At 48.0% G+C, this 56,655-nt stretch carries 61 protein-coding genes, 2 pseudogenes and 1 riboswitch (2 of these 64 cut by a window edge); of the genes and pseudogenes, 39 read left to right on the top strand and 24 right to left on the bottom strand.

The features are described 5' to 3' along the window. The 5 genes and pseudogenes from skT53_RS08160 to skT53_RS08145 form a co-directional block, all read right to left on the bottom strand. Window positions 1-529: pseudogene (locus skT53_RS08160) on the bottom strand (glycosyltransferase); it reaches 334 nt to the left of the window's first position. Window positions 530-613: 84 nt separating this feature from the next. Further along, a complete protein-coding gene (locus skT53_RS18500; RefSeq protein WP_226375377.1) occupies window positions 614-793 on the bottom strand; it encodes a hypothetical protein in 180 nt (59 codons plus the stop codon). Window positions 794-797: 4 nt separating this feature from the next. Continuing rightward, window positions 798-1,460: a VanZ family protein gene (locus skT53_RS08155; RefSeq protein WP_200760601.1), complete on the bottom strand. Its 663-nt coding sequence runs from the start codon at window positions 1,458-1,460 to the stop codon at window positions 798-800. A 73-nt stretch (window positions 1,461-1,533) separates the two neighbouring features. Beyond that, complete coding sequence (locus skT53_RS08150; RefSeq protein WP_200760600.1) at window positions 1,534-1,704, bottom strand: hypothetical protein; 171 nt, start codon at window positions 1,702-1,704, stop codon at window positions 1,534-1,536. Window positions 1,705-1,922: 218 nt separating this feature from the next. Next, window positions 1,923-2,081 carry a hypothetical protein gene (locus skT53_RS08145; RefSeq protein ID WP_200760599.1) on the bottom strand — a complete coding sequence of 53 codons (159 nt, stop codon included), beginning with the start codon at window positions 2,079-2,081 and terminating at the stop codon, window positions 1,923-1,925. A 119-nt stretch (window positions 2,082-2,200) separates the two neighbouring features. Here skT53_RS08145 and queF point away from each other — a divergent pair. The 6 genes and pseudogenes from queF to skT53_RS08115 all read left to right on the top strand — a co-directional run. Continuing rightward, window positions 2,201-2,548: pseudogene (gene queF, locus skT53_RS08140) on the top strand (preQ(1) synthase); the annotation flags it as partial. 65 nt (window positions 2,549-2,613) lie between these two features. Then, entirely contained in the window at window positions 2,614-3,210 is a 597-nt protein-coding gene (locus skT53_RS08135; RefSeq protein WP_226375376.1) for an MOSC domain-containing protein, read from the top strand. Window positions 3,211-3,489: 279 nt separating this feature from the next. After that, on the top strand, window positions 3,490-4,338 hold the full coding sequence (locus skT53_RS08130) for an electron transfer flavoprotein subunit beta/FixA family protein (protein WP_200760596.1): 849 nt from the start codon (window positions 3,490-3,492) through the stop codon (window positions 4,336-4,338). 12 nt (window positions 4,339-4,350) lie between these two features. Continuing rightward, on the top strand, window positions 4,351-5,487 hold the full coding sequence (locus skT53_RS08125; protein ID WP_200760595.1) for an electron transfer flavoprotein subunit alpha/FixB family protein: 1,137 nt from the start codon (window positions 4,351-4,353) through the stop codon (window positions 5,485-5,487). After that, entirely contained in the window at window positions 5,484-6,788 is a 1,305-nt protein-coding gene (locus tag skT53_RS08120; protein WP_200760594.1) for an FAD-dependent oxidoreductase, read from the top strand. Before skT53_RS08125 ends, skT53_RS08120 begins: the two co-directional genes overlap by 4 nt. Further along, window positions 6,785-7,063, top strand: a complete 279-nt coding sequence (locus skT53_RS08115) for a ferredoxin family protein (protein WP_200760593.1) — start codon at window positions 6,785-6,787, stop codon at window positions 7,061-7,063. Before skT53_RS08120 ends, skT53_RS08115 begins: the two co-directional genes overlap by 4 nt. A 66-nt stretch (window positions 7,064-7,129) precedes the next feature. Here skT53_RS08115 and skT53_RS08110 read toward each other — a convergent pair whose 3' ends face one another. Then, window positions 7,130-8,014: a hypothetical protein gene (locus skT53_RS08110; protein WP_200760592.1), complete on the bottom strand. Its 885-nt coding sequence runs from the start codon at window positions 8,012-8,014 to the stop codon at window positions 7,130-7,132. A gap of 200 nt (window positions 8,015-8,214) precedes the next feature. On the opposite strand from skT53_RS08110, the gene skT53_RS08105 reads away from it, so the two are divergent. Beyond that, on the top strand, window positions 8,215-9,138 hold the full coding sequence (locus skT53_RS08105) for a hypothetical protein (protein ID WP_200760591.1): 924 nt from the start codon (window positions 8,215-8,217) through the stop codon (window positions 9,136-9,138). A gap of 47 nt (window positions 9,139-9,185) precedes the next feature. Here the strand turns inward: skT53_RS08105 and skT53_RS08100 are convergent, their stop codons facing one another. After that, a complete protein-coding gene (locus skT53_RS08100; protein WP_200760590.1) occupies window positions 9,186-9,443 on the bottom strand; it encodes a hypothetical protein in 258 nt (85 codons plus the stop codon). Window positions 9,444-9,556: 113 nt separating this feature from the next. Here skT53_RS08100 and amrA point away from each other — a divergent pair, with 113 nt between their 5' ends. Further along, entirely contained in the window at window positions 9,557-10,939 is a 1,383-nt protein-coding gene (amrA, locus tag skT53_RS08095; RefSeq protein WP_200760589.1) for an AmmeMemoRadiSam system protein A, read from the top strand. Between the two features lie 245 nt (window positions 10,940-11,184). Then, window positions 11,185-11,586: an adenosylmethionine decarboxylase gene (gene speD, locus skT53_RS08090; protein ID WP_200760588.1), complete on the top strand. Its 402-nt coding sequence runs from the start codon at window positions 11,185-11,187 to the stop codon at window positions 11,584-11,586. A gap of 447 nt (window positions 11,587-12,033) precedes the next feature. Here speD and skT53_RS08085 read toward each other — a convergent pair whose 3' ends face one another. After that, the gene (locus tag skT53_RS08085; protein ID WP_200760587.1) at window positions 12,034-12,702 is read right to left on the bottom strand and encodes a hypothetical protein; all 669 of its coding nucleotides are present in this window, start codon (window positions 12,700-12,702) and stop codon (window positions 12,034-12,036) included. Window positions 12,703-13,090: 388 nt separating this feature from the next. Between skT53_RS08085 and skT53_RS08080 the strand changes: the two genes are divergently transcribed. The 14 genes from skT53_RS08080 (at window position 13,091) to skT53_RS08015 (ending at window position 29,226) form a co-directional block, all read left to right on the top strand. Continuing rightward, window positions 13,091-15,481, top strand: coding sequence for a 3-hydroxyacyl-CoA dehydrogenase/enoyl-CoA hydratase family protein (locus skT53_RS08080; protein WP_200760586.1), 2,391 nt, complete (start codon window positions 13,091-13,093; stop codon window positions 15,479-15,481). 16 nt (window positions 15,482-15,497) lie between these two features. Continuing rightward, entirely contained in the window at window positions 15,498-16,673 is a 1,176-nt protein-coding gene (locus skT53_RS08075; RefSeq protein WP_200760585.1) for an acetyl-CoA C-acetyltransferase, read from the top strand. 30 nt (window positions 16,674-16,703) lie between these two features. Further along, window positions 16,704-18,470 (top strand): acyl-CoA dehydrogenase family protein, encoded by a 1,767-nt coding sequence (locus skT53_RS08070; RefSeq protein ID WP_200760584.1) that lies wholly within the window; start codon window positions 16,704-16,706, stop codon window positions 18,468-18,470. 75 nt (window positions 18,471-18,545) lie between these two features. Beyond that, window positions 18,546-19,004: a hypothetical protein gene (locus skT53_RS08065; protein ID WP_200760583.1), complete on the top strand. Its 459-nt coding sequence runs from the start codon at window positions 18,546-18,548 to the stop codon at window positions 19,002-19,004. A gap of 88 nt (window positions 19,005-19,092) precedes the next feature. Beyond that, the gene (locus skT53_RS08060; protein ID WP_200760582.1) at window positions 19,093-19,518 is read left to right on the top strand and encodes an EamA family transporter; all 426 of its coding nucleotides are present in this window, start codon (window positions 19,093-19,095) and stop codon (window positions 19,516-19,518) included. Between the two features lie 116 nt (window positions 19,519-19,634). Then, window positions 19,635-20,537 carry a branched-chain amino acid ABC transporter permease gene (locus tag skT53_RS08055; protein WP_200760581.1) on the top strand — a complete coding sequence of 301 codons (903 nt, stop codon included), beginning with the start codon at window positions 19,635-19,637 and terminating at the stop codon, window positions 20,535-20,537. 10 nt (window positions 20,538-20,547) lie between these two features. Next, window positions 20,548-21,486: a branched-chain amino acid ABC transporter permease gene (locus tag skT53_RS08050; protein ID WP_200760580.1), complete on the top strand. Its 939-nt coding sequence runs from the start codon at window positions 20,548-20,550 to the stop codon at window positions 21,484-21,486. After that, the gene (locus skT53_RS08045) at window positions 21,483-22,259 is read left to right on the top strand and encodes an ABC transporter ATP-binding protein (protein WP_200760579.1); all 777 of its coding nucleotides are present in this window, start codon (window positions 21,483-21,485) and stop codon (window positions 22,257-22,259) included. Before skT53_RS08050 ends, skT53_RS08045 begins: the two co-directional genes overlap by 4 nt. A 4-nt stretch (window positions 22,260-22,263) precedes the next feature. Beyond that, window positions 22,264-22,965, top strand: a complete 702-nt coding sequence (locus skT53_RS08040) for an ABC transporter ATP-binding protein (protein ID WP_200760578.1) — start codon at window positions 22,264-22,266, stop codon at window positions 22,963-22,965. A 229-nt stretch (window positions 22,966-23,194) separates the two neighbouring features. Continuing rightward, on the top strand, window positions 23,195-24,379 hold the full coding sequence (locus tag skT53_RS08035) for an ABC transporter substrate-binding protein (RefSeq protein ID WP_200760577.1): 1,185 nt from the start codon (window positions 23,195-23,197) through the stop codon (window positions 24,377-24,379). A gap of 220 nt (window positions 24,380-24,599) precedes the next feature. Continuing rightward, a complete protein-coding gene (locus skT53_RS08030) occupies window positions 24,600-24,791 on the top strand; it encodes a YqgQ family protein (RefSeq protein WP_200760576.1) in 192 nt (63 codons plus the stop codon). Window positions 24,792-24,861: 70 nt separating this feature from the next. Continuing rightward, window positions 24,862-25,494, top strand: coding sequence for a TetR/AcrR family transcriptional regulator (locus tag skT53_RS08025; protein WP_200760575.1), 633 nt, complete (start codon window positions 24,862-24,864; stop codon window positions 25,492-25,494). 9 nt (window positions 25,495-25,503) lie between these two features. Next, the gene (icmF, locus tag skT53_RS08020) at window positions 25,504-28,830 is read left to right on the top strand and encodes a fused isobutyryl-CoA mutase/GTPase IcmF (RefSeq protein ID WP_200760574.1); all 3,327 of its coding nucleotides are present in this window, start codon (window positions 25,504-25,506) and stop codon (window positions 28,828-28,830) included. Window positions 28,831-28,860: 30 nt separating this feature from the next. Next, a complete protein-coding gene (locus skT53_RS08015) occupies window positions 28,861-29,226 on the top strand; it encodes a hypothetical protein (RefSeq protein ID WP_200760573.1) in 366 nt (121 codons plus the stop codon). 88 nt (window positions 29,227-29,314) lie between these two features. On the opposite strand, the gene skT53_RS08010 is transcribed toward skT53_RS08015, so the two are convergent. Next, the gene (locus tag skT53_RS08010) at window positions 29,315-29,512 is read right to left on the bottom strand and encodes a hypothetical protein (RefSeq protein ID WP_200760572.1); all 198 of its coding nucleotides are present in this window, start codon (window positions 29,510-29,512) and stop codon (window positions 29,315-29,317) included. A 147-nt stretch (window positions 29,513-29,659) separates the two neighbouring features. On the opposite strand from skT53_RS08010, the gene skT53_RS08005 reads away from it, so the two are divergent. Further along, window positions 29,660-30,745 carry an HD-GYP domain-containing protein gene (locus skT53_RS08005; protein ID WP_200760571.1) on the top strand — a complete coding sequence of 362 codons (1,086 nt, stop codon included), beginning with the start codon at window positions 29,660-29,662 and terminating at the stop codon, window positions 30,743-30,745. A gap of 12 nt (window positions 30,746-30,757) precedes the next feature. Next, entirely contained in the window at window positions 30,758-31,735 is a 978-nt protein-coding gene (locus skT53_RS08000) for a 2-hydroxyacid dehydrogenase (protein ID WP_200760570.1), read from the top strand. A 191-nt stretch (window positions 31,736-31,926) separates the two neighbouring features. Here skT53_RS08000 and skT53_RS07995 read toward each other — a convergent pair whose 3' ends face one another. Beyond that, a complete protein-coding gene (locus tag skT53_RS07995; RefSeq protein ID WP_200760569.1) occupies window positions 31,927-32,832 on the bottom strand; it encodes a selenium metabolism-associated LysR family transcriptional regulator in 906 nt (301 codons plus the stop codon). Window positions 32,833-33,288: 456 nt separating this feature from the next. Here skT53_RS07995 and skT53_RS07990 point away from each other — a divergent pair, with 456 nt between their 5' ends. From skT53_RS07990 to skT53_RS18490, 6 genes are all read left to right on the top strand, one after another. Then, window positions 33,289-33,522, top strand: coding sequence for a hypothetical protein (locus skT53_RS07990; protein ID WP_200760568.1), 234 nt, complete (start codon window positions 33,289-33,291; stop codon window positions 33,520-33,522). A gap of 149 nt (window positions 33,523-33,671) precedes the next feature. Next, complete coding sequence (gene yfmF / locus skT53_RS07985; RefSeq protein ID WP_200760567.1) at window positions 33,672-34,958, top strand: EF-P 5-aminopentanol modification-associated protein YfmF; 1,287 nt, start codon at window positions 33,672-33,674, stop codon at window positions 34,956-34,958. Continuing rightward, the gene (gene yfmH / locus skT53_RS07980; protein ID WP_200760566.1) at window positions 34,951-36,246 is read left to right on the top strand and encodes an EF-P 5-aminopentanol modification-associated protein YfmH; all 1,296 of its coding nucleotides are present in this window, start codon (window positions 34,951-34,953) and stop codon (window positions 36,244-36,246) included. The genes yfmF and yfmH overlap by 8 nt, the downstream gene beginning before the upstream one ends. A 165-nt stretch (window positions 36,247-36,411) precedes the next feature. Next, entirely contained in the window at window positions 36,412-37,755 is a 1,344-nt protein-coding gene (murC, locus tag skT53_RS07975; RefSeq protein WP_200760565.1) for a UDP-N-acetylmuramate--L-alanine ligase, read from the top strand. A gap of 233 nt (window positions 37,756-37,988) precedes the next feature. After that, window positions 37,989-38,486: a reverse transcriptase domain-containing protein gene (locus tag skT53_RS18495; RefSeq protein WP_226375375.1), complete on the top strand. Its 498-nt coding sequence runs from the start codon at window positions 37,989-37,991 to the stop codon at window positions 38,484-38,486. Window positions 38,487-38,509: 23 nt separating this feature from the next. Continuing rightward, the gene (locus tag skT53_RS18490; protein ID WP_318978607.1) at window positions 38,510-38,992 is read left to right on the top strand and encodes a group II intron maturase-specific domain-containing protein; all 483 of its coding nucleotides are present in this window, start codon (window positions 38,510-38,512) and stop codon (window positions 38,990-38,992) included. A 70-nt stretch (window positions 38,993-39,062) separates the two neighbouring features. Here skT53_RS18490 and skT53_RS07965 read toward each other — a convergent pair whose 3' ends face one another. Continuing rightward, the gene (locus skT53_RS07965; protein WP_200760564.1) at window positions 39,063-39,548 is read right to left on the bottom strand and encodes a GNAT family N-acetyltransferase; all 486 of its coding nucleotides are present in this window, start codon (window positions 39,546-39,548) and stop codon (window positions 39,063-39,065) included. Then, a complete protein-coding gene (locus skT53_RS07960; protein ID WP_200760563.1) occupies window positions 39,542-39,853 on the bottom strand; it encodes a hypothetical protein in 312 nt (103 codons plus the stop codon). Before skT53_RS07960 ends, skT53_RS07965 begins: the two co-directional genes overlap by 7 nt. A 216-nt stretch (window positions 39,854-40,069) precedes the next feature. Here skT53_RS07960 and skT53_RS07955 point away from each other — a divergent pair, with 216 nt between their 5' ends. Next, window positions 40,070-40,954 carry a glycerophosphodiester phosphodiesterase gene (locus tag skT53_RS07955; protein ID WP_200760562.1) on the top strand — a complete coding sequence of 295 codons (885 nt, stop codon included), beginning with the start codon at window positions 40,070-40,072 and terminating at the stop codon, window positions 40,952-40,954. A 131-nt stretch (window positions 40,955-41,085) separates the two neighbouring features. Here skT53_RS07955 and skT53_RS07950 read toward each other — a convergent pair whose 3' ends face one another. The 6 genes from skT53_RS07950 to skT53_RS07925 form a co-directional block, all read right to left on the bottom strand. Next, entirely contained in the window at window positions 41,086-41,538 is a 453-nt protein-coding gene (locus skT53_RS07950; protein WP_200760561.1) for a hypothetical protein, read from the bottom strand. 61 nt (window positions 41,539-41,599) lie between these two features. Then, on the bottom strand, window positions 41,600-42,310 hold the full coding sequence (queC, locus tag skT53_RS07945) for a 7-cyano-7-deazaguanine synthase QueC (RefSeq protein ID WP_200760560.1): 711 nt from the start codon (window positions 42,308-42,310) through the stop codon (window positions 41,600-41,602). A 2-nt stretch (window positions 42,311-42,312) separates the two neighbouring features. After that, window positions 42,313-42,969, bottom strand: coding sequence for a radical SAM protein (locus skT53_RS07940; RefSeq protein WP_200760559.1), 657 nt, complete (start codon window positions 42,967-42,969; stop codon window positions 42,313-42,315). After that, window positions 42,956-43,375, bottom strand: coding sequence for a 6-carboxytetrahydropterin synthase QueD (gene queD / locus skT53_RS07935; protein ID WP_200760558.1), 420 nt, complete (start codon window positions 43,373-43,375; stop codon window positions 42,956-42,958). Before queD ends, skT53_RS07940 begins: the two co-directional genes overlap by 14 nt. A gap of 58 nt (window positions 43,376-43,433) precedes the next feature. After that, window positions 43,434-43,790: a hypothetical protein gene (locus tag skT53_RS07930; RefSeq protein ID WP_200760557.1), complete on the bottom strand. Its 357-nt coding sequence runs from the start codon at window positions 43,788-43,790 to the stop codon at window positions 43,434-43,436. Continuing rightward, complete coding sequence (locus tag skT53_RS07925; protein ID WP_200760556.1) at window positions 43,762-43,911, bottom strand: sigma factor; 150 nt, start codon at window positions 43,909-43,911, stop codon at window positions 43,762-43,764. Before skT53_RS07925 ends, skT53_RS07930 begins: the two co-directional genes overlap by 29 nt. 386 nt (window positions 43,912-44,297) lie before the next feature. Here skT53_RS07925 and skT53_RS07920 point away from each other — a divergent pair, with 386 nt between their 5' ends. Then, window positions 44,298-45,065 carry a tyrosine-type recombinase/integrase gene (locus skT53_RS07920; protein WP_200760555.1) on the top strand — a complete coding sequence of 256 codons (768 nt, stop codon included), beginning with the start codon at window positions 44,298-44,300 and terminating at the stop codon, window positions 45,063-45,065. On the opposite strand, the gene skT53_RS07915 is transcribed toward skT53_RS07920, so the two are convergent. Then, the gene (locus skT53_RS07915) at window positions 45,037-45,483 is read right to left on the bottom strand and encodes a bactofilin family protein (RefSeq protein ID WP_200760554.1); all 447 of its coding nucleotides are present in this window, start codon (window positions 45,481-45,483) and stop codon (window positions 45,037-45,039) included. The two genes, skT53_RS07920 and skT53_RS07915, sit on opposite strands and share 29 nt — an antisense overlap. Window positions 45,484-45,518: 35 nt before the next feature. Continuing rightward, window positions 45,519-46,460 (bottom strand): M23 family metallopeptidase, encoded by a 942-nt coding sequence (locus tag skT53_RS07910; RefSeq protein ID WP_200760553.1) that lies wholly within the window; start codon window positions 46,458-46,460, stop codon window positions 45,519-45,521. Window positions 46,461-46,761: 301 nt separating this feature from the next. On the opposite strand from skT53_RS07910, the gene skT53_RS18485 reads away from it, so the two are divergent. Further along, window positions 46,762-47,196, top strand: coding sequence for an acetate and sugar kinases/Hsc70/actin family protein (locus skT53_RS18485; RefSeq protein WP_226375374.1), 435 nt, complete (start codon window positions 46,762-46,764; stop codon window positions 47,194-47,196). A gap of 80 nt (window positions 47,197-47,276) precedes the next feature. After that, window positions 47,277-47,450: a hypothetical protein gene (locus skT53_RS18480; protein WP_226375373.1), complete on the top strand. Its 174-nt coding sequence runs from the start codon at window positions 47,277-47,279 to the stop codon at window positions 47,448-47,450. A gap of 63 nt (window positions 47,451-47,513) precedes the next feature. On the opposite strand, the gene skT53_RS07900 is transcribed toward skT53_RS18480, so the two are convergent. After that, window positions 47,514-48,269: a tRNA threonylcarbamoyladenosine dehydratase gene (locus tag skT53_RS07900; RefSeq protein ID WP_200760552.1), complete on the bottom strand. Its 756-nt coding sequence runs from the start codon at window positions 48,267-48,269 to the stop codon at window positions 47,514-47,516. Window positions 48,270-48,499: 230 nt separating this feature from the next. Between skT53_RS07900 and thpR the strand changes: the two genes are divergently transcribed. Further along, entirely contained in the window at window positions 48,500-49,060 is a 561-nt protein-coding gene (gene thpR / locus skT53_RS07895; RefSeq protein ID WP_200760551.1) for an RNA 2',3'-cyclic phosphodiesterase, read from the top strand. A gap of 21 nt (window positions 49,061-49,081) precedes the next feature. Here the strand turns inward: thpR and skT53_RS07890 are convergent, their stop codons facing one another. The 3 genes from skT53_RS07890 to pabB form a co-directional block, all read right to left on the bottom strand. Further along, window positions 49,082-50,047 carry an MBL fold metallo-hydrolase gene (locus tag skT53_RS07890; protein ID WP_200760550.1) on the bottom strand — a complete coding sequence of 322 codons (966 nt, stop codon included), beginning with the start codon at window positions 50,045-50,047 and terminating at the stop codon, window positions 49,082-49,084. Between the two features lie 5 nt (window positions 50,048-50,052). Then, entirely contained in the window at window positions 50,053-51,171 is a 1,119-nt protein-coding gene (ftsW, locus tag skT53_RS07885; RefSeq protein ID WP_200760549.1) for a putative lipid II flippase FtsW, read from the bottom strand. 88 nt (window positions 51,172-51,259) lie between these two features. After that, window positions 51,260-52,975, bottom strand: coding sequence for an aminodeoxychorismate synthase component I (gene pabB / locus skT53_RS07880; protein WP_200760548.1), 1,716 nt, complete (start codon window positions 52,973-52,975; stop codon window positions 51,260-51,262). A 188-nt stretch (window positions 52,976-53,163) separates the two neighbouring features. Here pabB and skT53_RS07875 point away from each other — a divergent pair, with 188 nt between their 5' ends. From skT53_RS07875 to skT53_RS07865, 3 genes are all read left to right on the top strand, one after another. Next, window positions 53,164-54,324, top strand: a complete 1,161-nt coding sequence (locus skT53_RS07875; protein WP_200760547.1) for an FtsW/RodA/SpoVE family cell cycle protein — start codon at window positions 53,164-53,166, stop codon at window positions 54,322-54,324. Window positions 54,325-54,378: 54 nt separating this feature from the next. Beyond that, a complete protein-coding gene (locus skT53_RS07870; RefSeq protein ID WP_200760546.1) occupies window positions 54,379-55,545 on the top strand; it encodes a pyridoxal phosphate-dependent aminotransferase in 1,167 nt (388 codons plus the stop codon). Window positions 55,546-55,588: 43 nt separating this feature from the next. Beyond that, window positions 55,589-55,738: riboswitch (SAM riboswitch) on the top strand. Window positions 55,739-56,062: 324 nt separating this feature from the next. Continuing rightward, window positions 56,063-56,655, top strand: partial view of a 2,3-diketo-5-methylthiopentyl-1-phosphate enolase gene (locus skT53_RS07865; RefSeq protein WP_200760545.1) — the start only. 637 nt of this gene lie beyond the right edge of the window; only the first 593 of its 1,230 coding nucleotides appear in the window; its start codon is at window positions 56,063-56,065; its stop codon lies beyond the right edge, outside the window.

The following is a 56,655-nucleotide window of genomic DNA, read 5'->3' as shown; positions in this document are numbered from 1 at the left end:
TATACCCGCCAACTGGACTTGAAAAAGCGCCATGTCAAAACAATATCCTCACCTATTGCGTCTGGCCAGCCGCCTATCGCACGAACAGCCTCTTTTTTGTATAAACTGAAGGCCCCCTGCGCCACCAGTGTCGACTGGTATAACCCCTGCAATCTTTTAATAGAAACGATTGCAAAAAATAGTCCCATTCCTGCATGCGGGTGAGGAACGTGTCCCGGCTGTTTTCGGACCAACACGGTGCCAGCCACGGCACATACATCGACAGGAGCGGTAAGGTAACGGGCGATCAGATAGCGGACGGCCGATTTTTGCAACAGGGTGTCTGCATCAAGTGTAATTAGCAATTCCGTTTCGACAAATTGCAGTCCTTTGTTGAGGGCAAATGCTTCCCCGCTTGTTGTTCTTCCAGGCAGCGAAGTGAAAGCCCCCACCTTTTTGCAGCTTGTTCGGCTATTTCAATCGTGTTGTCGGATGATCCATTGTCCACCAGTACAATATTGATTCCGTTTTTATAATCCTGCTGGGCGATGTACTGAAGCGTCTCTTGAATTTGACTTGCTTCATTGCGGGCTGCGATTAAAATGGTGACGGGTATCTGGGGATAGTGGTTTTCCTAACTTGGTTGCCGATCCAACAGTAAACTCACCAGCAAAAATGCAGTCATATATCCGGGAATGTAAGCAAGCCCGGCGATAATCATAATCGCAATCGTTTGCCCTGTAATAAGCCTTAAATCTAAGATACAGGGAATCGACAGACGAACGGCAACCGCCATCCACACAATGGCCGCCACTTGGCTAATCCAAAATTTCCAGATCACCGGCAGATAGCAATCGGGTAACCTCAGGTTCGGCTGCAGTTTCAGCCGACCTTTGGGGCAAATTTAACAAAACGAACACCTCTTCTGTAGAAACTGGCTGTCTACTCAAAAGGGTATTCGCTTTGTTCAGCAAAAAGCGGAAATATTCAGTTCGAATGGAAGCGATCATCATTCCGATCGAGCCTGCAAACAGATCCAGACAGACATCTTGCACAGCCCCCGTTCGCAAAGCGACATGAGTTTGGTTCCATTCATCAAGTGCAGCAATCAATCCCACAAATAGAAGGGTTACCACCTCGACAACCGGAGCATGAGGGAGACGAATGTGAAGCCGCGATCCGATAGCTTGTTTCAAAGCCTGCCGTGTCAGAAATGCAAGGGTGGCATACAGCAGTATGTGGGCTGTTTTTCGTATTAGAAATTTAACAAACTTGAATGGATTTTTCTGTGAATCAACAGTCGAATGATGGTATTGAAAGGAAACAGCGGGTAACACATGGCGCATGCTTTCCTGCGAGAAAAAATGATGCAGCACAGGTTGTATGGTTTGCCACTGATACGGCTGTGAACTTAACCCGAAAATAACAATCAGCCATAAACAGGTCAGCAAGCAGAACAGATATTTTTTGCCCAGATTCATCACCCTTTTTATCCACCATCATACTAGGCTAATAAAAAACTGCGCGGAAAAATTCCGCGCAGGATGTAAGAAACTATTGGACCAGTTCGCCTTGTTTGCGAATGGCGCGCTTAATATCCCGGATCAACTGGGCTTTGTTTTTACGAAATCGTACGCCACCCTCTTTGTAGGAAGGGGGAATTCGAAGTTCTTTGGCCAGATTCTGAATTTCTTTGATGCCCATCTCGTCCGTATTGAATTTCATTGCTGCAACAACCCCCTTTTCCGTGCAAATTCCGTTGTCCATTGTAGCATTGTATCCATCCTTCTGTCAGCCTGTAAGTTGGCAATTATTATATTCATGAACGTTGAGGGAAGCTTCTGAATAGGTTATAGGTACATACTGGCAGGTTTGCCGGTGTGTTGATATAAAGAAGCCGTCCCTTCGGGGGCGGCTGTTTAAATTGTATTGAGGTGTGCCAATCAGTACAGCGGATAGCTTTGCCGGTTTATTTCATCGCAAAGTGCTTCCATTTGCTGCAGCAACTGTTCCGCATTTTCTTGTTTGATATCACCCATGTTTGCGAGAGATTGGCTCGTTGTGTCCTGCATCGCTTCAATATTTGATTCGCGCTCCGTCATAGTCCGCCTCCTTCGCAAATAGTATTTTCTCCTGCTGGGGGATTATGCATGTCCCCCCCTTGACCTTGCATGGAACCTTCGCTATGCTGTGAACGTAACAGATAGAGGAGGGATTTCTCATGTCGACACGTCCGACCAAACAGTTAGAAATTGTGCCGAATCCGCATCCGGATCGAAAGTATATGGTGGAGATTGAAAGCCCTGAATTTACCGCGCTTTGCCCCAAGACCGGTCAACCTGATTTTGCGACGATTACGATCAAGTACATACCGGGACCTTCAATTGTGGAACTGAAATCGCTTAAATTGTATCTTTGGAGTTTTCGCGATGAGGGCCACTTCCATGAAGATGTTACGAACATCATTCTAAACGATTTGGTGAGCGCGTTGAAACCGCGTTACATGCAGGTGATCGGCAAGTTCAACGTGCGTGGCGGCATCTATACAACTGTTACAGCCGAATACGGTGAGCAATGAAAATTGTCTCCCTCAACGTTAGCCGACCTGTAACTTTCGAGTGGAATCAGGAATCCTTGAAAACGGGAATTTTTAAACAACCGGTGAAAGAAGCCCTGCATCTCTCATTCGTCAATTTGGATGGGGATGAGCAGGCCGACCTTGTCAACCACGGTGGGCCGGATAAGGCAATGTGCGTTTATCCGTATGAACATTATGCGCATTGGGAAAAAGAGCTTTCCCGTCCGCTGGCCCCCGCTGCTTTTGGAGAAAATCTGACGGTTAACGGAATGCTGGAACCAGATATTTGTATCGGCGATATTTTCCAAATCGGCGATGCGCTGGTGCAGGTCAGTCAACCTCGCAAGCCCTGCCATAAACTGGCCAAACGGTATGATCGAATGGATTTACCCCGGTTGGTCTTGACAACCGGTTTTACAGGCTTTTATTTCCGGGTGATACGGGAGGGGATAGTCGCTCCCGACTCAACCATCTCTCTTGTAGAAAAGCATCCGCTGGGTCTTACCGTCTCGTTTGTCAATCAAGCCATGCATGGTGATCAGATGGATCGCGCTGCAATTGAGAAACTGGCAGGTTTACAGGAACTTGCCGCCAATTGGCGGCAAGCGTTTGAAAAGAAACGGCAAGAATTAAACAACAGTGAAACGGAATAAGTATCCAAATTGCGGATTTTCATCTCAATTAACAACCTCCTTTGCAATAAAGAGGAGGTTTTTTTTCATTTTTTTAAAGGTCTGCGCATAAAATAAAATTGGTATCATTTGCAGTTGATATTAATTATTTTTTAAATATTATAAATAAATAGAATTTTTTGTTGACAAAAGTTCCTATTTTCACAAGAATAGAACTAGAAGGTCGTACTAGAAAAAATTCAGGCCCAAGAAAGTCATCAACGCAAAGACACTGTTTCGGTTATGGAGGGGAGGAAAAAGATGCTTCACATTGTCGTTTGCATCAAGCAGGTTCCTGACAGCCGGGAGATCCGTATTGACCCCAAGACGAACACCTTAATTCGGACTGGCGTGCCTGCTATCGTCAATTTTTACGATCTGCACGGGTTGGAAGAGGCATTAGTATTGCGTGAAAAGTACGGAGGCAAGATCACGGTCGTTTGTATGGGACCGCCTCCCGCCGAGAAAGCGTTGAAACAATGCATTTCGCTGGGTGCTGACCAGGCCATTCTCGTAACCGACCGGGGATTTGCTGGTGCTGATACGCTGGCCACCTCTTATGTTCTGGCGGAAACAATCAAAAAAGTGGGGGAGGAATTCGGTCCGGTGGATGTGGTGTTTACCGGCAAGCAAACGCTTGACGGCGATACTGGACAGGTTGGCCCGGGCATTGCCTGCCGCCTGGATTTGGAACAATTAACATACGTGGAAAAGGTAGTCGGTATTGACATGGAAAAAAGGCGGATTACGGTCCACCGCCATCTGGAAGACGGCGTGGAAGTGGTGGAAACCGCGCTTCCCGTACTGCTTACCGCATTAAAAGAATTGAATAAAGTCCGCCGCGCTCCCATGCCGGGTATGCTGAAAGCGGCCCGTTACAAGCCGATCGTTTGGACAACGCAGGATTTTCCCAACCTGGACCGCAGCAAAATCGGCTTAAAAGGATCCCCGACGATTGTTGCAAAATCATGGGTACCTGAGCAGAAAACGGTTAACACAGAAATGATCGAAGGAGAAGATGCTCAGACAAAGGCCGTTTCATTGGTGGATAAACTCTGGCAAACCGATCTGCCGACGAAGTTCGGTTGGGATCGACCCGCACAGGCATAGGGAGGAATTGACATGGCGGAAGAGGCAAACAAACAACCGGAACAGAAACCGGCTGCCCAACCAGCGGATGACATGCCCGACTGGTCGGCCTACCGGGGGGTTCTTGTCTATATCGAACACCGTGATGGAGTTGCCAAAAGTGTCAGTTGGCAGCTGCTCGGACAAGGCAAAAAATTAGCCGACAAACTGGAAGTCGATCTGATGGCGCTGGTGATTGGTGATAACGTGAAACACCTGGCGGAGGAAGCAATTGCCTACGGAGCCAACCGTGTGTTTCTGTTTGATGCGAAAGAGTTGAAATCGTACCGGACGCGTCCCTATTCGCGGGCGTCGATGAAAGTCATACATGAAATAAAGCCGGAAATCGTGCTGTTTGGCGCCACAGCGACCGGACGGGATTTGGCGGGTGCGATTGCGACGCATTTGCCGACCGGACTTACGGCAGACACAACGGAACTGGATGTGGAACCGCATCCCAGTCGATTGTTGCTGGCTTCCCGCCCCGCTTTTTCAGAAAAAATGATGGCCACCATTTTGTGCAAACAGTACCGGCCACAGATGGCCACCGCAAGGGCAGGAGTTTTTGAAGCGTTGCCGCGCGACCCAAACCGGCAGGGAGAAATCGTACAGTTTGAATTTGCGATGAATGAATCGGAAATTGCGGCGAAAGTGCTTGATTTCATTCAAGATCAATCAAAAATCAACATCGAAGAAGCAGAAATTATTGTGGCCGGCGGACGTGGCCTTGGCGGGCCGGAACCGTTCAAAATGCTGAAAGAATTGGCTGACGAACTGGGTGGCGTAGTAGGTGCTTCTCGTGCGGCAGTTGACGCCGGTTGGATCAAACATGAGCATCAAGTGGGACAGACAGGTTACACGGTGAGACCGAAACTGTATTTTGCAATCGGCATTTCGGGTGCTGTTCAGCACTTGGTCGGCATGCAAAACTCCGGCATTATTGTAGCGATTAATCGCGATCCGGACGCGCCAATTTTTAAAGCGGCCCATTATGGGATTGTCGGTGATTTGTTCCAGATTGTGCCTGCCATTACGGAAGAGGTTCGCAAGCGGCGCGGATTGTCTTTCCTTCAAGAAGAAACGGCAGCTGCCAAATCGACCACGAATGAAGAAGGAGGGATCCGGGTATGAAGGAAAAATTTGATGCAATCGTAGTCGGAGCGGGTCCGGCCGGGGCGGCGGCTGCCCTGACGATCGCACGTGCCGGTCTCTCGGTTGTACTTCTGGAACGGGGCGAATTTCCCGGTGCGAAAAACATTTTCGGCGGCGTGCTGTACCGCAAACAGTTGGAAGATATTATTCCTGAATTTTGGAAAGAGGCTCCGCTTGAGCGGAAGATCATTGAACAGCGGTTGTGGGTGCTTGGGCCTGAATCGGTTGTGACATTCGGCCATCGCAATGAGGCGTTTAAAGAACCGGCCAATTGCTGGACCGGCATGCGCGTAAAATTTGACCAGTGGTTTGCTTCCAAAGCGGAAGAAGCGGGAGCGATTCCGGTTTATGAAACGGTCGCGCTTGAACTGATCCGGGAAGGAAACAAAGTGATAGGCGTCCGGACAGACCGGGAAGACGGCGACTTGTACGCAGATGTAGTAGTTGTCGCGGACGGTGTCAATTCCCTGTTGGGCAAGGCGCTTGGCGTACACCGCGAATGGCAGCCGGATCAAGTGTCGTTGGCGGTAAAAGAGCAAATTTTTCTGCCCAAAGAAAAAATCCTTGATCGTTTCAATCTGGAAGGAGACGAAGGAGTCACCATCGAGTTTGTCGGTGAAAGCTCACGCGGCATGACCGGCCTTGGGTTTCTGTATACAAATAAAGAGTCAATTTCGCTGGGAATCGGCGTGATGGTGTCCGATTTGAAGAAAAACAAAATTAAGCCTTATGAGCTGCTGGAAGGCGTGAAGCAGCACCCGATGATCCGCAAGCTGATTCAAGGCGGAGAGACGAAAGAATATGCGGGTCATTTGATCCCGGAAGGCGGACTCAAGGCGGTGCCGCCGTTGTCGGGCGATGGATGGGTGATTTGCGGTGACGCCGCGCAGCTTGTCAATTTTGTGCACCGGGAAGGCACTAACCTGGCGATGACATCCGGCAGATATGCGGGAGAGGCAATTATCGAAGCGAAAAATCGTGGCGATTTCAGCAGGAACACGCTCAGCCTGTACGACGCAAAAGTGAAAGCATCGTTCATCCATAAAGATCTCAAAAAATATCAGGGGCTGCATGGCCTGCTGAATGAAATCGATCCGAAAATCCTGTTTGAGCGCATGCCGCGCGCTCTTAATTCGGCCGCTTACGAAATGCTGTTGGTGGATGGCGTATCCAAAGCGGAAAAACAGCGAAATGCAATTCGCAAGGTGAAAGAGGCGGCAGGCGGTTCGTTTGAAATGCTGAAACTGGGATACAAAGGATGGAGGGCGTTGAACGGATGAGCGAAGCCATTGCAGAAAAGCTGTTTACGATTCGGTATAAAGTCGATGACAAATCCCACTTGATCATTAGCGATCAGGAAGTGTGCATGAAATGCACGACGAAAGAATGCACCCATTTTTGTCCGGCTGATGTATACGCGTGGGAAGGTGATCATACGTCTGTCGCGTTTGAAAACTGCATCGAATGTGGCACCTGCCGGATCGGTTGTCCCGCTTACAATATCGAGTGGGTGTATCCGAAAGGCGGATACGGAATCACATACAAATTTGGTTGATAACAGGTGGCAGATACAGAAACCCTTGCTGGTGCAGGCAAGGGTTTCTGCTTGTTCTTAAGGCTATCAGGCTGTAAAAGGCGGATCAATATCGATGAAACTCCCATTTTCCAAAATGGTGTACTCGCTTCGGCCAAGTCGTCTGCACCGCAGCAACACGGTTTCCACCGGTTGCGGGTTGACCAGCAGATAATGAGGAATCGGTTCGTTGACGGCGGAAAACGCATCCGGCGCCAGACAGCGAAGCTGTTCGAACGGCACAAGTCCTTCCACAGTACGATGAAAAATCCATTTTTTAGAGGGGATCTTCACATACAGATAATCTACATCCGGGATCAGTTGATGTTCTACATCCGGGTACGGAAACACCACAGATGTTTTAACCCCTTCTTTCGTGCGGACAAAAAACAGTTTCGGGATAAAATGTTGATCCGACAGGGAGGACTTGAAGTGCGGATACAGGTACAAATAACGCCAGGCAGAATACGCTTTTTCTTGGGACAATGTGACGCGGTTAGGGGATTTTAGACTAGATCGGCGATTGCCTGCCTGCCAGCTTCGGACCAATTCATCCGAATATGGCTGAAAAGGAACGGTGCTCGCTGCGTCTGCTTGGGGGTCAAATACATATAGTTGTAACTGGTTTACTAAACGCAGCAGAATCGGATTCGCCTCATACATGAAATAAGAAGGGCGGCAGTAATTGACGCCAAAAGACAAGCCTGTATAACGGAATCCTGAAAATGCCCGAACTTCTTCATCTACATAAGGCGTTGCCGCCAGACAAAACCAAAAACAGACTCCCGTAATCTGGTTTTCATACTCAAATAGATAGGATGTCGTTTCGGCAACGAAATGGACATGCTCGGAGGCTAGCAGAACCTCTTTGATCTGCTGCAGAGAACAGGGCGCCTGGTCGGCCGGTTGGTAAAAATGCAACTCGAAACTCATATCCTTCCCCCCTCATCGCTCGCTTATTGTCGTCGCCAGAGATGTCTGCGGGTATTATTACCCCTATTATTCGCCGGATAGGAAGCAGTTCCTATACAAAATGACATTTTTTGTCGGAATTATAAGTATTATGTAGTTTTTTGTTGTGTAATTTGATAGACTAATAGGCAGTAGAGTGTAATCTTGTCAGAGGTGATCGTGTGAAGCTGAGAAATTTGATGATGTGTACTGTTCTTGCAGGATTGACAGCAGGCTGTCAGCCGCTGTTTGATTTCAATTCCGACATATCATCACCGAATAGCGACCAATCTGACAATCAAACGTTCAGCCAGGTCTTAAAACATTCACAGAACAATCCGCTGCAGGGCAAAACGGTCGCTGAATTAAACGGTGTTTTTGACCAAACGGCCATTCGTTTTGTTTTTGTAACGATGGATGAAAAACCAATCGCTGTGTTTCAGGGAACTGACGGATGGGCCAATGTGGTGGAAGTGTCGCCTGATGGAAGTTTGAAACAACGATCTTTTCCCGGTTATAAATTGACAAAGGCGATTTTGAATCAAAAGATTCTTTATGTGGGCAGCAAAGGGAACTCGATTATTAAACTGAATGTCGACAGTTTCAACTATTCTGAGGTGGACAAGTCGGAGATGGACAGAGCGCGAGTCGTCACGGATGAAGTCCAACTGCCTGGCAAAGAGACCCCTGTTTATACGAAAGAAGGGTATATTTACACCAAAGATGGGTTTATTTTCGATATTAAAAACCACGAGTATTTATTAGACAGTTCAAAAATGAAAAAGCGATTTTACGATAGAGCTGACTTTGGATATAATGGCTATTTGTTTCAAATTGAACCTCGCTTGGATCAAGCGATTAACTTGAAGGTGTTTTGGAGCAAAGGTCCTGATACGAAACAAGGCAGCCGATACGGCATCCAGCTTGATCTGCCGAACGGCTATGATGTGAAAAACATTGAGCAAGCAATCGGGACTAACGGTCGATTGTATTTGTTTGCTTTCGGAGTGCCGGTCAACGGAAAAACGCAAATCAGAATGTTTAGCGTTCCGCTCGCCGATTTTAGCGACGATTCATCAACAGGCATTTCAAGCAAGCAGCAGTGACTGGAGGATACTGATCGGCTGACTGCCGAGAGCCCGTCTGACGATTCTCAGTGCAGTCGGTCGTGTGTGTGAATCGGATGGATATCCAGCGTATCGGAAGCGAAATTGTTGTCTTTAAACCACTCCTCTATATCAAACTCATCTCCGTTCGCTTCGAAATACAATCCATCTTCATCTACTTTGGCGATGATACCGGTGCCAACGTTGTTAATAGTTACTTCTGCCGGGAGTGTATTGGAATTTTCCTCATATTGATCCCAGATTTTTTGACAAAATTGATCCACTGCCTCTTCCACGTTCATCATTCTTCTCCTCCTTTTCGAAGTTCTTTATCCAGTTTGTGCACGGACCGATTGCGTTATCCGCAAAATGGTTAAGATTAAAGATGTGCAAATTTCACCGATGGGAGGGTTTCCTGATGATGGGACTCCTGATGCCGCATGCTGCGGTTGTTCTTCCGGAAGTGGGCGGTGAGGATGCTGCACAGGTTCGCGTTTCCTATGACGCGATGTTGCGTATAGCACGTGAGGCATCCGAACTGCAGCCGGACATTGTAGTGGTGGTATCGCCGCACGGTCCAGTTTTTGCTGATGCATTTGCCGTATGGGGAGGACAACGGATTGCAGGCAATTTGTCAGAATTTGGAGCCTCCCAAATTCATGTGGATTGTCGGCTCGATCAGGAAGTGCGTGAGCTGCTGTTGATGCGCTGTACGGATCGGAGGATCAACGCTTTTGAGCTGGAAGAGTCAACCGCTCGTGAATATGGACTGGCGCGGGAATTGGATTACGGTGTGGTGGTTCCGTTCTACTTTTTGCAAAAATCCGGTTTGGAAGCCCCCGTTTTGCATATTGCGGTGAGCGGTCTGTCCCGCTTCGAGCATTATAGGTTAGGGATGGCCATTGGCGACGTATTGACCGATTTGGGGCGGCGCGCCGTTGTCATTGCGTCCGGTGATTGCTCGCATCGTCTGACGGACGACGCACCCGCCGGTTATCACACGGATGGAGCCCGCTTTGATAAACTACTGCGTCACTGGGTGGAAACCAGTAATGTGGCAGAAATCCTGTTTGCTGATGAGGAACTGGTGGCCAACGCTGCCGAAGATGTCCTGCGCCCCCTGTCCGTATTATTTGGGTGTTTTGACAGGTGCCAAATTTCACTGCGGATCATATCGTATGAAGGACCTTTCGGAGTCGGTTACCTGACAGCGTCCTTTATCGGGGTATCTGGCAGTACGCGATATCCTGATATTGTGGCGTTTCGGGATCAACTGGTTCAGAAACGGCGCATGAAAGAACACCGTTATGTAAAATTGGCCAGAGAGGCGCTTGAGATATTTGTGCGTGAAGGACGAGTTATGGATCCGCCTGATGATCTGGTAAATCGGGAAAACCGAAAGGCCATTTTCGTATCCATTAAAAAGGATGGGGAATTGCGGGGGTGCATCGGCAGTTTGGAACCGACGGAAAACAGTTTGCCGGAAGCAATCATTCGTTATGCAATAGAAGCAGGAACGGAAGACCCAAGGTTTTTTCCGGTTGAGCAGGAAGAATTATCCAGCTTGTTGTATACAGTTGACGTGCTGGGGCAACCGGAACCGGTAACTTCCTTCCAACAACTGGATCCCGCCCGTTACGGAATTATTGTGTCTGATGGTTGTGAAAAAGGCGTGTTATTGCCGGGAATACCAGGAATTGACAGCGTTCAGGAGCAGTTTGCAGTTGCACGGGAGAAAGCGGGAATTGAGCCTGACCGTGAAGTAAAAATAAGCCGTTTTACTGTCGAGAGATTCTACTAGATACGAGTAAACTAGATTCAAAAAAATGATAAAAGGTATTGAAACCTCGTTCGATCTGTGATACTTTATGTCTTGTTGAAAAAAGATTCATCGTGAATTTGATGAGGCAATTTGCATTAGGAACCAGGATTCACTTAAAGGGTTAGGACCTCTCCGGACTAACTTTCCCCCGTGGTGAATGACGTAGGTCCTAGCGAAAAATCAAAGCAACACAATTTTTCGTTTAGGAAGGGGGCCGAAAGCTCATGACCCAAGAAGAGTATTCAACTTTTGGGAGACATGTTGCTGTCGACACGTGGGGTGCTGACTTTAACATGCTCAACGACGCAAAATTTCTCGAAAAAATGATGGTGGAAGCGGCTAACAAATGTGGAGCAACCGTATTGTCCGTTCAGAGTCAACAGTTTGAACCGCAAGGTGCAACCGTTTTGGTGTTGCTTTCGGAAAGTCACATTTCCATTCATACCTATCCCGAAAAAGCCTTTGCGGCAATGGATTGTTACACTTGTGGGGAAACGGTGGATCCCCAGGTTGCGATAGACCATATGATCGCCGTTTTGAAGCCGGAGAAAACATATCCGAAAATGTTAAAGCGCGGAGAGGGTCCGATTGAAGTGGTGGATGGTCCAGTTGCGATTGGCAAGTAACCCAACCGTTCAATCAGAAGAAATATAGTTGCCTGCGAATGCAGGCTTTTTTCCTCTCTGAACAAATCGTTTTTTGGCTCTTCAAGTGGAGCGTATGGTATAACCAACCGGTTTCTGTCGGTTGGTTTTTTGCATTGAAATGGGATTTTTTGCCCTGTTTCGGTTTTTGTTTATTTACTGCCTGAGCGAACTGTGTTATGATAATCTCAAAATGAATGAATAACCATTCAGTTAAATTCTTCTGTGCTGTATCTGAAGTCGTGGATGATGGCTGTTTTGGTTATAATTTAATCGTTGGAAACATCAGCATGAGAGCAGCGGTACGATGTCAAGCTCCCAACTTAACCTAATATTTGTCGTACCCATTGCTTTTTGGGGAGGTGCAGCTAAGAAGGCAACACCAAACTAAGCCCACCCTGCCTTGGATTTCAGTTATTGCTATTTTATTCAAAGAACTGGTGCCTTGCAGATTTTTGGTATGTCTACGCGTGTTGTCGGATCTCTCCCTCGGGCGCGTAAAGTCGAGCGTACATCCAGTTCGGCCACTATTCCGGAAGCACAGATAGGACCGATGCCTGAAATGGAATCCAGCGTTTGCGGAATCGTCGCCAAGTAATCTTCAATCCCTTTGCGAAGCGCCTTCAACTGCTCCTGTACTGTGCGAATCACGCGGATGCTGGAAGCCATAGCGAGATTGACAGAGTCCGCCATCGCTTGCGCCAATCGATACGAAGAGCGCGCAGCCTTTTGCAAGGTACGGGCGACCGCCTCAGGATCGTCGAACCGGTTCTTGCCGTGCTTCACAAGGAAGTCGACGATAAGACTGGGATTGAAGAGGTACACGTTCTTACGGCGGACGCCGAAATCAAAGTGACGTTGGATGTACATGGCGGCATGGGTCGAAAAACCGCCCGTGTGCTCAAGGCCGAAGAGAACTTCTTGCGCGTGGTGTTTCTGCACCAGCTTGGTGATGCGGTCCTGAAACTCCAGGATTCCGGGACGATTGTTGGTGACAGTAAATCGGCTAACAGGTCGTTTCTCATCGTCCCGGGTCAAACAGCAAACCGAATTGGCTTCGCTGCCTACATCAATTCCGACAAACAGGGGAGAGGGCATGGCAATCACCTCCTGCGGTTGGAATGAAGATGCCTACGACCTTGGGATGTCCCTGGGAAACCCATGAACGACGGCCTTGCGAGCTATTGGAATACACCGGGGGCCATCGGTGCACATGCCTCCCTCTGCGGGAGGTAACGGAACATTCCCTTGGTAGACACCTGCGGCTATTTTCCCAAAGACAGCCCAAGGTCGTAAACATCTCTAACTGGCATTCAATTGCTAAAGCGATCGCTAGGAAAATGCTCCCGCGCTTCGCTTGGGCTACATCCAGCATGATCAAACGGTTCGATTTAATTTTCAAAGAACAAAAATTTAAAAGAGCAACTACGTCATGGTTATGTAAACCAAATCGGTAGCTGCTCTTAATATACAAGGAGGTTTGGGGATGGATTTTAAAATCGGAAAAGTGGCAGTGATTGGTGCCGGAGTCATGGGGACCGGAATTGCGGCGCATCTGGCCAATGTGGGAATTCCTTCCTATCTGCTTGATATCGTACCGAACGAGCTGACAGAGGAAGAAAAGGCAAAAGGTTTATCATTGCAACATCCACTTGTACGCAACCGCTTTGCTAACCGAGGCAAGGAAGCTCTGCTGAAGTCGAAACCGGCGCTGCTTTACGTACCGGGAAATGCCGATCTGATCAAAACGGGTAATATCGAGGACGATTTTTCTGTACTGTCGGAAGTAGATTGGATTATTGAAGTGGTTGTGGAAAAGCTCCAAGTCAAACAACAATTGTTTGAGAAGATAGAAAGCGTGTGGAAGCCGGGGATTATCGTTTCCTCCAACACATCAGGTGTTTCCATCAATCAAATGTCGGAAGGACGAAGCCAGGAATTCCGCCAGCATTTCCTAGGGACCCACTTTTTCAATCCAGTCCGCTATATGAAACTGCTGGAAGTAATTCCTTGCAGCGATACCAAACCCGAACTGCTTGATTTCATGGTTAATTTCGGCGAACGGGTGCTTGGCAAAGGGGTTGTAGTCTGCAAAGATACGGTCAACTTCATTGCCAACCGAATCGGTACTTACGGCCTGATGGTAACCGTTCAGGAAATGACGAAAAACGGTCTTACGATCGATGAAATTGACGCCATTACCGGCCCGGCCATGGGACGTCCAAAGTCGGCCACCTTCCGTACATTGGATATTGTGGGTCTCGATACGTTTGTAAATGTAGCCAACAATGTGCATGCAAATGTTACCGATCCGGACGAGAAGGCGACTTTTGTGGTACCGGACTTTATTCAACAGATGGTAGAACGACGCTGGTTGGGGCAGAAAACCAAACAGGGTTTTTATAAAAAAGAAGGCAAAGAGATTTCGGTGCTCGATTACAATACGCTTGATTATCGGCCTGCCGGAAAACCGAATTTTGCCTCTTTGGAAGCAGCCAAAGCGCAAAAAGGATCGGCCGCCAAAGTGAAAACGTTGGTGAACGGTGAAGATAAGGCCGCATTGTTCGCATGGGGCGTATTGAAGCGTGTACTGCTCTACACGGCTGAACGCGTGGAAGAAATTGCGGATGATATCGTCAGCGTCGACAAAGCAATGAAATGGGGCTTTAACTGGGAATTGGGCCCATTTGAAACATGGGATGCTATCGGTTTGGAAAAATCGGTTGCCCGCATGAAGCAGGAAGGGGAAACCATACCGGCTTGGGTCGAACAAATGCTGGCTTCCGGCAAAACAGCCTTCTACAGCAGGGAGAACGGCGTTAAGTTGTTTGCAACGCTGAAAGGAGATTACAAAGGAATCGAACAGCCTAAAGAGTTTATCGACCTGAAAGCTCTTAAAGAACAGGGTAAAAAGGTGAAATCGAATGCAGGCGCTTCCCTGATTGATATTGGGGACGGCATTGTCTGCCTGGAATTCCATTCGCAAAACCAAGTAATCGGCGACGATATTACGAACATGATTAACGAAACGATCACGGAGGTTTCGAACAACTGGCGCGGACTTGTAATCGGCAACCAGGCAAAGAACTTCTGTGTCGGCGCAAACCTGATGATGATTTTGATGGGCGCGCAGGATGAAGAGTGGGATGATATTGCCTATTCGGTGAAGAGATTTCAGGATACGTTGTTGAAACTGAAATATCTCGATAAACCGGTCGTTGCGGCTCCGTTCTCGATGACGCTCGGCGGCGGTATCGAAGTATGTTATCCGGCAGACCGCATCCAGGCGGCGGCGGAAAGCTATATCGGTCTTGTCGAAGTGGGCGTCGGTTTGCTGCCGGGCGGCGGCGGCAACAAGGAGCTTTTGATCCGGAATATTGAAGCGGTACAGGACAATAAAGATGTGGATCTGCAGCCGTTCGTCAATAAAACATTTGAAACGATCGCAATGGCGAAAGTGTCCACGTCCGGACCGGACGCAAAGACATTGGGCCATCTTCGTCAAACGGACGGCGTGACAGTCAATACAGACTACCTGATTTACGATGCCAAGCAAGCGGCCATCAGTTTGGCTGATGCAGGCTACAGACCGCCGCAGAGAAAGAAAGTGCGCGTTGTCGGGGAAGCCGGTTTTGCCGTATTGAAAGTTGCTTTGTTCGGCATGAAGCACTCCGGTTTTATTTCCGACCATGATATGAAGATCGCTGAAAAAGTTGCCTACGTACTGACTGGCGGTGACGTACCGGCCAACACCTGGGTAACGGAAGAGTATCTGTTGGATCTTGAACGGGAAGCATTTTTAAGTCTGTGCGGCGAACCGAAGTCGCAGGAACGGATGAGATACATGCTGACAAACGGGAAACCGTTGCGTAACTAAAAGGGGGGGAAATCAAATGAGAGAAGCTGTCATCGTAGCTGGAGTGCGCACTGCTGTCGGCAAAGCGCCGAAAGGATCTCTACGCCAGACAAGACCTGAAGATTTTGGCGCGGTTGTGCTGGAAGAGCTCATTCGTCGCACTCCTGGTCTCGATCCGAAAGAAATAGAAGATGTGATTATCGGGTGTGCCATGCCGGAAGGGGAGCAGGGCATGAATATGGCCCGCATCGTTGCACAACGGGCTGGGCTGCCAAATGAAGTGTCGGCCATGACGGTAAACCGTTTTTGCTCATCCGGTCTGCAGACCATCGCATTGGCTGCCCAACAAATCATGATCGGGCAGGCGGATGTGATTATTGCAGGCGGTGTGGAAAGCATGAGTCATGTGCCGATGACCGGTTACAAGATTGCGCCAAACCCGTGGCTGGCGAGACATAAACCGGAGATTTATATGGCGATGGGGCATACTGCTGAACAGGTGGCGCAACGGTTTAACGTTACACGGGAAGATCAGGACGCTTTTGCGGCGAGATCCCATCAACGGGCGGCGGCTGCTATTCAAGCAGGCAAGTTTAAGGACGAAATTGTGCCGATTCATGCACAGTTGAAGTCGTTTGAAAATGGTCAGGTAAAGGTGAAGGAATTCGTGTTTGATACGGATGAAGGGGTGCGCCCCGATACAACGGCGGAAACACTGGCGAAACTGCGTCCCGTCTTCCATGTAAAAGGATCTGTGACAGCAGGAAACTCTTCGCAAACATCAGACGGTGCGGCAGCTGTTATGGTGATGTCGCCCGAGAAGGCAACCGCGTTAGGGCTTAAGCCGTTAGCTGTATTCCGCTCGTTTGCGGTAGGTGGTGTCGATCCTGATGTTATGGGAATTGGCCCGATTGTAGCCGTGCCAAAGGCCCTGAAGCTTGCCGGTATTACAAAAGAACAAGTGGATCTGTTTGAGTTGAATGAAGCGTTTGCTTCCCAGTCTCTCGCGGTATGTCGCCATCTGGAGCTTGATCAGGAGAAGGTTAACGTAAACGGTGGCGCGATTGCACTTGGACATCCGCTTGGCTGTTCGGGCGCGAAGCTGACTGTGTCCCTGATTAATGAACTGCGTCGCCGCAACGGCAAATACGGGGTTGTGACGATGTGTATCGGTGGCGGAATGGGTGCTGCCGGCGTTTTTGAACTCGTGTAAAGGTAACCAAATTTTTAAGGAGGCATTGCCATGTCGACGAAAGAAAAAGTAAAAGGCGGTTCTTTTATCCTTGAGCAAGTCAATGCGAATGATGTATTTACACCGGAAGACTTCAACGATGAGCAGAAGATGATTGCCAAGACGACGGCTGATTTCATCGAAGGGGAAGTGGTTCCTCATTTTGAAGAATTGGAATCATTGAATATTGACCTGACGGTAAAACTGCTGAAAAAAGCTGGCGAACTGGGACTGCTTGGGGCTGATGTGCCAGAAGAGTACGACGGTCTCGGTCTGGATAAAGTGTCTTCCGCTCTGATTTCCGAATACTTTACGCGCGGCGGTTCCTTCGCTTTGTCGCACGGCGCGCACATCGGAATCGGAAGTCTGCCGATCGTCTATTTCGGAACGAAAGAACAAAAAGCAAAGTACTTGCCAAAACTTGCTACTGGTGAATGGTTGGCCGCTTATGCTCTGACGGAGCCAGGATCCGGTTCTGACGCGCTCGGCGCCAAAACAACGGCTAAGCTGTCGGAAGACGGAAAATATTACATCTTGAACGGTACCAAGCAATTTATCACAAACGCTGGTTTTGCCAACGTCTTTGTGGTTTATGCGAAAATTGACGGTGAGAAATTCTCCGCCTTTATCGTGGAACGCGATTTCCCTGGCGTATCTACCGGTCCGGAAGAGAAGAAAATGGGGATCAAAGGGTCGTCCACCCGTCCGCTGATTCTGGAAGACGCCAAAGTGCCGGTTGAAAACCTGTTGGGTGAAGAGGGGAAAGGTCACCTCATCGCGTTCAACATTTTGAACATTGGACGCTACAAGTTGGGGATCGGTTGTACAGGTACGTCCAAGCGTGCGCTGCAGGTGTCGGCTCAATACGCGAATGAACGCAAACAGTTTGGACGCCCGATTTCATCCTTCACTTTAATCGGTGAAAAATTGGCAGACATGAACACGAAGATTTACGCGCTTGAATCGTTGATCTACCGTATTGTCGGTCTGTATAACGACATCTTTGCCGATTTCGAGGATCCGAACGATAAAGGACGCACGGCAGCCAATCTGATTGCTGAATATGCGATCGAATGCTCCATTTCGAAAGTGTTTGGCTCTGAAGTGCTCGGCTTTGTAGCGGATGAAGGAGTTCAAATACACGGCGGTTACGGCTTTATTCAGGAGTATGAAATTGAGGGGATTTACCGTTCCTCAAGAATTAACCGGATTTTCGAAGGTACAAACGAAATCAACCGTTTGTTGATTCCAGGTACGCTGCTCCGCAAAGCGTTGAAAGGGGAGCTGCCTTTGATGGAAGCAACCCAGAAACTGCAGGCGGAACTGATGAATCTGACACCGCAATCTCCAGACGGAACTCCGCTTGGCAACGAGAAGCTGCTGATCGAGCAAGCACGCAAAGCATTCTTGATGGTAGGCGGATTGGCTGTTCAGAAATACCAGCAAAAGCTGGATAATGAACAGGAGATCCTTGCGAATCTGGCAGACATGCTGATCGAGTTCTATGCCATGCAGTCGGCTGTTCTGCGCGCCGAAAAAGCATTGGCAAAAGGAAATGCCGGTTTGAAAGTGACACTGGCAAAATTGTATGCAAATCAAGCGTTTGAAAGGATCGAAGATTTGGGTCGGGAAACGCTTGCTGCTATGGCGGAAGGCGACGCGCTTCGCATGCAGTTGTCGATTTTCAAGAAATTGACCCGTGTCGAGCCGATCAACACGATCGCTCTGAAGCGTGAAGTTGCCGCGAAAGTGATTGAAGAACAGAAGTACGTTCATTAATCTGTAATACCTTCTTGCTGAACATTGGCAGGAAGGAAGGCCGCCACCGACGAAATGTTTGTTGGTGGTGGTTTTATGTTGCTATTCATTGCGCTTGTTTTAATTACTTTGATCATGATTGTCTCGATGGCGATGTCGATTGTTTCCATCCGGGCGGAGAAAACACAGCTGATTGGAAAAATCTGGATTGGTTTGTCCTGTTTATCGGTTTGTCTGCTGATTGGGACGAGCTATGTAATGATTAGCGAAGTGAAGCAATCGGACCACGAGCTGACCAAACAGCAATCGAATCAAGACGCGACTGTACAGCAATCGGAACCAGAAGTAGAAACAGCCCCGAAATCAACGCCTGAATCAAACATACGGCCGACAGAAGCGGCGTCTTCCTACGCGACTACTCCTTCTTCGAGCGGACAATCGGTTGAATATCTGGTCGAAATTTTGGAAGCGTTGAAAAAAGGTCAGCCGATTCCTGAACACTATTTGAATCAACTTCCGCCGGAAGATCGTAAAAGATTGGAAAACCTCCGTTGACGGGTAGCAGTCAGCGGTTTTTTTTTCTGTTCTCCCCTCATACTGTTGTCCCATTTTGAATATATGGAAGCAGAAAGGGGAGGGGACAATGACAGAAACAAGTTATTTGTTTGCTGTATTGGCTGCATTATCATGGGGAATCGCACCTCTGTTTGAAAAATGGGGCGTGCTGCATACATCGCCTTACTTCACGTTGCTGATTCAGTCTTTCGTCGTTTCTTTTATACTTTTATCGCTAGGTATTCAAACAGGCGAAATCCAGCAGATTGCGGCAATGAGCCAGAAATCCTGGTTCTTGTTGGGGATCGCAGGTCTGTTGAGCGGGCTTTTGGCACAGTTTTTTTATTATAAAGCACTGCAGACCGGGGAGATTAGCCGAATTATTCCGTTAATCAGTTCGCTGCAAATCGTAATTGCCACTGTATCCGCGTCGTTTGTATGGGGGGAAACGATCAACGGCATGAAGGTGGTCGGTACGGTCTTCATCGTGCTCGGCATCTTTCTGTTAAGATAAACAGGAGAGTGAATTTAGCAAAATAGTTTTTTATTTACAGGTGATAGTTTTTTTCTGTTATAGTACGATATGATCAGTATATTTACAGTAGAGGAAAAGTGGGGTGTACATGTTGTATGGAATATTACCTACAACAATTGATTAACGGCATATCAGTAGGCAGTATTTATGCCTTGATTGCTTTGGGTTACACGATGGTATACGGAATTATCAAGCTGATCAATTTTGCCCATGGTGATGTGTTCATGGTTGGGGCGTTCATGGGTTTATTCGCTTCCCGGTTCCTTTCGGCAAAGGGGCTGTCGCCGGTTTGGGTGTTTATACTTGCACTTCTCTTTGCAATGATTGTTTGCGCAGTTTTGGGAGTGGTCATTGAGCGAACAGCCTACAAACCATTGCGAAACTCCACCCGTATCGCGGCGCTGATTACGGCGATCGGTGTATCATTCCTGCTGGAAAACGGTGGGATTTTTGTTTGGGGTGCACAGCCGAAAGGGTTTTCGGAAATTCTCCCGAAACATCAATTTAACTTGTTCGGAACGGTTCAGATTGATTCCAACCAGATCCTGATCTTGGTCGTAACCGTAATCTTAATGGTCGTCCTGCAGTACATCGTACACCGTACCAAAATCGGAAAAGCAATGCGTGCGGTGTCATTTGACCAGGACGCAGCACTGCTGATGGGAATCAACGTGAACACGACGATCTCTGCGACGTTTGCGATTGGATCGGCGCTGGCAGGAGCGGCAGGCGTAATCTTCGGTATGACGTATAACTCGATCGATCCTCTGATGGGAATTATTCCAGGCTTGAAGGCGTTTGTTGCCGCCGTACTGGGCGGGATTGGCATCATTCCGGGAGCGTTGGTCGGAGGGTTGCTGCTTGGCGTCATCGAAACAGCGGTATCGTCTACCGGGTTTTCACTGTGGCGGGATGGCGTTGCTTTCCTGATCCTGATTTTGATCTTGGTCTTCAAGCCGTCGGGCTTGTTTGGCAAAAATGTTCGCGAGAAAGTGTAGGTGATTCCAGATGCGGCTGCAGAATAAAAGTTTTTGGACCGGACTTGTACTTAGCATAGTGATTTACGCCGTAATCCAGCTGCTGATCGATACAGGCGCACTGAACGATTTCGCTGAATCAACCTTGATTCTGATTTGCATCAACATTATTTTGGGAGTTTCTTTAAATCTGATTAACGGTTTTACAGGCCAGTTCTCTATCGGGCATGCCGGATTCATGTCAATTGGGGCGTATCTGTCGGCGATAATGACCTTGGATTTCAATATGCCATTTGTTGTGGCACTGATCGTTGGCGGATTGACAGCTGCGGTCGCCGGATTGATCATCGGAATTCCTTCGCTCCGGCTAAAAGGAGATTATCTTGCGATTGCGACGCTTGGATTCGGGGAAATCATCCGGATTGTCTGGCTGAACACCGAGTATGTGGGGGGCGCGTCAGGACTGAGCGGGATTCCGACGCAGACCAACTGGACTTGGATTTTTATTTGGACGTTGATTACAGTCGTCGTGATTAATAACTTTGTCAATTCCACGCATGGCCGTGCCTGTATTTCTGTCCGTGAAAACGAAATTGCGGCGGAAGCGATGGGTATCAATACAACCAAATATAAAGTGATGGCATTTGTCATCGGCGCGTTTTTCGCCGGCATAGCAGGTGGACTTTCTGCCCATATGTTCTACATCATCAACCCAAACAGCTTTAACTTTATCAAGTCGTTTGAAATTCTGGTGATTGTCGTTTTGGGCGGTTTGGGCAGCACTTCCGGCTCGATTGTAGGCGCCATCGTCCTGACGCTGTTGTTTACGTTCCTGCAGGACTTCCCTGAAATTCGCATGATTATTTATTCCCTGCTTCTGATTCTGATGATGATCTTCCGTCCGAAAGGACTTTTGGGGACCCGCGAATTTTCGTTTAACTTCCTGGGCAAGAAGGGGGAAGCAAAATGACGGATTCAACCGTTGTGCTTGATGTTCAACATGTAAGCCGCACGTTTGGCGGATTAAAAGCTGTTTCAGATGTCGCGATGTTTATACGGCAGGGGGAACTGGTCGGTTTAATCGGACCGAACGGTGCTGGAAAAACGACGCTGTTTAATTTGCTGACGGGCGTGTACGAACCGTCAGAAGGCAAGATTCTGTTTAACGGTGAATCGGTGGGCGGCTTGAAACCGTATCAGATTACGCAAAAAGGGGCTGCCCGCACATTCCAAAACATTCGTCTATTTGGCGATCTGTCCGTATTGGACAATGTAAAAGTCGCTTATCACCAACATACGAAACATTCCGTCTGGTCGTCGATCTTACGGCTCCCCTCCCATTTTAAAGGGGAACAGGAAATTACGGAAAAGGCGATCGAATTTTTGAAAATATTCAAGCTGGACGGCAAACAGAATGAACTGGCAAAAAATCTGCCATATGGGGAGCAGCGGAGACTGGAAATTGCCCGTGCGCTGGCGGCTAGACCCAAGCTGCTCCTTCTGGATGAACCGGCTGCCGGTATGAACCCACAGGAAACGCATGATTTGATGGAACTGATTCAATGGATTCGAAAGGAATTCGACCTGACGATTTTGTTGATCGAACATGACATGTCGCTGGTCATGGGAGTTTGTGAGCGAATCTATGTACTGGATAGAGGAATTTTAATCGCGGATGGCACACCTTCAGAGATCCGGTCTAATCCGAAAGTAATCGAAGCCTATCTGGGACAGGAGGTGTAGAGTGGTGCTGAAAGTCGATAACATTAACGTGTTTTACGGGGCGATTCACGCTTTGAAAGGCGTCAGTGTGACGGTCAATGAAGGGGAGATCGTGACATTGATTGGCGCCAATGGGGCCGGTAAATCCACCCTCTTGAAGACGTTATCGGGATTGTTGAAAGTGAAATCCGGTTCGATTGAGTTTCTGGGGCAATCAATTGTCGGTCATGCGGCGCAATCGATCGTGAAGGACGGACTGATTCACTGCCCGGAAGGGCGCCGTGTATTCGCGAATATGTCGGTAGAAGAAAATCTTGAATTGGGCGCGTTTCTTCGCAAAGACAGTGAAGTCAGGAAAGATATGGAAAATGTATATGAACGGTTTCCCCGTTTGTTGGAACGGAGAAAACAGATGGCCGGCACTTTGTCGGGGGGAGAACAGCAAATGTTGGCGATTGGGCGTGCCCTGATGGCTCGTCCAAAACTGCTGCTGCTCGACGAACCGTCAATGGGTCTGGCGCCGCTCCTGGTCCAGGAAATCTTCCAAATTGTACAGGAGATTAACAAAAACGGCACGACTGTGCTGCTGGTAGAACAAAACGCCAATCAGGCTTTGAAAATCGCCCATCGCGCCTATGTTCTGGAAACAGGCAAAATCGTACTTTCCGGAAGTGCGGCAGAGCTCGCTGACTCCGAAGAAATCAAAAGCGCGTATCTGGGGCATTAAATAGTCATTAAAACATTTGAATTTGCCAGTCTTTAACAGTTTAGAAAATGATTGGGTACGAAAACAAGAGATTGAGTAAGGTAGCAAAAGTTAATGTGAAAAAAGATAGTTAACAAAGATGCTATATAAAGATGATAGTTTACGAAGATTCCTGTACTATAAACACATAAATCAATCTTTTTAAACTAAAATAAGTAAAAGAGAGACGAATGGAGAAAGGGGTTCAATCATGAAGAAAAAACTGTTAGCCGTAGCTGCGGTTATGACCATGGCGCTCGGTACACTGACCGCTTGCGGTAGTGGCAAACAAGCTGCTTCCAATGGCGGCAACAACGGGGATACGATCAAGGTGGGAGCCAACTTTGAATTGTCAGGGAATGTGGCTTCATTCGGTAACTCCGCATTGAAAGGTTCTCAACTGGCAGTCCAAGAAATTAATGATGCTGGCGGTGTTCTTGGCAAGAAAATTGAAATCGTACAAGCGGACAATGCCTCCAAGCCGGAGGAATCAGCTCGCACAGCACAGAAATTGATCTCGAACGACAAAGTGGTTGCACTGATCGGCCCTACCACCTCAACTAACGCTCTGGCTGCCGTTCCAGTCGCAATGGAAAAGAAAATCCCGATGGTTACTTCTACCGCTACCAACCCGAAAGTAACGGTTGACGAAAGAACGAAAAAAGTAAACGACTGGATTTTCCGCGCTTGCTTTATTGACCCGTTCCAGGGCAAGGTAATGGCTGACTTTGCGTCGAAAGAACTAAAGGCGAAAACGGCTGTCATTTATACGGACCAGGCGAGCGACTATGCGAAAGGGTTGTCACAGTTTTTTGAAGAAACGTTCACAAAGGGTGGCGGCCAGATTTTGGAAAAGGATTCCTATCAGGCAAATGACACCGATTTTAAAGCAGTTTTAACACGTATTAAGGATAAAAATCCGGATGTAATCTATGTGCCGGGTTACTATAACGAAGTGGGCAAAATTCTAAAGCAAGCGCGTGAAATGGGAATCAAGGCGACGTTCTTGGGCGGTGATGGTTGGGATGCGCCGCAGTTGGTCGATATTGCAGGCAAAGAAAACCTTGGCAACACCTATTTCTCGAATCACTATGCAGCGGATGACAAATCGCCTGAAGTACAGACGTTTGTTCAATCGTATAAGGCAAAATACAACCAAGTACCTGACGGATTTGCCGCACTTGGTTATGATGCAATGAAGCTGCTGGCTGATGCAATCAAGCGCGCCAACAGCACTGATCCGGAAAAACTGAAAACCGCTTTGGCGCAAACGAAAGATTTCAAAGGCGCAACTGGTACCATGTCTTTGAATGAAAACCATGACCCTGTGAAGTCGGCCGTTGTTATTAAATTCGAAGACGGAAAACAAGTTTTTAATTCAAAAATTAATCCGTAACTTGTTTATTGAATTTGGCAATCTGCAACGGCAGCTTGTTCCGCGAAATGAATGGCGGAGCAAGCTGTCTTTTTTAGGCGCCCCATAAACGTAGCAAAACTGAACAATCAGGATGGTAGTGGGCTTGGAAACGGAATACAGGATGATAGGCAGATCGCAGGGATTCTGGGAGAAGATTGAGAAAAAGTGACTACAAATACTTGTTGAGGGGTTTGTTCCGATGGCAGAAGACCTGTTTAAGGTGAGGGAGCTGTTGAAACGTTTTCATGTCTTCGTATATACGGGGAATGACCAGGATGATGCGGTGTTGATGGAGGCGGAATTGGAAGATCTGCGTGAGATGGGGCTCATCGAGCTTGACGAATATATGCAGGCAAAACTGCTGTTGGCACGTGTAAAAAACAGGCATTGACGCGATCCGGTGACAGCGAGTAGTATAGATAGTGAACTGAACGAGCGCTCGGTCGAAAAGGAGAATGACTGTGTCGGAGAAAACCAAATCGATTCCGTCTTTGGTGAAAGATCCAGAGCTGGTCAAAGTCAGACGAAACCAGATTATTCAGGCCGCCATGGATTTGTTTGTGCAAAAGGGATTTCATAAAACGACAACTCGTGAGATTGCCCGGGAAAGCGGCATCGGAATCGGGACGCTTTATGAATATATCCAGTCGAAAGAGGATGTGCTCTACCTGGTATGTGATCACATCCATTCCGAGGTCGAACAAAAACTGGATGAGGAAATGACACATGGTCGGACAGGACGGGAGACGCTCGTCAATTCGATTGGTGATTTTTTTCGGATCATGGATCAGATGCAGGATTCGGTCCTGCTTATCTACCAGGAGATGAAATCGCTTCCCAATGAAATGCTGCACTATGTACTTGCGAAAGAAGAATTGATCACGAGCCGGTTTGAACGGATTTTGGAACGCGGCATTGAGGATGGGTCGCTTTCTTTGCAGCCGGGTTACGTCAAGCTCACAGCACATAACATTGTAGTACTGGGTGAAATGTGGGCGTTCCGCCGTTGGGCGCTCAGCCGCCATTACTCGCTGGAAGAGTATATTTCGCACCAGACCGCGCTGGTGCTGCATGAAATGAAATCGGGGAGGTAGGTGTTCAACATGGAAACAGAAATCTATCGTCCAACACACAAAATTCGCTTTGTCACCGCATCCAGTCTGTTTGACGGACATGATGCATCGATTAACATTATGCGCCGGATTTTGCAATCGTCTGGAGCGGAAGTCGTTCACCTGGGGCATAACCGTTCGGTGGAAGAAGTGGTTCAGGCCGCCATTCAGGAAGACGCGCAAGGAATTGCGGTCAGTTCCTATCAGGGCGGTCATATTGAATATTTTAAGTATATGTATGATTTGCTGCAGCAAAAAGGGGCCGGTCATATTCGGATTTTTGGCGGCGGCGGCGGTGTAATTGTGCCCGATGAAATCCGTGAGCTGGAATCCTACGGCATCACCAAAATCTTTTCATCCGATGATGGGAGGCGCATGGGACTGCAGGGGATGATTAACTACATGCTGCAGCAGTGCGATTTTCCTACAGCGAAGGAACTCGGCAATGAAACAGAACTTCTGTCGCAAAAAAATCCACAGGCAATCGCCCGCTTGATTACATTGGCGGAGGAAGTCGTCCGCCGGAAAGAGGACGCGACAGCCAGCACATCGGTTGAAACGGCCTCGGCTGCTGAATCGATATTGGCGTCGGTGCGGGCGCATGCACGGCAAGTTCCGGTGGTTGGCATTACAGGCACCGGCGGAGCGGGCAAATCTTCTCTGACGGACGAATTGGTGCGCCGATTTTTGAATGACTTTTCTGAAAAAACGGTCGCTATTTTATCGGTCGACCCTTCCAAACAGAAAACGGGCGGGGCGCTGCTCGGCGACCGAATCCGCATGAATTCGATTCACAACCCGCGCGTCTACATGCGGTCGCTGGCAACCCGCAAATCAAAGTCGGAACTGTCGGAAGCGATTACAGATGCGATCGATATTGTGAAAGCGGCCGGTTTTGATTTGGTGATTGTCGAGACATCTGGCATCGGACAAGGAGATGCGGGGATCTCGGAGATCTCGGATGTGTCCATCTATGTGATGACATCCGAGTTTGGCGCTCCCTCTCAATTGGAAAAAATCGATATGATCGATTTTGCCGACCTGATCGCCATCAATAAGTTTGAGCGGAAAGGGTCGGAGGATGCGCGGCGTGACGTAAAGAAACAGTATCAGCGCAACCATAACCTGTTCCACCTGAAAGAGGACGAAATTCCAGTGTACGGTACAATGGCGAGTCAGTTTCATGACCCTGGCACCAATCGTTTTTACCGGGCGCTGATTGATACGATTAACCGAAAATGTGGGACCGATTGGCAATCCCAACTGTCTGTTGATCAAACGAAACCAGGTAAAAATTACATTGTCCCGCCGGAGCGCACCATGTATCTGGCGGAGATCGTACAGACCGTGCGGAGCTACAAAAAATTTGTTGAAGAACAGACGCAAATCGCCCGCAAGCTGTTCCAACTGCAGGGAGCCAAGCATACGATAGCGGCCGCCGCTCTGTCCGAGCCTGCGTCCGACGGAAACGGAACAGAGGCGGAAACTGCCAAATTGCTGCAGGTGATGGATCAGCAGATTGCCCATTTTGAAGCGCGACTGCATCCCGATTGCAAGCGGATTTTAGATCGTTGGGAGAGCCGCAAACAGGAGTACCGTCAGGACGAATTGGTAACCCGCATCCGCGATAAGGAGATTCGCACTCAACTGTATACGACTTCCCTATCCGGTTTGCGGATTCCGAAAATTTCATTGCCCGATTTTGAAGATTGGGGTGAAATTGTCAAATGGAGTCTGAAAGAAAATGTCCCTGGGGAATTCCCTTATACGGCGGGCGTATTTCCGTTCAAACGGGAAGGCGAAGATCCGAAGCGGCAGTTTGCAGGTGAAGGAACGCCGGAGCGGACGAATAAACGGTTCCATTACCTGTCGAAAAACGATTCGGCCAAACGACTGTCCACAGCCTTTGATTCTGTTACTCTGTACGGCCATGATCCGGGTTACCGGCCAGATATTTACGGCAAAATTGGTGAATCGGGTGTTTCCATTTGCACGTTGGACGATATGAAGAAACTGTATGCAGGATTCGACCTGTGCCACCCTTCTACGTCGGTGTCGATGACGATTAACGGCCCGGCGCCCATTATCTTGGCGATGTATATGAACACGGCGATTGATTTTCAGGTGGAGAAGTTTGAACGAGAAAACGGTCGTCAGCCAAATGCGGAAGAGTATGAACAAATTAAATCGTTTACGCTGTCCAACGTGCGGGGAACGGTGCAGGCAGATATTCTGAAAGAGGATCAGGGGCAGAATACTTGCATTTTCTCGACTGAATTTGCGTTGCGGATGATGGGAGACATTCAGCAGTATTTTATCGACCACAACGTGCGCAACTATTATTCTGTGTCGATTTCCGGCTATCATATTGCGGAAGCGGGCGCCAATCCGATTTCACAGTTAGCGTTTACGCTGTCCAATGCCTTCACTTATGTGGAATACTACTTGAGCCGGGGCATGAAAATCGACGATTTTGCACCTAACTTCTCCTTTTTCTTTTCGAACGGCATGGATCCCGAATATGCGGTAATGGGTCGTGTGGCCCGCCGCATCTGGGCAACCGTCATTAAAAACAAATATGGGGGCAATGAACGTTCCCAAAAACTGAAATATCATATCCAGACGTCGGGGCGCTCGCTTCACGCGCAAGAGATCGATTTTAATGACATACGCACCACTTTGCAGGCACTCTTGGCACTCTATGACAATTGCAACAGCCTGCACACCAATGCGTATGACGAAGCGATCACAACACCGACAGAGGACTCGGTTCGCCGCGCCATGGCAATTCAATTGATTATTACGAAAGAGTTTGGTTTGGCGAAAAATGAAAATCCGCTGCAGGGAGCCTTTATCATCGAGGAGCTTACCGATCTGGTGGAAGAGGCGGTGTTGGCCGAATTCATGCGTATTAACGACCGCGGCGGCGTGCTTGGGGCAATGGAAACCCAGTATCAGCGAGGCAAGATTCAGGAAGAATCTATGTACTACGAACATCTCAAGCATAGTGGCGAACTGCCGATTATTGGCGTAAACACGTTTGAAAATCCGGCTCTGCAGGCGGAAGAATATGAACCGCCCAAAATTGAACTGGCACGTGCCACACAAGCGGAAAAAGAACTGCAAATCGCCAATTTGCGGGAATTCCATGAGCGCCATAAAGAGAAAGCGCCTCATATGTTAAAACGACTGCAGGAAACGGCGCAACGGGGCGGCAATGTTTTTGCTGAACTGATGGAGACGGTCAGATACTGCTCTCTCGGGCAGATCACCGACGCCTTGTATGAAGTGGGCGGACAATATAGACGAAATATGTAAAGGATTGGGACCTTTGGCGTATTTTCTTGAATGACCGAATCGCGATATAGTCAAATAGAAGAGATTCAAATTCAGGTTCCGGTGATTACGGGGGAGATGCACGTGTTGTTACGAACCTTGTATGTGGAAGCGGTAATACCGGAGTATTCGGCCGCAGGGCAGCCTGTTGCCTATCGTCTATATACAAGATCGCTTTCCGGATGGCGCTACGATTATTGTTTGATCCATGCGACCAACCGGGAAATGATTGAAAACCTGTTGGCTCGCTATCAAGTGGAAAGATTGGAAGAATTGCAAGGTGTGGGGATCGAGGGATTCATTGATGGAAATCGGCTGGTTCGGTTGGCCGATTACAGAGAAGCGTCCCGCCTGACAAACGCCAGCAAAACAGGATAAGACAAAGTTCGAAAAGTTGAAAGTGCCTCTCCAGAAGGCACTTTCTTTATTTTAGTTTTCATTAAATATGCTTCGATGGAATCCTTATTTATTTTAACGTCAGGATACAGGGAACGCCAAATCCGATCGCACCTGGCTTTTCCATCTTTTCCCGATACGCGATGCCGCGGGCGCACGGTGTTGGGCACGCGATGCATGTATCCGCTCCGACAATTTTCATTTGTGGCTGATGTACATCCAGTTTGGTGGCTGTGCGATCGGCCTTTACTTTGTTTTTTCCTGCCATGTCTGTCCCTTCTTTCATGCAATTTCCATTTATCCATATGTGAAAAGGAGCGGTCGTGTGCGGATGAAAGAAGGGTTTTTTGTAATTCCCGTCGAATAGATTGGATGGGGAAGGGGAAATTTTCCATTTTCAAGGTGGAATGCCCTCATGCATATGGTACAGACGATACAGTTAAAACCGGGTGACAAATTGGGTAAACCGGTGTATACCGAAACGGGCGGGATTTTGGTAGGCACTGATGTGGAACTGACACACCGGATGATCAAGCGACTGCAATCGATTGGTATTGAATCGGTCTATGTGAGTGATCCGCGAACGGATGATATTGAGGCGGAAAGTTCCGTATCGGACGAAACGCGTCAACATGCGACAAAAATCGTTTATGAAACGTTCTCCGGCATGATTGAAGCAAAAAAATGGAATCGCAATTTTTCCTTATCCAAATTAGGAACGGAGTTCCGTAAAGCGTTCGAAGACATACTGTACGACTTGCAGAGTCGACCGGAATTGATGATTCATCTGACCGGAATCTATTCGTCCAGCAATTATCTGTACACCCATTCGGTCAATGTTGGGATTTATTCGGCGGCACTTGGAATGGCGGTAGGATTGAACCGAAACCAGTTGATTGATCTTGGAATTGGCGCCATTTTACATGATATCGGAAAAACACAGATAGCACCCGAAATTCTTGATAAGCCTGATAAACTGACGCCAGCTGAGTTTGAAGAAATCAAGAATCACACCGTTTATGGGTATGACATTTTGCGCGAACAGCCTGATATTCCGCTTTTATCCGCTCATTGTGCGCTGCAGCACCATGAACGGATTGACGGATCCGGATATCCGCGCGGTTTAACGGGTGATGAGATTCATCTTTTTGGCAAGATCGTCGGCGTTACCGACATGTATGATGCTCTGATTGCCAACCGGGTCTATCGGAAAGGGTATTTGCCGCACGAAGCGTTAGATATCATTTTTGCTTCCTCTGACAAATTTGATTTGGATTTGATGACAACCTTTCGAAATCATTTAGTGATCTATCCGGTTGGGATGGTAGTGTCGCTGTCAACCGGTGAAAAAGGGGTGGTGGTCGATGTCAACTCGAAACACCCGCACCGCCCCATCATCCGCATCCTGAAAAATCCTAACGGGGAAAATGTCAAACCGTACGAAATTGATTTGTCATCTCAACTATCGATCATGATCAGCGAATGTGAGGATGCACTCTAAGGGGGGGAGGTAATGAACGGGGAGAAAGTGGTAGTGTCGAGACAGATTCCGCCGCAGGCGCTGTCTGTGATCAAGCAGCAGGCGGATGTTTTTCTATGGGAATCGGAAGAAGTTCCCATCCCGCGGGATGTATTGCTGCGGGAATGCCGGGAAGCGGTGGGGATTTTTGCGACGTTGACCGAACGGATTGACGAGGAATTTCTGTCGAATGCTCCAAATCTTAAGGTCATCAGCAATATGGCTGTAGGCGTCGATAATATTGATGTGGCGGCTACCACAAGGCGTGGGATTCCTGTCGGCCATACGCCGGGTGTATTAACCGAGACGACAGCTGACTTAACGTTTGCTCTTCTGTTGGCTTCTGCTCGAAGAGTAGTTGAGGGGGCTGATCTTGTACGGCAAGGGAACTGGAAGACGTGGTCACCGATGATGATGACAGGACAGGATATATTTGGAGCGACCATCGGAATTATTGGTATGGGGCGTATTGGTGAAGCGGTAGCAAAGCGTGCGACCGGTTTCAGTATGCGAATCCTCTATCATAACAGGACTCGCCGTCCAGAAGTGGAACAGTCGCTCGGCGCGACATACTGTTCGCTTGAAGAATTGCTGAAACAATCCGATTTTGTGGTGGTTTTGACACCGTCAACAGCGGAAACGCACCATTTGATCGGCAAAAAGGAATTACATTTGATGAAATCAACCGCTGTCTTAATTAATACATCGAGAGGGAGTAATGTAGATGAAAAGGCTCTCTACGGCGCGTTGCAGGACGGTGTGATCTGGGGGGCCGGGTTAGATGTGTTCGAACAGGAACCAATCGGAGCCGATCACCCCTTGCTGTCACTTGAAAATGTGGTGCCGCTTCCCCATATCGGCAGTGCCAGCATAGCCACCCGAACGAATATGGCGTTGTTGGCTGCAAAGAACCTTATAGCGGGCATCCAGGGAGAAAAACTTCTGCATACGGTGAATCCTGAAGTATATTGAATTCGATGGCAAGGGGCAAACCTGAAAGTCGAGTTCCGACCAGCGGGTATGCCCCTTTTGAGATTCTTAAAATTCGGTGCTTTGTGTGTAGGGGGGTGAAATCTGCCCATTTCGATCATGTCCATCTGTTCCGCCCCCTCCTGTTTATCCGTTAGTGTATCCGGTTTTCCCTTTGGATAAGCACTGATTCATTAAAATTCCGGGACCAGACGTGAATGGAGATCGATAGACTCTGTCATGGCGGTAAATTCCTTCATCGCGCGCGTCTCCAATTGCTTTTTTTTCCAAATCATCGAGAACGGACGAGGGAAGGAATGATTGTGAACCCGCAGTACCCGCAGGGTTCCTAATTTTATTTCTTTCTGGACGCTCCAGATCGAGATGAAAGAAACCCCTAAACCGGCCTCCACTGCTTCTTTGATTGCCTGCGTAGAGCCGAACTGAATTTCCCGTTTAGGTTGAATGCCGAGTGTACGGAACACTTCTTCCACAATAAAACGGGTACCGGAACCTGATTCCCGGATAATAAACGTTTCCTCCAACAGATCTTCGATATGCACCCGACCGATAGCTGCTAAACGGTGTGTAGTAGGCACGATCAACACCATCTCATCTTCCAAAAAAGGGGTAATTACAAGATTTGCCGGGTTTACAGGTCCTTCCACCAAACCTACATCAATCCGATTGTTCAGTGCATGATCGGCGATCACTTCTGTGTTTCCAATCGTAACGGAGATTTCCACGTCCGGGTAATGCCGCGCATATACGGAGAGCAGGCGGGGCAATACATATTCCCCAATTGTCAGAGATGCCCCAATCATCAGTTTTCCTGTTACGAGGCCCATTAAATCGTTGACTGCCTGCTGTGCTTCCCGTTGTAGATTTACGATCTGTACGGCGTACCGATAGAGCACTTCTCCCGCCCGGGTTGTTTCCACCCGTTTGCTGTTTCGTTCAAACAGCTTGACTCCGTAATAATCTTCCAACGAATGAATTTGCTGCGAAACGGCCGGTTGTGTCATATTGAGTGATTCGGCCGCCCGCGAAAAGTTTTTTTTCTCGACCACGGTGACAAATACCAGAAGAGGAAACTGCAAGGGAACACCTCAATCCGATGGTTGTTATTTTTATTTTACCTGCTTCCGAGGATGAAAAAAAGACAAGATCGGCACACTGAAAACGAATCCAACACAAACAGAATTTTCCTCAACAATAATTTCTTATGCTGCCGGATTCATCTTTATTTTTTTTTGCACGATCGAAAGCATTACTTGGAAGAGAACAGGAATGAGACAAGAGCCAGTTACATACCGTTACTAACACAAGGTAGGGACTTGGGACGCGTGTCCAAAGGCCTAAATTCAAACGGGGTGACGAATGAGGAGTCTGAAAATTCGGCCTTGAGTCCCTTGTTGCCATGGATTGTCTCAAGTACACTTTGTATGAACAATTAAATATTGTTATGTCTCATCGGAAGAGCACCACAGTAGGCAAGAACCGAAAGTCAACCTTGGATCAGTCCGCTGCTTGAGCGGCCGTTAGGAGGAATGTTCATGTTTCAGTGCCCCATTTGTGGAGAGTTGATGGAGATCCTTACGAATAATCATTGTCAAAACAAACATGCCATTTCTAAAAAGGATCTGATTGAGAAGTATGGAGCTCCCAAATATGTCTCGCCTACGATGAGTCGTGAAGTGCAAAACTGGATTCGAGAATCGACAATTATTACCCGAGTCGACTTTGATATTGCGCAAGCGGCTGCCAGAAGCCAACTGCGGCGCGGATAAGAAAAATGAAAGCACCTTGTCATTGTGTCAGAAACGTACAATCTGTTTCTGACGATGGCAAGGTTTTTATTTTTTTCTAGTCATGACTTTATTTTCCTGCATACATATGACCATACTATAAGTATAGAAACACAGGGGGGGCGGATTTTTTGCAGCGATTTGTGTCTGATACAATTGGCGGTTTCCATATCCATTTGCTTTCCACTTCCAAATATAAGTTGAACACGATAGTGGTTGCTTTTCATACCGATTTGGAAGAATTTAAGGCAACGCAACAGGCACTTATTCCTCATGTTCTGATGCGGGGAAGTGAACAACACCCGACAGCCGAATCGATTCAATTGAGCCTGTCGGAACTATATGGAGCCACGTTGACCGGCGGCGTATCCAAAAGAGGAGAGCGCCAGATCGTCGAATTTTTACTGCGGGTGGTGAATGAAAAATATTTGACGAGCGGGGAACCGCTTTTTGAAAAAGGGCTTGGTCTGTTGGCGGAAATGTTATTTCGTCCGGCGCTGGAAGGAGGCAAATTTAAACAGGAGTTTGTAGAAAAAGAAAAGGAACAGCATGTGAAGCGCATCGATTCGCTGTTCGATGATAAAATCGTTTACGCAAATGAACGATGCCTGGAAGAAATGACAGACGGAGAACGGTTTTCGATCCCGAAATTGGGCAGAAAATCAGATTTGGATCGAATTGATGCAGCGAACCTGTATAGCGCCTACCGGGAATTAATCAGGACGGCTCCTGCGCATGTGTATGTGGTAGGAAATTTGGAAATGGATGCGGTCAAGCCGCTTTTGCAAAAATATTTGGCCGTGGAACGACAGCCGAACAGCGCTTTACAACCGACCAAAACGAATGTAATGCCCCAGCAAGTCAAAGAGGTGATCGATCGGCTAAATGTTACGCAGGGCAAACTGAACATCGGAATGCGTACCAGCATAACTCAATCGAATGATTTATATCCGGCTTTGATGATGTATAACGGGATTCTCGGCGGATTTCCTCATTCCAAGCTGTTTGTCAATGTACGGGAAAAGGCGTCTCTCGCTTATTATGCGTCGAGCCGGTTGGAATCCTACAAAGGACTTTTGTACATTCAATCGGGCATTCAGATTCCTCAATATCAGAAAACGCTCGATATCATCAAGAAACAGATTCAAGATATGCAGGATGGGAACATCACGGACATTGAAATAGAATTCACGCGCAACGGTTTGGTTAATGCCTTGCAAACTTTGCAGGATTCGGCAGATGGCTTGATCGATATGCATACGGGCGGCGTTGTCTCGGGGCGGCAGCGGACGATTGAAGAATTGATCGAACAGATCCGCCAGACCGGAAAAGACGATATCGTAAACGTAGCGCAGCAGGTTCGTATGGATACGATCTACTTCTTGCGCGACCGGGAAGGAGTGACAGCAAATGCGTGAAATACGATACGAACAACTACAGGAAACCCTTTATCAGGAACAGTTGAATAACGGGTTGCAGGTATACATTTTGCCAAAACCGGAATACAATCAGGCGTACGCCACGTTTACAACAAAATACGGGTCGATCGACCGTCAATTTATCATTCCCGACCAAACCGAAGCGGTCACCGTACCGGATGGAATTGCCCATTTTCTGGAACATAAAATGTTTGAGGAAGAAGAAGGGGACGTTTTCAACGATTTTGCAAAATTCGGTGCCTCTGCTAATGCGTTCACCTCGTTTGACATCACGACCTATCTGTTTTCGGCGACCGATCATCTGGATGAGAATTTGGAGATCCTGCTTGACTTTGTGCAGCGGCCTTATCTGACGGACGAAAATGTGGAAAAGGAAAAAGGAATTATTGGGCAAGAGATTCAAATGTATGATGACAATCCGGATTGGCGGTCTTATTTTGGTGTGCTGCAGGGACTTTTTAAAAATCATCCGATCCGAATTGATATTGCCGGTACGATCGAAAGCATTTCCAAAATTACAAAGGAAACATTGATGGACTGTTACAAAACGTTTTACCATCCCAGCAACATGCTTCTGTTTGTGGTAGGCCCCTATAACCCGGAAAAAACGATTGAGTTAATCAAGCGGAATCAAGCGGCTAAAACGTTTCAACCGCAAGGGGAAATTCGCCGGATATTCCCGGATGAACCGCGGGAAGCATTTCAAGCGAAGGTGGAAACACGGCTTCCGGTATCGATTCCCCGCTGTCTGTTCGGGTTTAAAGAGGTGAATCCGGGCGTATCGGGACGGCAGCTGTTAGTTCGGGAACTGGCAACTGCAGTTGGATTTGACACGCTGTTCTCGCGCAGTGCAAACCTGTTTAACCGTTTGTTTAACGAAGGCCTGATTGACAAGGGATTTACGTGGGAGTATGAAGTGACTCCTTCTTATGGTTTTTCGATTATAGGCGGCAACACAAAAGATCCGGATCGTGTGATGTCAATCATTAACGGCGAATTGGAACGTATCCGCCAACAGGGAGTCAAAAGGGATGCGTTTGAATTGAGCCGCAAAAAAATGATTGGCAAGTTTTTGGAAGGCATCGAATCTCCCCGATACATTGCGCGAAACTTTACATCATATAAGTTCAAGGAAGCCGATTTTTTTGAGTCCATTTCCGTATTGGAAAAATTGACGCATGATCAGGTAAATGAAAGGTTAAAGGAGCATTTTGACCCAATCGCCCAGACCGTTTCGCTCGTACTGCCTAATGCCCAGGAGCATTAAGCAGTAGATTCGTATAGTATAATACTGGGTATTCGACCCTTGTAACAAATTACCAGCTGAAAATAGGCCAAATTCCCCCGAATCGGGAAAAAAGACCCTTGTAAATTAAAGGGGAGAAGGGCAAACTAAATACGATGATATCTAGATTTGGTGGAGGACGTCGGAATGAGGATCCATTTTACTGGCGTGAAAGGTTCGGGAATGAGCTCGCTGGCTCAAATTTACAAACAGAAGGGGCATTCGATCACCGGCAGCGACGTGGAAGAATCGTTTTTTACTGATAAGCTGTTGTATAAGGCGGGAATAGAAGTCCTTCCCTTTCATGAAAAGAATGTGCAGCAAGTTGATATTGTATGCGCGTCAGCCGCATACGGAAGCAATCATGTGGAAATCAAAGCGGCTAACGAAAGGAATATTCCGGTACTTACCTATCCGATGATGTTAGGCGAACTGACAAAAGAATACGAGTCGATTTTGATCACGGGAACGCATGGAAAAACAACCACCACGGGTTTGATTGGTTCACTCTTAATGAACGCGGACATGGATCCGACAATTGTGGTGGGTTCGTATATTGAGACGTTGAATAACAATGCCCGATACGGACGAGGAAACTATTTGGTGGTTGAGGCATGCGAATACAAGCGTCATTTCCTGAACTATACGGGCAAGGTGATGGTGGTTACCAACATCGATTTCGACCATCCTGACTACTTCAAGGATATTCGCGACACGTTCGATGCATTTCAGGAGTGTGCAAATCGTTTGCCAGAAGACGGTTTGCTGGTGGTCTGTGGGGATAATTTGGCTCGCAACCTGCGTGCCAACTGTCAAATGGTGACGTACGGTTTATCTCAGGAAAATGATGTATACGCGGTCAAAAAAGGAATGGGCAAATTCGCCGTTTATGCATTCGGCAAATACATGGGAGACATGGTTACACCGTTAATTGGTGAACACAATATCCAAAACGCACTGGCGATGGTCTGTTTGGGATTGTACTATGATATCCAGTTTGATATTTTACAGGAGACATTGTCCGGTTATGCGGGGGTCAAACGGCGGTTGGAATTGAAGGGCCATTTGAAGCACCACCTTGTCTATGATGATTATGCGCACCATCCGACAGAAATTCGTGTTACGCTGCATGCAGTAAAGGAAAATTATCCGAATGCAAACGTGGTTTCCATTTTTCAACCGCATACCTATTCACGAACCAAACGCTTGTTGCATGAATTTGCGCAGTCTTTTCAGGCGGCTGACTGGGTAGTGTTAACAGACATTTTTGCATCTGAGCGTGAAAAAGAGAAACTGGTAGATATTTTGGAATTGGTGGAGGAGACGAAGAAACATCATCCGCGTGTCACCTATATTCCGAAATCGGAAATTATTCCCTGGCTGGAGCAGATGAGCGAGCAGATGGAAGACCATATCTTTTTAACGATGGGCGCGGGTGACATTTATAAAGAAGGCGAAAAGATACTGCAAAAAATGTTGCTTTCCTCGTAAAGGAGCGCTATAAGCAAGACGATAACCCCGAGCTATATCGGGGTTATTTGTTGTGCGCTTGGCAGCGCAGTGACCATTAAAGTATTTGAGTCCGAGTGGGAGCATAACTTAAGAATGCTTCAGCAGGCCCTGCAAACGAAAACGTACCGCCCGAAACCGGTGCGCCGCGAGTACATCGACAAAGAGGATGGTACGAAGCGGCCTTTAGGCTTACCTACCGTGGGAGACGAGTCGTGCAAGCGGCGGCAAAGCGAATTCTCGAACCGATCTTTGAAGCCAAATTTCTGGACCGCAGCTTTGGATTCCGACCGAACCGAAGCGCTCACATGGCGATCGAGCAAATCCGCAGAGACCTGCTGGATGGCTATCGTTACGTGATTGACGCTGACCTGAAATCGTACTTCGACACGATCCCGCATGACAAACTGATGCCGCAAGTGCGGGAAGAAGTGGTGGATGGAAGTGTGATCCGTCTATTGGAATCGTTTCTGACATCGGGAATCATGGATGGCGGAAGCTTTTATCTCAATGAGGCCGGGTGTCCGCAAGGCGGGGTCATCAGTCCGCTTTTGGCGAATATTTACTTGCACCTGTTGGATGCCTTGATGGAGGAACGCGGATATCGAATGACGCGGTATGCATATGACTTCGTCATATGTTGCCGCACCCGAAAAGGAGCGGAGCGTGTCCTGCGAGGGGGGGTCGATTTCTTTAAGGAACACTGGGGTTGAAAATATACCCGGAGACAACCTGAATTGTAGATTCAAGGACAGAATCGTTTAAATTTCTGGGACATGAATTTAAACCAGGGGGTTGGATAACCCCATCGACCAAAGCGATCAAGAAGTTTGAGGAACGGGTTCGGGAGATCACACGTCGGAACCAAACGGTCAACGTAGAGCAGCTGGTCAAGAAGAAACTGAATCCATACATCAGAGGTTGGGGGAACTACTTCGGGCGTAGCGATGCGAAGAAGATATTCACCCGATATGATGCATGGATTCGGAGAAGACTACGTATGGTGCAGCTCCGCAGCTGGAAGAAAACACGGAAACTGCACCGGGAGAGGAGGTGCAGAGGTTGGAAAGGAAATGAACTTCCCCGGCTGAGAATGACAGCATGGAGAAGTTCACGGGAAGCACATGTAAATTTTGATTTGCCGAACACTTGGTTCAAGGATATCGGTCTATGCAGTCTGATCGACATTTACAATGAACTTCATCCCCAGCGGGGATAATCGCGGAAGAGCCGTATGCGATGACCCGCACGTACGGTTCTGTGAGAGACCCATGAATTAATTCATGGGCCTACTCGATACGGACAATTTTACTGATCGCGATATTGCCATTGATTGGGGGAGAATCGATTTGAAATCCGTTCTGAAGCCAGAATGCAAGCGCTTTTTGGTTGGTTATCTGTACATGCCCCTCAATCAGCCGAACCCCAAGCTTTGCGGCTTCCCTGTCAATGTGTTGTACCACCTGCCGTCCGATTCCTTTGCTTTGCTCACTGTTGACGAGGATCAATGAACTCCAGTACATCGTCCGATTCGGGTAGACCGTATACATATAAAAACCGATCGGCCGACCGTTTTTTTCGATGATAGTTATTGTGTCATTTGCTTGAATTTGCTGTTGAATCGTTTGTTCTGTTAAATGAAAACCGGTTGATGCAGTAAATTTTTGCCGCATCGCTTCTAACGATTCTTTGATAATAAAAGGATCATCAGAAGGTCGGCGGGGGCGGAACAGCAACACAGCGGTTTGGATCGGCCGACCTTTCCGTTTTACCACCACCAACTCCAGGCGGCGGCACCTGCAACTAGTCCAGTAAGAAAGGCAAACGGGATGAAAAACAAAGCCCCCCATACAGGAGCGGCGTCCACCGAGGTTGATTCACTGTTATCGGCATACTCTATAGCCGCATCGGTGTTTTCAAATGTCGCTCTCCGGGCTCCGGTTCCCGGCAGAGGGCGGATGTAAATACCGTCGTGTGTTACCGAATGGAGAATCCCATGATACAGTCTTCCGTCGACATGGTGTGCAATTACCCGTTGGCCGACATATCTCATGCAATGTTGGCGCAATACAGCAGACATGCTGATTCCTCCTTCCTGTTTTGATATGCTCAAGAGAATGGTTGATACAGAACCAACCCTCTTTTACGTTATGTGACAGGGGGTAACAAGGCCACGGCGTTTCTCCTGGTATGTTTGCATTAACTACTGTGTTTTTAGACAACATGATAAAGCGGAGTTCTGTATGGCCAGGAGAAAACAAGGAAGAGAGAATGGTTTCGTGAGGGGGATGAATGCATGGAGCGGTTATGGAAGCGTTCCTGTACTTTGATTGGTACAGTCTGTTTAGGAATGTCGATCAGTTTGTTGCACATGCAAACGGTTGTGGCCAAACAACAAAGCATATATAATGTAGCGCATCGCGGCGCATCCGGTTATGCGCCGGAAAATACGATGGCAGCTTACGAGATGGCGCAAACGATGAAGCCAGATTTTATCGAGTTGGACGTACAGATGACAAAAGACGGTGTGCTCGTTGTCATGCATGATGAAAAGGTAGATCGTACCACAAACGGAACCGGTTATGTGAAGGACCATACATTAGCTGAAATCAAGCGATTGGACGCGGGGAGTTGGTTTAACAACGCTTACCCGGATAAATCGAAAGCTGCTTATGTGGGACTGGCAGTGCCTGCTTTTGAGGAAGTGGTTGCGAAGTTCGGTCGCAATGCCCGTTTTTTTATTGAGCTGAAATCCCCGGAAAAGTACCCGGCAATCGAACAAAAACTGCTTCAAATATTGGAGAAAAACGGCTTGCTTGATGGAGTTGACCAAAACCCGAGAGTTATCGTCGAATCGTTTAACCGGGACAGCCTGCTTAGAATGCATCAACTGAATCGTAAAGTTCCTCTGGTACAACTCATCGAATACAAAACTCCAGCGGTAGTGACCGATGCCGAATTGCAGGCAATAAAGCAGTATGCAATCGGCGTAGCCGTCAATGGTGAAATGATGGACCGCGCATATGTACAGCAAGTTACTGCAAACGGAATGCAAATTTACGTCTACACCGTAAATGAAAAAAAGACTATGGAAAAAATGGCCCGTTGGCATGTGACCGGATTGTTTACCAATTATCCGGATCGGTTACACGAGGTACTGAATCGAAAAGGTAACACTTAACTATCAGGGAACATCAACCAAACGGAACTCGGTTTGGCGATGTTCCCGTTCGGTAATGCGATAGATGAATTTGCAATCTAATGTTTCGTGAAGTCTAGCAAAGTGGAGAGTTGCAAACTTGGTGAGGAAAGTCAGATGCGCTTGATTTGCTGCTGTAAACTAAAAATCGCTCTGTCATGTTCAAAAAATTTGGCTGTGAAGTACTCCATATCCTCTTTCATCTGTTCAGCCAGAGCGTCAATTCTTTGCCCCAGTTCCTGCCGCAACTCTTCCTTCACCTGGGCAAGTTCCTGGCGGAGTTCCTCCTTCACCTGGGCAAGTTCCTGGCGGAGTTCCTCCTTCACCTGGGCAAGTTCCTGGCGGAGTTCCTCCTTCACCTGGGCAAGTTCCTGGCGGAGTTCTTCCTTCACCTGGGCAAGTTCCTGGCGGAATTCTTCCTTCACCTGGGCAAGCTCCTGGCGGAATTCTTCCTTCACCTGGACAAGCTCCTGGCGGAGTTCCTCCTTTACCTGGGCAAGTTCCTGTTTTAAATCCTGATGGAATTCCCGCATCGCTTGCAAAATCATTTTCGTTTCTTCACTCAACTTGACGTACCTCCTTTCGCTGGATAGTCCCTCTGTTTGTTAAATTGCCAATGGAATTTTATTATACCACATCCCAGTTAATTGGAATGGCATATTCGATCGGATCTCTTACGCCTGCTTCCTGAAAGCCTTTGATCCGCAGTTGGCAAGAGTCGCAAACACCGCAAGCGGGATCCGTTCCCTGGTAACAGGAATGCGTATGCAAAAGCGGGGCCTGCAGCCGATTAGCCAGTTTCACAATCTCCGCTTTCGTCAAATGTTGCAAAGGCGCTTCAATCTGAATTCCTTTTCCGTGCGCGCCGGCTACCGTTCCTTTATTAATTACCTGCTGAAACGATTCGATAAATTCAGGCCGACAGTCAGGGTAGCCGGAATAGTCCAACGCGTTGACACCAATCCAAATCGATTGCGCATCAATCGATTCTGCATACGACAAAGCAATTGAAAGAAAAATGATGTTGCGGGCCGGTACATAGGTTACCGGAATTTCGCTGCTCATCTCCGTTTCCAATCGATTGACCGGGATTTCCTTATCTGCATCCGTTAACGCAGAACCCCGAATGATTCCATTCAGATTGGCAATAAAATGACGATCTTGACAGCCGTAATGGGCGGCTACCCGTTTGGCTGACTCCAGTTCAATCGAGTGTTTTTGACCATAAAAAAAAGTCAGCGGCCACACGTCGTATCCTGCATCCCGTGCAACCGCCATGCAGGTGGTTGAATCCAGACCCCCTGACAAAATCACAACCGCTTTATTTGTTTCTGTCATCTCTATACACCTCGTAAGTCAGGATCCCAAACAATTTTGTGGAGCTGTACCTGAAACCGTACGTCAATCCGGTCTTCCAGCAGCCAACTCACCAATTCCTGATAAGTTATATCCCCGAATATTGGAGAAAAAATCAATTGATACCCTTTCTCCGGCTGCAACTCATATTGCTGCATCAAGTTTCTGGCCCATTCATAATCTTCCCGGTTTCCCACCACAAATTTAACTTCATCCCGTTCAGGCACGATCCGTTTCAAATTTTCAAAATCCATCCGGTTCGACATAGCGGAAGAAGGTACTTTCATGTCGAGAATAAAACGTTGCCTGCCGCGCAGCTGAAATTTTGAAATGTCGATGGAACCGTCCGTTTCAATCGAAACTTCATAGTTTTCCGCTGCCAATAAATCGAGCAGCCTTTGCATCTCGGTACGGGGCTGAATTAACGGCTCCCCGCCAGTCAAGCAGACCCTTTTTATGCCGTAGGAACGTATTTTCTCCAAAATCCCTTCCGGCGTATCCGACTCCCCTTCATAATACGAGTACTTCGTATCGCAATAGGTACAACGCAAATTACATCCGGTGAACCGGACAAAGATGGTTGGTAGACCGATCGAAGCGGATTCCCCTTGAATCGAGAAGAATATTTCATTTACTTTCACGGTCAAAATCCTCCCGTGTAATCTCTGCATAACAAGTCGGCGTTTCCCAAAGGCGGACACGCTGCAGACTGATGTCCTGAGCCGAATCCAGTTTGTTTACGTACGTGTCAATTGTCTCAAAAAAGAATACCACCATATTCTCGGCCGTTGTGTTGAAAGGAAGGTGATCATTCAAAAACTGATGATCATATTTGGCAAGAATATGTTCGGTTACGATTTTTTTTAGATCGGCGAAATCGACGACAATGCCACGGTGATCAGTTCGACCTTTGACTTCCACTTCCAATTTGTATGTGTGACCATGCAGATTGGCGCATTTTCCAATATAGTCATCCAACCGGTGGGCTGAGTCGAATGTGAATATCTTGGTCACGGAGACTTTTCGCGTGTGGTACGGTTGGCTCATATTTCAAACCTCCTTGTAGAAACCTGGCAGCCGAGGGGCTGCCAGTAAACATAATATATCAAAACAAGTATCCTGTCGACCGTCTGAGATTCTCCCATTCCCGCAAACAGTTTAGAAGTTCAGCCGTTTGTTTTGAATCGCTGCTTCTTGTCTGCAGTTGGCAGCGGACTCCTGCATGCTCCCACTTGTACGCGGTTACGCCTGAAGTCAGTTCAAATGGCTGTCCGTCAGTGCGAATCCGATTCTGCAAGAAAGGTGTTTGGGGCGCAACTTTCTGCCCTTGAATCGTCCCGATCAAATCCGATTCAGAAAGCGGACGGCCGATTTTTTCAATTACAGCCGTTTCGTCCACGCCAATCGGGACCGGAACAGGACCCGATAGACGATTACACTGTAACTGTCGGGCTGAACACATCCTGATAAATGTCCTCCGCCAGGTGCCGATCTTTTACAAAAAAATAGGCGGTTCGCAGGACGGTTGTTCCGTATTCTTCCATCCAGCTTTCGAGTTGTGTTTCTTTGTCCGTCCTGTTCATTCGTCTTGTCCCCCGTGTTTATTCCTTTCATGTTCGTGCTTCATAGAATAGACAATTTAGCCAGCGAAAGGTTTCGTAAAAGTGACTGCAAGATTATGGAAGGACGCCCATTTTCCCTTTTTTCTGTGCATTTGTACCTGTCAACCAAGATGTATGCCGCATTGTATAAATGCGAGGAGGTGAACAGGTATGTATGGAATCTTTGGCGGCTATACCCGTTGGGCAGTTGTATTCTTGATCATCTTCGTCCTGTTCTTCTTGCTGGTTCCGGTCGCTGGTGCTGCACCGGCTTGCTAATTCCGATTTCAGGGTCGTGACAAGTAAGGGGTACCATCCTGTAAGACAGGATGGTATTTTTCTTTTCGGTTTACAATAACAGGGTCATTTTGCACCGGGAGGTGCCGTTCATACAGACAAACGATCAAGTGATAAGTTCTTTTCAATCGTACTTGCAAAATTGGGGCAAAGAGAGCGGAACAATTCAGGGCATCACGGTGGAAATTCAATCACTGGCCGAATTTTTGCAAAACCGGAACCGTCTGTTGTCGCAACTCCAGCAGGAGGATCGCGAATTATTTGGAAAACACCTGTTGGAAAGCGGAAAAAGCATGGAGACGATTTACAGCCGGTTACGTAACCTAATGGTCTTTCTTCGTTTTTTGACTGCAAACGGGTGGGCGGAAGAAGATGCAGAGAGCTGGATCACCAACAGTTCCGCTTATCTACAGTCGATGCCTCGCCCCTTGACGGCTGAGGAAGTGAGAAAAGTGATTCTGTTCTGTCCGGATTTGAAGCAGCGGGTGTTGTTCACGTTTTTGTATGAGACAGGAATTCGACCGATTGAGGCGGCGCGCATCAAACAGGAGGACGTGAATTGGGACGATCTCTACGTACTGGTTCGGGGCAATAGGGAGGAAAAACCGCGTCCCATATTTTTTAATCGAAAACTAAAAGACGTAATTCGCAAATATTTACGTACCCGCAAGGACCGATTACCTTATTTGTTTGTGGATGGGAATGCACTGTTTACGAGAGCGCGGATGCAAGTTCTGTTTAGATCCCTTCGCGGTTCATCGCAAAGGAACCGGGCTGTCGTTCGTTTCCGTACTGGATACCAAGTAAACGTCAGGATGTTTGTATATAGGTGCTTGTAACGTTGGACGAAACCGGTGTGGAAGCGGATTCCAAATGTTCCTTCTGCATGGAGCCGCCCTTTCCGGCAGCGGTTTCGCCCATTCGACAATTGCCTTTGAAAAATGCGCCTTCTTCGATTACGATTGTCGTCGCTTCGATATCTCCTTCCAACGAACCGGTTGTCACCAGATGCATACGGCCGACTGCCGAAATATTGCCTGTCACTTTCCCGGCCACTGTTACATGCCGGGCATGGATGTGGGCGTGCACTTCTCCTTTCTCGCCAATGATTACGTCTCCATCTGATTCGAGTTCGCCGCGGATGCGACCCTCTACCCGCAAAATTCCGGTTGCCTGAACTTTCCCTTCAATTGTCGTATTCGGACCGATTAACGTATCTACCTTTCCGTTTGCAACGGGGATTTCTTTTTTAAACACGGACCGTTTCCTCCCAGCATCTTTGGTTTTTTGAATTATGGCAGATATTTGACAGGATTCACGAGGTTTCCGCTTACCGTTATTTCATAGTGCAGATGAGGACCGGTGCTTCGTCCGGTAGAGCCGATTCGTCCGATTGTATCGCCTTTCTTGACCGTTTGCCCGGTTTTCACGTCGACTGCTGACAAATGACCGTAGCGGGTGACGATTCCGTTGCCGTGATCCACCATGATGCAGATGCCATAACCGCCGTCCCATCCCGCTTCCGTAATGACCCCATCAGCAGTGGCCTGCACCGGCGATCCATAACTTCCTGCAATGTCCAAGCCGGTATGCAGTGAGTACGTATTGTCAAACGGGTCAAGGCGATATCCAAAATCGGAGGAAATGGTACGGGAACCGGTAGGCCAAATGGTGGGGGTATGTGCTTCTTTGTCCTGTTTTTGAGTTTCCTCTGCTTGCTGTTCCGCTTCCTGTTGTTCAATCGTCGTCAGAATCTGCTTGGCGCTTTCAATTCGCTGATCTGTTTCTTTATTTAACTGATCCAACGCTTCTTTATTTAAAATCAGAGTCGGCCGCTTGAGTCCACTGCGGCTTTGCAGTACGCCACCCTTGCCACCGTCGGTTTGGGAATTGTCCGGTAGCTGTGGAAGCCCGTTTTTGGCTCGCAGATCGTTTTCCAGCTTTTGCAGCGAATCCAGTTTTTGTTTCATCGCTTCGGCAGTATCAGCCATCGAATCATATTCATTGCGAATTCGCTCGGTTTCTGCTTTATACTGGTTCAATTCTTGTGACGAACGGCGATATTCGGAGAATTTGTAAAGAAAGTAGCCGCTGCCGCCGCCCACCAGAAAGATCGAAAACGCGACCAATGCGATCAACTGTTTTGAAATGGAAATCGACCGCACCTGTTTCCCGGAGTGAGGGATGACCATTAAAGTAAACGGTTTAAACAGTTGTTTCAGCCGGTTTTTCATAAGACTCCCTTTCCAACTGATGATTCATGAATTTCAAAAAAATGGACATTAATTCAGATTCGACAATTGAAATGTCGATTCCTGCAAAAATGTTTTAAAAGCCGATACGTACACTTTGCTGTCGAAAAGGGAAGGATTTCCGGTTTTTCAGTCGAAAAATTACAAATATAGAACTTTTTTCAAAGCTGTTTTACCTTGGTCGAAAGGAATTGTATGTTTTATCCATCCAAGACAATAAGGCTCGCCTGCGCCAGTGGCTTGGTGAAGCCAAGTTTTCTTCAGGCAGAGGGGATGTGGTCGTGTGGTCAGGTCCGTTGGACTCGATATTGGAAATGACAGCGTAAAACTGGTGATGGAAGGCGGCGTTTTGGCGATTCCCAACATTGTGGCGCCAGGCAGTGCGCGCAATCTTTTAAGAGAAGAAGACAACGTCTTGGAGGCGCTTGATGTAGAAGTGTTCAGCCGTTCGCTGACGGGCGCGGCTTATTACGGAACAGTTGGGGTTTGTGAGATTGGAGCTTTGACGACCGATTTTCCGATTATGAAAAAATTGCAATCGGATAATAGGTTCAGCCACGGGGAATATTTTGGACTGGCTTCCTACCTGGATGCGATTCGGCAGGATGTATTTGAAAACTTCGGATACAATTTTCAAAGCCGTGCCAAGCTGGTGAAGCGAATTCGTGATTCCAGCTATCTGATCAATCTGGTCGGAGAACGGCGGGAGGGACATTAAGCCGATTATTGACGAACATTTCGGGCGGGCTGCCGTTCGCGTTGTCGATCTGATTCAGAAACGATGGGCCAAATATCCGGATGCGCAAGCGTTTTATGTACTGGGTGGCGGGGCATCCGCACTGCGTCCTTATTATTGAAGAAATCACGAATGGGAAGCTGCCGCTCCGCTTTGTGAACGACAGCGAATGGCAAAATGCGGCCGGCTATTTAAAAATGATAAAAAATCAAGGATTGACGGAAGACCGCCAATAATGTTTCGATTATCGCTCGATCGAAACAGGAAGGAAAGAGACGCCCGCTCGATTCGGACGTCTCTTATATTTCGTATCCCATCAAATCACGCACGACAACAGACGCGAGAATCATTCCCGCCACAGGAGGTACGAAGGCGATGGAAGCGGGCGGTTGCTTAGCCTTGCGGGGCGCCTGCCCCTGCTCGATTTCCGGTGAAACGATCTGCTGTCTTACCGCTTCAAGCGGTTTGCGCGGTTGTTCGGTGGAACAGACAACGGGAACTCCTTTTGTAATGCCGTAGTCCTTCAGCTTGCGGCGGAGTACTTTGGCAATCGGATCTATTTTTGTTTTTGAAATGTCGACTACTTCAAAGCGGGTAGGATCGATTTTATTGGCGGCCCCCATCGAAGAGACGATCGGGATGCCGCGACGTTTGCATTCCACGATCAGCAGGATTTTGGCGGTGATCGTATCGATCGCATCGACCACATAGTCGAGTTTTTGAGCAAAAATCTGCTCCTTGGTGTCTTCGTTAAAGAACAGATCCAGCACTGTCACTTGGCAGTCCGGGTTAATCTGTGCAATGCGCTCTTTCATTATATGTGTTTTGGAACGGCCAATCGTATCGGTAAGCGCCGGAAGTTGCCGATTGATATTGGTGATGTCGACAACATCTTTATCAACCAGAATCAGTTTTCCGATCCCCGTCCGGGCTAACGCTTCTACCGCAAAAGAGCCGACGCCTCCCATGCCAAGCACGCAAACGGTTGCATTTCTCATTTTTTCCAAACCTTCCGGTCCGATGACAAGCTCTGTGCGGGAAAATCGATGCAGCATATGTAAGAAACTCCTTTTTAAAAATTCACACCTCCCATCTTATCACAATATTTTCTTATAAAAAAATACCTCTCACATCCAGACGAACTGATGGAAGAGGTGAAAATGACTGTATCCCGCTAAAATCTTTCATGTGTAAGATAATTTATTCAAGGAAAAGGAAAATGAAACGGGTGTTTAGCCCATGATTGCAACAAACTATATAAAGAAGCTGAATAGGTGGGTTATGCATGAGACGTTTTTTTGTAGGTGTCAAAATTCCGGATGCGATGGGAGAGGCATTATTGCAATTGGAAGCTGTTTTGCAGTCCCACGTACAGGCCAAAAGATGGTATGGAGTCGATCAGTTCCATATTACCACGAACTTTCTCGGGGAATTGACTGACTCCGACCTGCAAAATACGATACGCCTGCTCGATCAAACAGCGTCCGATCATGAATCGTTTCACTTATCCCTGAGCGGGGTCGGCGCTTTTCCGCGTGCCCGTGTAGTATGGTGCGGGGTTGGTGGAGAAACAGATCGTTTAGTGCGGCTGTATGACAGATTGCGGGAGGCTTTTCGCCCGTTAGCGGCAGACCGGTTTGCCAAGCCCGTTTTTACGCCGCATATCAGTTTGGCTCGAACAGGCGATCTTTCATCATTCCGGCCGGAAACTGTAGATGTGGAGCAGTTGCTTATGCAATGCGAGTGGACGGTGGACCAGGTATGTCTGTTTGAATCGCTGCTCCACCCGGACGGCGCCCGCTATCCGGTCATCCATTCAGTAAATTTAAAACAGCGAACCGGGTAATCGATCCGCTGCATCAGAAGTTTAGCTATTGGACTTCTTTTTCAGTTCCCGTTCCAGCGAGTAGATGAGTCCTTGCGCATTGAAACGCGACTCCATCTCAAACGGTTTCAGGTTGTCTGTCGGGTATCCTTGTTCCGCCAGATCCTGTCCAATGTACTCTAATAACTTCTCCGCCAGAATCTCCACTCCGCCGCCTGAATTGAAGCAGGAACGAGCGATATCGTCAAAAGCGGCGACCGTTTTTTGTGTGCGTTCAAAAGCGAATTCAGCCGGTTCGGTTACGCCGAAATGGCCGTGATAAATTCGTCTTGCTCCCAGTTTTTGCAGCTTTTCGACCGATGCGAAAACGGCTGCCCGATCAAATTCGGAAGGCGTCGTGGAAGGAAAAATCGTCTCAAAATCGTAGCCGGTAAACTGTTTGACATACCGGATGCCGACCGTATCGCCTGTGAAGATCCCTTCTGAGACCGGATCATAGATTGAAAAATGGTGGTTGGCGTGACCTGGCGTATCGTAAAAGGAGAGAATCCGTCCGCCGCCCAGATCCAGCGTATCGCCTTCGCTGCGAATCATGACCCGTTCTTCCGGAATCGGCTCAATTGGTCCAAACAGTGTATCCAGCATATCGCCGTACACGGCTCGGGCACCGACGATAAGACGGCTGGGATCGATCAGATGACGGGCTCCGCGCGGATGCACAACCACGGTTGCATTCGGGAAGTTTGGCAGGATATATCCGGCGCCGCCAGAATGGTCAAGATGGATATGAGTGACGATAATGTACTCGACCTGTTCCGGTTTGATGTTCAGTTTTTCCAAGCCTGCCAGTATGTACGGAGCGGAGAGAGAAGAACCGGTTTCGACCAAAGCGATTTTTTCCGCTTCGATTACATAACCGCCGGTGCGGCCCTGTAAATCTCTCTCCATCAGGTCGATGATGGTGATTCCGTGGTCGAGCGGGTGTAAAATCGGAGTTACATTCTGCATGTTTTTCATCTCCTTTTTTCAGATTCTTCTATGGTATATCGTGACAAGTTTAGCAGTATGCCCATCGAGGCCAGTTTCACCAAGAGGGCGGTGCCGCCGTAAGTGATGAACGGCAGCGGAATGCCCGCAACCGGAAAGGCGCCGGTCACCATGGCAATGTTGACGACTACCGGTATTCCTATTGTGGCAGTAATTCCCATGGCAAGCAAGGCGCCAAATCGATCCGGCAATAGGGTGCAGATCCGAAATGCACGCCAAATCAGCACAGCAAACAAAATAATCAGCAGAATGCCGCCTATCGTACCCCATTCTTCCGTAAAAATCGCAAAAATAAAATCTGTGTGAGGTTCCGGCAAATACAGGAACTTTTCCACACTGCGCCCGAGTCCCTTGCCGACCCATCCCCCGGAAGCGATGGCATACAGGGAATGAACTTGCTGAAACCCATCTCCTAACGCGTTCTGCTGGGAAAATGGATCAAGAAAGGAGAAAATCCGCGCCCTCCGATAATCGGAAGAAAAAATAAACAGAATGGCGAGACTGGCAACGGGCAGCGCAACGCCCATAAGGTGACGAACCGGCACCCCGGCGCCAAACAGCAGAACAAACGCGACCACAACCGGCAGGGCGGCCGTATCCATGTCAGGTTCAAGCAGGATCAGACCGGAAAAGAAGCCGGCAATCGCCATGACAGGAACCACTGTTTTTTTGAAGTTGTTTACAACATCCTGTTTCTTGGTCAACAGATGAGACAGATAAATGACCAGCGTCAAGACGGCAATCTCAGACGGCTGTATGGTGTTGGAACCGATATAGATCCAGCGGTGCGCACCGTTAACGCCAGGAAACAGAAACACCATCAGGAGCATTACAAACGAGAGCGGAATCAGCAGTTTGAGCGGTTTTCGCAAGCGCCAAAAAGGCAGATTCATAATGACCAGCATAATAATCAATCCGACGAAAGCCCATATACATTGCCTTACAAAAAAATAGTTGGGTGGTTTGTCTAACTCCTGATAGGCCCAAATGATACTCGCGCTGTAGATGCTTAGCAGGCCGATGCTGACAAGCAGGAGGGTGACGATCAGGATCACGAAGTCTGGGCGATGACGTGGTAAATTCATCCATATCCCTCCAAGCAAAAAACTTCTGTCCCAAACTAATTCGACACAAAGCAGAGATCCCCTTTCAGAGTAAAGCGATTCAACGGTTTTATTTCACTATATAAACGGGCACCCATTCTCTGACACTATTGATAAACCAGATTCGTTCCGCAAGTTTTAAGTCTTCAAGCTTTAAGACTTGTTCGGCAATTTTCCCATTCTCGATCAAATATTGGCGAAATGTTCCAGCCAGAAGCCCGCTTTCAAGACGAGGAGTTAACTTTTTACCGCCAATTTCCAAAACGACGTTGCCAAAGGTAAATTCTGTGATTTCCCCTTCCTCGTTCCACAAAAGAATGTCAAAAACGCCCGGGTTTTCTGTCCGGTGTCTGTCATAAAGCGTCCGGAAAGTCGTCTTGTGACACAAAAAGCGGTTGAATCTGGAAACAGGATCTTTGGCGATTCGAATTGGCAAAGAATAGGCAGGAGATTCGCTTAACGGAACGCTTTCTATATGTGTTCCGCCGTTGTTGGAAACCAACAGGCGAACACGGCGAGTCTCACCCTGATGCAAATCGGCATGCTGCCGCAATGCATCCAACACTTCTTTTTCATCAATAGGAATTCCAAAGTATGCAGCCGATTTTTGCAGGCGGTTGAGATGGTGATGTAACAAAAAATAGCGGTCGTTGTTTAATTTCATTGTCTCGAGCAGCTCAAACTCCGTCTGTGGTTCTTTTAGCAGAGCGGTTTTCAGAATGGCTTCTTCATATTCGCCGTCAGCGGTCGAATCCCATGTTACGCCGCCGCCTGCACCGAATTCCGCAAGTCCCGTTTGCATATCCAGCAGCACTGTCCGGATGGCGACGTTGAAAATCATCTCTCCACTCGGTTTTATCAGTCCAATCGTTCCGCAATAAATATCCCGCGGACAATCTTCCAGTTCGGCGATCCATTCCATTGTTTTGGCTTTTGGCGCTCCTGTGATAGAGCCGCATGGAAAAAGAGATTTAAAAATGTCTGTAATTGAAACATCCTGCCGCAGCTTTCCTTCGATTTGGGAAACCATCTGAAACACCGTCGGGTATTTTTCTATCGCAAACAGTTCACTTACTGAAACGGTGCCTGTTTCCGCAATCTTCCCCAAATCACTCCTGAGCAAATCCGCAATCATGACATTTTCTGCCCGGTTTTTTTCGGATTTGGCAAGCCATTCCGCCTGGGTTTGATCCTCTTCCAACCATCTCCCGCGTTTCGAGGTTCCCTTCATCGGCTTTACCTTGATGTTTCCGTTTTCCACTTTAAAGAAAAGTTCGGGTGAAGCCGAGAGAATCCGGTAACGCCCAAGATTGAGATAGGCGGAATAGTTTCCCTGTTGAAATTTGCGCAAATGGCTGTAAAAAGCAACATCCGATCCTGTAAACCGGGAGCGAAGCCTGATCGTGTAGTTAACTTGGTAGGTTTCACCGTTGGAAATCGCATTTTTGATGGCGGCAATATGTTGGATATACTCCTTTTCACCTATTGAAGGCACCCACTCGGAAAGCGTGAATTCTTTGTCAGTAATCGAAAATTCGTCTGCTGACGGTTCCTTGAACAAGCCGAACCAAAGCAAAGGAATCCGGTTTCCATTTTTTACAGTAAGTTTTGGATCAAATGCCGGCGCTGCCTCGTAGGCAATATAGCCCACTGCATAAAAACCCTGGTTAATGGCTTCCTGAACTTGATTCAAACAAGGAATGACTTCTTCCAACGTATTGGCAACCCATATTTCTTGCGGATTTTTGAAGATCATGCGCTCATTTTCGAAATCCAATACAAACATATGTATCCCCCTGACACAGTTCCAATCGAATTTTCTCAAAAAAGCGCTGGTAAAGTAAAGGACAATCTGCCGTTTGGAAACGGTATTTTTTCAAAAATCCCCCACAACAAAATGGATGTCGATTCGTATATAATAGTGTCATATGTGTCATAGAGCGATAGGGATGAATTGGGAAAGCAGGTGAGATTGTGGTCAGTTTTGACTGGTTGAAGCGACATGCGAGAGATTTTGACTTTATTATGCTATTGGTCCTGATCGCGATATCAGTCATCAGCTTCCTGGCAGTTTATTCGGCGACAATTCCCCGATCCGGGTTGGAAGATTACTATAAAAAGCAAATCATTTGGCAAGCGCTAGGTTTTGCGATCTTCTTTGCTCTCGTATTGACCGATTATCGGATTTTTGATAACAGTCGGTTTTCCTGGATCTGTTACGGGGTTACAATGGTTCTGTTGGTAGCGGTGCTGTTTTTTCCAGCGATTAACGGACAGAAGAGCTGGATTCAATTGCCTGGTTTTCAGCTTCAGCCATCTGAGCTTGCAAAGTTGGTCGCGATTATTGGAATGGCTTCCTATATGTCAAAGATGAACGAAAGGGAAGAATCGCTTACGTGGAGAAATTTTGTCCGAATTACCGCTATTTGGCTGCTGCCGTTCTTGCTCATTATGGTAGAACCAGATTTGGGACAAGGACTGGTCATGATCGGGCTTTATTGCGCGATGATGATTCTGGTGTTGAAACGCAAATGGTTATGGGTTTTTGGAGGTCTGGGCGGGGCGCTGGTTGCCGCCTATTTTTCGGCGATTACCATTTTTCAACCCTATTATTTAAAATTTGTTCATTTGCTGCCGCTGAAAGAGTATCAAAAGGCACGGTTTGTGGTGGTCATCGATCCGAAATCGGCGGGTGACTGGGGATATCAAGTTTATCAGGCGATTATTGCGATCGGCAATGGCGGGCTGCCTGGCAGAGGTTTGCTGGCGGGGTCGCAAACGCAGGGAGCATTCGTGCCGGAACAGCAAACCGATATGATTTTTTCGGCGATCGGGGAGGATTTTGGATTCATCGGGACCTCGACTTTAATTATTCTATTCTTTATTCTCCTGCAGCGGATGATGAAGATTGCCAGTACGGCGACCGATTCGTTTGGCACCTATATTATTGTCGGCGCGATGGGGATGTTTGGATTCCAGATTTTCGAGAATATCGGTATGAACCTGGCGCTGATGCCTGCGACCGGGATTACGCTGCCGTTTGTTTCCTATGGGGGGACTTCCCTGCTAACTAACTTCATGTTGATTGGAATTGTTCAGTCGATTGCGATTCGAAGGAGAAAGTTGCGGTTTTGAGTTTTATGATTTAAGATTTGGATCTTGGACGGTTTGTGGAAGGATGGGGTGCAAATGTTGGTACAGCCAGCGGAACGGCTGAAACGGCTGCCGGAACAGTTCTTTTCGAAATTGACGCGAAAAGCGGCTTCCTATGTAGCAGAGGGTTATGACGTGATTAATCTGGGGCAGGGCAATCCTGATTTGCCGACACCTGCCCATATTGTGGAATCCATGCGGGAAGCGGTACTCGATCCAAAAACGCACCGCTATTCGCCGTTTTCCGGGCTGCTCGAACTGAAAGAGGCAGTTGCCGACTGGTATAGAATGGAATGCGACGTTTCGCTTGAACCGGAGACAGAAGTGGCTATCTTGTTTGGCGGAAAAGTCGGCTTGGTTGAGATTAGTCAATGTTTGTTAAACAAAGGCGACGTATGTCTGGTTCCCGATCCCGGTTACCCGGATTATTGGTCAGGCGTGGCGATGAGCGGCGGTGAAATGGTGATGATGCCGCTTTTGCGGGAAAACGATTTTCTGCCCGATTATTCCAGTCTGCCGGACGATGTGCTGCGGCGGGCAAAATTGATGTTTTTAAACTATCCGAGCAACCCCACGTCTGCAACCGCACCGGAATCGTTTTTTCAGGAAACGGTGGCGTTGGCGGAGAAACACCAGATTGTAGTGGCACACGATTATGCGTACGGGGCGATCGGCTTTGACGGTTTGAAACCGGTGTCGTTCCTGCAGGCGCCGGGTGCAAAAGAAGTTGGGGTCGAATTTTACACGATGTCCAAAACATACAATATGGCCGGCTGGCGGGTAGGCTTTGCAGTTGGCAATAAAGAGATTATCTCGTTGCTCAATCTGATCCAGGACCATTACTTTGTGTCTTTGTTTCCGGCCATCCAGCGGGCATCGATCACGGCATTGCGTTCTTCGCAGGACTGTGTAAGAGAATTGGTGAACGTGTATCAGCGTCGGCGTAATGTATTTATCGGCGGACTGCGCGAGCTCGGTTGGGACGTGATAGAGCCGAAAGGTTCTTTCTTTACCTGGATTCCGATTCCGAATGGCATGAGTTCGATCGAATTTGCCGATCTGGCACTGGAACGGGCGTATGTGGTGGTAGCCCCCGGTATTGGATTTGGCAAAAGCGGCGAGGGATATGTGCGCGTAGGACTTTTGGATTCGGAAGAACGCCTGCGGGAAGCTGTTGAGCGGTTGGGGAAGATCGTATATTGATTCCTGCCGTTTTCTATTGTACATTTAAAATTAAAATAAAAAACTCTTATCACGAGCAGGCTGAGGGACTGGCCCGATGAAGCCCGGCAACCGGACATATTTTGGCGACGGATCGGCAGCAACTGGAATTCCGTTAGACAGGGTGTCCACGGTGCTAACTCCTGCAGAATCGTTTGGTTCTGAGAGATGAGAGGCGCGATAACGACTAGCGATACGCCTCTTTTCAAAGGATAGAGGCGTTTTTGTTTCACTGTCGGAAAGTATAACTTTGAAGCGTGCGATAGTATAGAGGAAGGCCGACTATAAGCGCGACATCCGTGTCGGTCGACGAAAACGCAACGTCCATGTTGCATCGTCGACACCAGACCATCCATGGTCGTCGCAACGTCGGCATCAGCGCATCCATGCGCAAGACAACGAGGCTTTCGCCTACACCAAAGGCTTGGCGAAAGCCAAGTTTTCTTTAGGGTGCGGAGCGGCGAATGCTTTATCAGTTTGCCAGAAAGGGGAGGTTGTTATGGGGGATTGGGTGTCTGACGATTATGTAATGGCTTCTTATCTGGTGCACCAGCAGGCGGGCGATTTTTATAAAAAAGCGCAGGGGATTGCGGTGGGACTTACAGTCGGTTCCTGGACGGATCTGCCTGCTGAACGGCAAGAACAGATGAAAAAACACCTCGGGCAGGTGGTATCTGTCGAAGAGCTGGGGGAAGACGAGGCGGGGAATCGAAAGGCGATTTTGCAAATCGGGTACCCGGTATGCAACTTTACGGCTGAAATTCCCGCGTTGTTGACTACTGTATTCGGCAAGCTGTCGATGGACGGGATGATCAAGCTGGTCGATCTGCAGTTTCCGGAATCGTTTGTAAAACAGTTTCCGGGACCGAAATACGGCATCGAAGGAATCCGGCAGCGGTTAGGTGTATATGACCGGCCGCTGTTAATGTCGATTTTCAAATCGTGCATCGGCTACGAGACGAAAACATTGGCGGAACTGTTTTATCAGCAGGCGATCGGCGGCGTTGATCTTGTGAAAGATGATGAAATTTTCTTTGATGATACGTATGCCCCGTTTGAGCGACGAATCGAAGCGTGTGCGAAAGAGGCGGA

The sequence above is a fragment of the Effusibacillus dendaii genome (genome assembly GCF_015097055.1).
GTDB lineage: Bacteria > Bacillota > Bacilli > Tumebacillales > Effusibacillaceae > Effusibacillus > Effusibacillus dendaii.
This window is presented reverse-complemented; position numbering and strand designations above follow the sequence as displayed.

Excerpts from the sequence above, each read along its gene's own strand:
- icmF (WP_200760574.1), top strand. The coding sequence starts at position 25,504 with ATGGAAACAGAAATCTATCGTCCAACACACAAAATTCGCTTTGTCACC.
- skT53_RS08120 (WP_200760594.1), top strand. The coding sequence starts at position 5,484 with ATGAAGGAAAAATTTGATGCAATCGTAGTCGGAGCGGGTCCGGCCGGG.
- murC (WP_200760565.1), top strand. The coding sequence starts at position 36,412 with ATGAGGATCCATTTTACTGGCGTGAAAGGTTCGGGAATGAGCTCGCTG.
- skT53_RS07870 (WP_200760546.1), top strand. The coding sequence starts at position 54,379 with ATGTTGGTACAGCCAGCGGAACGGCTGAAACGGCTGCCGGAACAGTTC.
- skT53_RS08110 (WP_200760592.1), bottom strand. The coding sequence starts at position 8,014 with ATGAGTTTCGAGTTGCATTTTTACCAACCGGCCGACCAGGCGCCCTGT.
- ftsW (WP_200760549.1), bottom strand. The coding sequence starts at position 51,171 with ATGAATTTACCACGTCATCGCCCAGACTTCGTGATCCTGATCGTCACC.
- skT53_RS07890 (WP_200760550.1), bottom strand. The coding sequence starts at position 50,047 with ATGCAGAATGTAACTCCGATTTTACACCCGCTCGACCACGGAATCACC.
- skT53_RS07925 (WP_200760556.1), bottom strand. The coding sequence starts at position 43,911 with ATGAACAGGACGGACAAAGAAACACAACTCGAAAGCTGGATGGAAGAA.
- skT53_RS08075 (WP_200760585.1), top strand. The coding sequence starts at position 15,498 with ATGAGAGAAGCTGTCATCGTAGCTGGAGTGCGCACTGCTGTCGGCAAA.
- skT53_RS08145 (WP_200760599.1), bottom strand. The coding sequence starts at position 2,081 with ATGACGGAGCGCGAATCAAATATTGAAGCGATGCAGGACACAACGAGC.
- skT53_RS08000 (WP_200760570.1), top strand. The coding sequence starts at position 30,758 with ATGAACGGGGAGAAAGTGGTAGTGTCGAGACAGATTCCGCCGCAGGCG.
- amrA (WP_200760589.1), top strand. The coding sequence starts at position 9,557 with ATGATGGGACTCCTGATGCCGCATGCTGCGGTTGTTCTTCCGGAAGTG.
- queD (WP_200760558.1), bottom strand. The coding sequence starts at position 43,375 with ATGAGCCAACCGTACCACACGCGAAAAGTCTCCGTGACCAAGATATTC.
- skT53_RS08155 (WP_200760601.1), bottom strand. The coding sequence starts at position 1,460 with ATGAATCTGGGCAAAAAATATCTGTTCTGCTTGCTGACCTGTTTATGG.
- skT53_RS08115 (WP_200760593.1), top strand. The coding sequence starts at position 6,785 with ATGAGCGAAGCCATTGCAGAAAAGCTGTTTACGATTCGGTATAAAGTC.
- skT53_RS08005 (WP_200760571.1), top strand. The coding sequence starts at position 29,660 with ATGCATATGGTACAGACGATACAGTTAAAACCGGGTGACAAATTGGGT.
- skT53_RS08070 (WP_200760584.1), top strand. The coding sequence starts at position 16,704 with ATGTCGACGAAAGAAAAAGTAAAAGGCGGTTCTTTTATCCTTGAGCAA.
- skT53_RS08030 (WP_200760576.1), top strand. The coding sequence starts at position 24,600 with ATGGCAGAAGACCTGTTTAAGGTGAGGGAGCTGTTGAAACGTTTTCAT.
- skT53_RS08060 (WP_200760582.1), top strand. The coding sequence starts at position 19,093 with ATGACAGAAACAAGTTATTTGTTTGCTGTATTGGCTGCATTATCATGG.
- skT53_RS08035 (WP_200760577.1), top strand. The coding sequence starts at position 23,195 with ATGAAGAAAAAACTGTTAGCCGTAGCTGCGGTTATGACCATGGCGCTC.
- skT53_RS08130 (WP_200760596.1), top strand. The coding sequence starts at position 3,490 with ATGCTTCACATTGTCGTTTGCATCAAGCAGGTTCCTGACAGCCGGGAG.
- skT53_RS08055 (WP_200760581.1), top strand. The coding sequence starts at position 19,635 with ATGGAATATTACCTACAACAATTGATTAACGGCATATCAGTAGGCAGT.
- skT53_RS08050 (WP_200760580.1), top strand. The coding sequence starts at position 20,548 with ATGCGGCTGCAGAATAAAAGTTTTTGGACCGGACTTGTACTTAGCATA.
- skT53_RS08100 (WP_200760590.1), bottom strand. The coding sequence starts at position 9,443 with ATGATGAACGTGGAAGAGGCAGTGGATCAATTTTGTCAAAAAATCTGG.
- queC (WP_200760560.1), bottom strand. The coding sequence starts at position 42,310 with ATGACAGAAACAAATAAAGCGGTTGTGATTTTGTCAGGGGGTCTGGAT.
- skT53_RS07930 (WP_200760557.1), bottom strand. The coding sequence starts at position 43,790 with ATGTGTTCAGCCCGACAGTTACAGTGTAATCGTCTATCGGGTCCTGTT.
- skT53_RS07910 (WP_200760553.1), bottom strand. The coding sequence starts at position 46,460 with ATGAAAAACCGGCTGAAACAACTGTTTAAACCGTTTACTTTAATGGTC.
- thpR (WP_200760551.1), top strand. The coding sequence starts at position 48,500 with ATGAGACGTTTTTTTGTAGGTGTCAAAATTCCGGATGCGATGGGAGAG.
- skT53_RS08015 (WP_200760573.1), top strand. The coding sequence starts at position 28,861 with ATGACCGAATCGCGATATAGTCAAATAGAAGAGATTCAAATTCAGGTT.
- skT53_RS08150 (WP_200760600.1), bottom strand. The coding sequence starts at position 1,704 with ATGAAATTCAATACGGACGAGATGGGCATCAAAGAAATTCAGAATCTG.
- pabB (WP_200760548.1), bottom strand. The coding sequence starts at position 52,975 with ATGTTTGTATTGGATTTCGAAAATGAGCGCATGATCTTCAAAAATCCG.
- skT53_RS08125 (WP_200760595.1), top strand. The coding sequence starts at position 4,351 with ATGGCGGAAGAGGCAAACAAACAACCGGAACAGAAACCGGCTGCCCAA.
- skT53_RS18480 (WP_226375373.1), top strand. The coding sequence starts at position 47,277 with ATGCGCAAGCGTTTTATGTACTGGGTGGCGGGGCATCCGCACTGCGTC.
- skT53_RS08010 (WP_200760572.1), bottom strand. The coding sequence starts at position 29,512 with ATGGCAGGAAAAAACAAAGTAAAGGCCGATCGCACAGCCACCAAACTG.
- skT53_RS08085 (WP_200760587.1), bottom strand. The coding sequence starts at position 12,702 with ATGCCCTCTCCCCTGTTTGTCGGAATTGATGTAGGCAGCGAAGCCAAT.
- skT53_RS07960 (WP_200760563.1), bottom strand. The coding sequence starts at position 39,853 with ATGTCTGCTGTATTGCGCCAACATTGCATGAGATATGTCGGCCAACGG.
- yfmH (WP_200760566.1), top strand. The coding sequence starts at position 34,951 with ATGCGTGAAATACGATACGAACAACTACAGGAAACCCTTTATCAGGAA.
- speD (WP_200760588.1), top strand. The coding sequence starts at position 11,185 with ATGACCCAAGAAGAGTATTCAACTTTTGGGAGACATGTTGCTGTCGAC.
- skT53_RS07900 (WP_200760552.1), bottom strand. The coding sequence starts at position 48,269 with ATGCTGCATCGATTTTCCCGCACAGAGCTTGTCATCGGACCGGAAGGT.
- skT53_RS07955 (WP_200760562.1), top strand. The coding sequence starts at position 40,070 with ATGGAGCGGTTATGGAAGCGTTCCTGTACTTTGATTGGTACAGTCTGT.
- skT53_RS07990 (WP_200760568.1), top strand. The coding sequence starts at position 33,289 with ATGTTTCAGTGCCCCATTTGTGGAGAGTTGATGGAGATCCTTACGAAT.
- skT53_RS08045 (WP_200760579.1), top strand. The coding sequence starts at position 21,483 with ATGACGGATTCAACCGTTGTGCTTGATGTTCAACATGTAAGCCGCACG.
- skT53_RS08065 (WP_200760583.1), top strand. The coding sequence starts at position 18,546 with ATGTTGCTATTCATTGCGCTTGTTTTAATTACTTTGATCATGATTGTC.
- skT53_RS08080 (WP_200760586.1), top strand. The coding sequence starts at position 13,091 with ATGGATTTTAAAATCGGAAAAGTGGCAGTGATTGGTGCCGGAGTCATG.